Source organism: Brenneria rubrifaciens (assembly GCF_005484945.1).
GTDB lineage: Bacteria > Pseudomonadota > Gammaproteobacteria > Enterobacterales > Enterobacteriaceae > Brenneria > Brenneria rubrifaciens.
Genome location: NZ_CP034035.1, coordinates 1,383,853 through 1,441,523, shown reverse-complemented (window position 1 = coordinate 1,441,523; position 57,671 = coordinate 1,383,853). Strand labels below are relative to the sequence as shown.

The 57,671-nt window shown below is 53.1% G+C and carries 51 protein-coding genes and 2 pseudogenes (2 of these 53 only partly in view); 6 read left to right on the top strand and 47 right to left on the bottom strand.

Annotation, left to right across the window (positions count from 1 at the left end; all coding sequences use genetic code 11):
• The 14 genes from flhA to dsrB form a co-directional block, all read right to left on the bottom strand.
• Window positions 1–1,706: the 5' portion of a flagellar biosynthesis protein FlhA gene (flhA, locus tag EH207_RS06740; RefSeq protein WP_137713281.1), read on the bottom strand. 376 nt of this gene lie to the left of the window's left edge; 1,706 of the gene's 2,082 nt are visible here — the first part of the coding sequence; its start codon is at window positions 1,704–1,706; its stop codon lies beyond the left edge, outside the window.
• Window positions 1,699–2,850, bottom strand: coding sequence for a flagellar biosynthesis protein FlhB (flhB, locus tag EH207_RS06735; protein ID WP_137713280.1), 1,152 nt, complete (start codon window positions 2,848–2,850; stop codon window positions 1,699–1,701). Before flhB ends, flhA begins: the two co-directional genes overlap by 8 nt.
• A 251-nt stretch (window positions 2,851–3,101) precedes the next feature.
• Window positions 3,102–3,755 carry a protein phosphatase CheZ gene (gene cheZ / locus EH207_RS06730; protein ID WP_137713279.1) on the bottom strand — a complete coding sequence of 218 codons (654 nt, stop codon included), beginning with the start codon at window positions 3,753–3,755 and terminating at the stop codon, window positions 3,102–3,104.
• Between the two features lie 9 nt (window positions 3,756–3,764).
• The gene (gene cheY / locus EH207_RS06725; RefSeq protein ID WP_137713278.1) at window positions 3,765–4,154 is read right to left on the bottom strand and encodes a chemotaxis response regulator CheY; all 390 of its coding nucleotides are present in this window, start codon (window positions 4,152–4,154) and stop codon (window positions 3,765–3,767) included.
• 39 nt (window positions 4,155–4,193) lie between these two features.
• Window positions 4,194–5,246 carry a protein-glutamate methylesterase/protein-glutamine glutaminase gene (locus tag EH207_RS06720; protein ID WP_137713277.1) on the bottom strand — a complete coding sequence of 351 codons (1,053 nt, stop codon included), beginning with the start codon at window positions 5,244–5,246 and terminating at the stop codon, window positions 4,194–4,196.
• Window positions 5,246–6,118: a protein-glutamate O-methyltransferase CheR gene (cheR, locus tag EH207_RS06715; protein WP_137713276.1), complete on the bottom strand. Its 873-nt coding sequence runs from the start codon at window positions 6,116–6,118 to the stop codon at window positions 5,246–5,248. Before cheR ends, EH207_RS06720 begins: the two co-directional genes overlap by 1 nt.
• Before the next feature lie 252 nt (window positions 6,119–6,370).
• Window positions 6,371–8,062, bottom strand: coding sequence for a methyl-accepting chemotaxis protein (locus EH207_RS06710; protein ID WP_137713275.1), 1,692 nt, complete (start codon window positions 8,060–8,062; stop codon window positions 6,371–6,373).
• 140 nt (window positions 8,063–8,202) lie between these two features.
• On the bottom strand, window positions 8,203–8,700 hold the full coding sequence (cheW, locus tag EH207_RS06705) for a chemotaxis protein CheW (protein ID WP_137713274.1): 498 nt from the start codon (window positions 8,698–8,700) through the stop codon (window positions 8,203–8,205).
• Between the two features lie 40 nt (window positions 8,701–8,740).
• Window positions 8,741–10,762, bottom strand: coding sequence for a chemotaxis protein CheA (gene cheA, locus EH207_RS06700; protein WP_175413655.1), 2,022 nt, complete (start codon window positions 10,760–10,762; stop codon window positions 8,741–8,743).
• Between the two features lie 39 nt (window positions 10,763–10,801).
• Window positions 10,802–11,851, bottom strand: coding sequence for a flagellar motor protein MotB (gene motB / locus EH207_RS06695; RefSeq protein WP_137713273.1), 1,050 nt, complete (start codon window positions 11,849–11,851; stop codon window positions 10,802–10,804).
• Entirely contained in the window at window positions 11,848–12,735 is an 888-nt protein-coding gene (motA, locus tag EH207_RS06690; RefSeq protein WP_137713272.1) for a flagellar motor stator protein MotA, read from the bottom strand. Before motA ends, motB begins: the two co-directional genes overlap by 4 nt.
• Before the next feature lie 136 nt (window positions 12,736–12,871).
• Window positions 12,872–13,450, bottom strand: coding sequence for a flagellar transcriptional regulator FlhC (flhC, locus tag EH207_RS06685; RefSeq protein WP_137713271.1), 579 nt, complete (start codon window positions 13,448–13,450; stop codon window positions 12,872–12,874).
• A 2-nt stretch (window positions 13,451–13,452) separates the two neighbouring features.
• Window positions 13,453–13,803: a flagellar transcriptional regulator FlhD gene (flhD, locus tag EH207_RS06680; RefSeq protein WP_109053302.1), complete on the bottom strand. Its 351-nt coding sequence runs from the start codon at window positions 13,801–13,803 to the stop codon at window positions 13,453–13,455.
• A gap of 1,609 nt (window positions 13,804–15,412) precedes the next feature.
• Window positions 15,413–15,616 carry a protein DsrB gene (gene dsrB, locus EH207_RS06675; protein WP_137713270.1) on the bottom strand — a complete coding sequence of 68 codons (204 nt, stop codon included), beginning with the start codon at window positions 15,614–15,616 and terminating at the stop codon, window positions 15,413–15,415.
• Window positions 15,617–16,103: 487 nt separating this feature from the next.
• Here dsrB and EH207_RS06670 point away from each other — a divergent pair, with 487 nt between their 5' ends.
• From EH207_RS06670 to EH207_RS06650, 6 genes and pseudogenes are all read left to right on the top strand, one after another.
• Window positions 16,104–16,322: a KTSC domain-containing protein gene (locus EH207_RS06670; RefSeq protein WP_137713269.1), complete on the top strand. Its 219-nt coding sequence runs from the start codon at window positions 16,104–16,106 to the stop codon at window positions 16,320–16,322.
• Window positions 16,323–16,476: 154 nt separating this feature from the next.
• Window positions 16,477–16,731: pseudogene (locus EH207_RS06665) on the top strand (IS1 family transposase); the annotation flags it as partial.
• Between the two features lie 149 nt (window positions 16,732–16,880).
• Window positions 16,881–16,985 (top strand): annotated as a pseudogene (locus EH207_RS18345) (TetR/AcrR family transcriptional regulator); the annotation flags it as partial.
• A gap of 120 nt (window positions 16,986–17,105) precedes the next feature.
• Window positions 17,106–17,528 carry a TetR family transcriptional regulator C-terminal domain-containing protein gene (locus EH207_RS06660; protein WP_246048960.1) on the top strand — a complete coding sequence of 141 codons (423 nt, stop codon included), beginning with the start codon at window positions 17,106–17,108 and terminating at the stop codon, window positions 17,526–17,528.
• A 9-nt stretch (window positions 17,529–17,537) separates the two neighbouring features.
• A complete protein-coding gene (locus EH207_RS06655; protein ID WP_137713266.1) occupies window positions 17,538–18,215 on the top strand; it encodes a type 1 glutamine amidotransferase domain-containing protein in 678 nt (225 codons plus the stop codon).
• Between the two features lie 29 nt (window positions 18,216–18,244).
• Complete coding sequence (locus EH207_RS06650; protein ID WP_137713265.1) at window positions 18,245–19,663, top strand: coniferyl aldehyde dehydrogenase; 1,419 nt, start codon at window positions 18,245–18,247, stop codon at window positions 19,661–19,663.
• Window positions 19,664–19,800: 137 nt separating this feature from the next.
• Here EH207_RS06650 and EH207_RS06645 read toward each other — a convergent pair whose 3' ends face one another.
• The 33 genes from EH207_RS06645 to cbiG all read right to left on the bottom strand — a co-directional run.
• Window positions 19,801–20,775, bottom strand: a complete 975-nt coding sequence (locus EH207_RS06645) for a chemotaxis protein (protein WP_137713264.1) — start codon at window positions 20,773–20,775, stop codon at window positions 19,801–19,803.
• A gap of 322 nt (window positions 20,776–21,097) precedes the next feature.
• Window positions 21,098–22,480 (bottom strand): tetratricopeptide repeat protein, encoded by a 1,383-nt coding sequence (locus tag EH207_RS06640; RefSeq protein ID WP_137715286.1) that lies wholly within the window; start codon window positions 22,478–22,480, stop codon window positions 21,098–21,100.
• Window positions 22,481–22,497: 17 nt separating this feature from the next.
• Window positions 22,498–23,928, bottom strand: coding sequence for a VasL domain-containing protein (locus tag EH207_RS06635; protein WP_137713263.1), 1,431 nt, complete (start codon window positions 23,926–23,928; stop codon window positions 22,498–22,500).
• 43 nt (window positions 23,929–23,971) lie between these two features.
• Window positions 23,972–27,466 (bottom strand): type VI secretion system membrane subunit TssM, encoded by a 3,495-nt coding sequence (tssM, locus tag EH207_RS06630; protein ID WP_137713262.1) that lies wholly within the window; start codon window positions 27,464–27,466, stop codon window positions 23,972–23,974.
• A 24-nt stretch (window positions 27,467–27,490) separates the two neighbouring features.
• On the bottom strand, window positions 27,491–28,900 hold the full coding sequence (gene tssA, locus EH207_RS06625) for a type VI secretion system protein TssA (RefSeq protein WP_137713261.1): 1,410 nt from the start codon (window positions 28,898–28,900) through the stop codon (window positions 27,491–27,493).
• Window positions 28,901–28,912: 12 nt separating this feature from the next.
• Complete coding sequence (gene vasI, locus EH207_RS06620; RefSeq protein ID WP_137715285.1) at window positions 28,913–29,461, bottom strand: type VI secretion system-associated protein VasI; 549 nt, start codon at window positions 29,459–29,461, stop codon at window positions 28,913–28,915.
• The gene (locus tag EH207_RS06615) at window positions 29,461–30,999 is read right to left on the bottom strand and encodes a sigma-54 interaction domain-containing protein (RefSeq protein ID WP_137713260.1); all 1,539 of its coding nucleotides are present in this window, start codon (window positions 30,997–30,999) and stop codon (window positions 29,461–29,463) included. The genes vasI and EH207_RS06615 overlap by 1 nt, the downstream gene beginning before the upstream one ends.
• 2 nt (window positions 31,000–31,001) lie before the next feature.
• Window positions 31,002–33,599, bottom strand: coding sequence for a type VI secretion system ATPase TssH (tssH, locus tag EH207_RS06610; protein WP_137713259.1), 2,598 nt, complete (start codon window positions 33,597–33,599; stop codon window positions 31,002–31,004).
• A gap of 14 nt (window positions 33,600–33,613) precedes the next feature.
• Entirely contained in the window at window positions 33,614–34,390 is a 777-nt protein-coding gene (gene icmH / locus EH207_RS06605) for a type IVB secretion system protein IcmH/DotU (protein ID WP_137713258.1), read from the bottom strand.
• A 12-nt stretch (window positions 34,391–34,402) separates the two neighbouring features.
• Window positions 34,403–35,743 carry a type VI secretion system baseplate subunit TssK gene (gene tssK, locus EH207_RS06600; RefSeq protein WP_137713257.1) on the bottom strand — a complete coding sequence of 447 codons (1,341 nt, stop codon included), beginning with the start codon at window positions 35,741–35,743 and terminating at the stop codon, window positions 34,403–34,405.
• A 2-nt stretch (window positions 35,744–35,745) separates the two neighbouring features.
• Complete coding sequence (gene tssJ, locus EH207_RS06595) at window positions 35,746–36,267, bottom strand: type VI secretion system lipoprotein TssJ (protein ID WP_137713256.1); 522 nt, start codon at window positions 36,265–36,267, stop codon at window positions 35,746–35,748.
• Window positions 36,267–37,487, bottom strand: coding sequence for a type VI secretion system-associated FHA domain protein TagH (gene tagH, locus EH207_RS06590; RefSeq protein ID WP_137713255.1), 1,221 nt, complete (start codon window positions 37,485–37,487; stop codon window positions 36,267–36,269). The genes tssJ and tagH overlap by 1 nt, the downstream gene beginning before the upstream one ends.
• Window positions 37,488–37,489: 2 nt before the next feature.
• Window positions 37,490–38,488, bottom strand: coding sequence for a type VI secretion system baseplate subunit TssG (gene tssG, locus EH207_RS06585; RefSeq protein WP_137713254.1), 999 nt, complete (start codon window positions 38,486–38,488; stop codon window positions 37,490–37,492).
• Window positions 38,452–40,218 carry a type VI secretion system baseplate subunit TssF gene (gene tssF, locus EH207_RS06580; RefSeq protein ID WP_137713253.1) on the bottom strand — a complete coding sequence of 589 codons (1,767 nt, stop codon included), beginning with the start codon at window positions 40,216–40,218 and terminating at the stop codon, window positions 38,452–38,454. The genes tssG and tssF overlap by 37 nt, the downstream gene beginning before the upstream one ends.
• Before the next feature lie 2 nt (window positions 40,219–40,220).
• The gene (gene tssE / locus EH207_RS06575; protein WP_137713252.1) at window positions 40,221–40,652 is read right to left on the bottom strand and encodes a type VI secretion system baseplate subunit TssE; all 432 of its coding nucleotides are present in this window, start codon (window positions 40,650–40,652) and stop codon (window positions 40,221–40,223) included.
• Window positions 40,653–40,657: 5 nt separating this feature from the next.
• Entirely contained in the window at window positions 40,658–42,136 is a 1,479-nt protein-coding gene (gene tssC / locus EH207_RS06570; RefSeq protein ID WP_137713251.1) for a type VI secretion system contractile sheath large subunit, read from the bottom strand.
• A gap of 32 nt (window positions 42,137–42,168) precedes the next feature.
• Window positions 42,169–42,672 (bottom strand): type VI secretion system contractile sheath small subunit, encoded by a 504-nt coding sequence (gene tssB, locus EH207_RS06565; RefSeq protein ID WP_137713250.1) that lies wholly within the window; start codon window positions 42,670–42,672, stop codon window positions 42,169–42,171.
• Between the two features lie 876 nt (window positions 42,673–43,548).
• Window positions 43,549–44,691, bottom strand: coding sequence for a M24 family metallopeptidase (locus tag EH207_RS06560; RefSeq protein WP_137713249.1), 1,143 nt, complete (start codon window positions 44,689–44,691; stop codon window positions 43,549–43,551).
• Between the two features lie 24 nt (window positions 44,692–44,715).
• Entirely contained in the window at window positions 44,716–45,495 is a 780-nt protein-coding gene (locus EH207_RS06555; protein ID WP_137713248.1) for an ABC transporter permease, read from the bottom strand.
• On the bottom strand, window positions 45,492–46,340 hold the full coding sequence (locus EH207_RS06550) for an ABC transporter permease (RefSeq protein ID WP_137713247.1): 849 nt from the start codon (window positions 46,338–46,340) through the stop codon (window positions 45,492–45,494). Before EH207_RS06550 ends, EH207_RS06555 begins: the two co-directional genes overlap by 4 nt.
• Complete coding sequence (locus EH207_RS06545; protein ID WP_137713246.1) at window positions 46,337–47,452, bottom strand: ABC transporter ATP-binding protein; 1,116 nt, start codon at window positions 47,450–47,452, stop codon at window positions 46,337–46,339. The genes EH207_RS06550 and EH207_RS06545 overlap by 4 nt, the downstream gene beginning before the upstream one ends.
• Window positions 47,452–48,585: an ABC transporter substrate-binding protein gene (locus tag EH207_RS06540; protein WP_137713245.1), complete on the bottom strand. Its 1,134-nt coding sequence runs from the start codon at window positions 48,583–48,585 to the stop codon at window positions 47,452–47,454. The genes EH207_RS06545 and EH207_RS06540 overlap by 1 nt, the downstream gene beginning before the upstream one ends.
• A 115-nt stretch (window positions 48,586–48,700) precedes the next feature.
• A complete protein-coding gene (locus tag EH207_RS06535) occupies window positions 48,701–49,546 on the bottom strand; it encodes a MurR/RpiR family transcriptional regulator (RefSeq protein WP_137713244.1) in 846 nt (281 codons plus the stop codon).
• Between the two features lie 383 nt (window positions 49,547–49,929).
• Window positions 49,930–50,925: a nicotinate-nucleotide--dimethylbenzimidazole phosphoribosyltransferase gene (gene cobT / locus EH207_RS06530; protein WP_246048959.1), complete on the bottom strand. Its 996-nt coding sequence runs from the start codon at window positions 50,923–50,925 to the stop codon at window positions 49,930–49,932.
• A 72-nt stretch (window positions 50,926–50,997) separates the two neighbouring features.
• Window positions 50,998–51,615, bottom strand: a complete 618-nt coding sequence (locus tag EH207_RS06525) for an adenosylcobalamin/alpha-ribazole phosphatase (protein ID WP_137713242.1) — start codon at window positions 51,613–51,615, stop codon at window positions 50,998–51,000.
• Between the two features lie 34 nt (window positions 51,616–51,649).
• Window positions 51,650–52,396, bottom strand: a complete 747-nt coding sequence (cobS, locus tag EH207_RS06520; RefSeq protein WP_137713241.1) for an adenosylcobinamide-GDP ribazoletransferase — start codon at window positions 52,394–52,396, stop codon at window positions 51,650–51,652.
• Window positions 52,393–52,938 carry a bifunctional adenosylcobinamide kinase/adenosylcobinamide-phosphate guanylyltransferase gene (cobU, locus tag EH207_RS06515; protein ID WP_137713240.1) on the bottom strand — a complete coding sequence of 182 codons (546 nt, stop codon included), beginning with the start codon at window positions 52,936–52,938 and terminating at the stop codon, window positions 52,393–52,395. Before cobU ends, cobS begins: the two co-directional genes overlap by 4 nt.
• Before the next feature lie 141 nt (window positions 52,939–53,079).
• On the bottom strand, window positions 53,080–54,615 hold the full coding sequence (locus EH207_RS06510) for a cobyric acid synthase (RefSeq protein ID WP_137713239.1): 1,536 nt from the start codon (window positions 54,613–54,615) through the stop codon (window positions 53,080–53,082).
• Window positions 54,612–55,331 (bottom strand): cobalt-factor II C(20)-methyltransferase, encoded by a 720-nt coding sequence (locus tag EH207_RS06505; protein ID WP_137713238.1) that lies wholly within the window; start codon window positions 55,329–55,331, stop codon window positions 54,612–54,614. The genes EH207_RS06510 and EH207_RS06505 overlap by 4 nt, the downstream gene beginning before the upstream one ends.
• Entirely contained in the window at window positions 55,331–56,140 is an 810-nt protein-coding gene (gene cbiK / locus EH207_RS06500; RefSeq protein WP_137713237.1) for a sirohydrochlorin cobaltochelatase, read from the bottom strand. Before cbiK ends, EH207_RS06505 begins: the two co-directional genes overlap by 1 nt.
• A gap of 3 nt (window positions 56,141–56,143) precedes the next feature.
• Window positions 56,144–56,938 (bottom strand): cobalt-precorrin-6A reductase, encoded by a 795-nt coding sequence (locus EH207_RS06495; RefSeq protein WP_137713236.1) that lies wholly within the window; start codon window positions 56,936–56,938, stop codon window positions 56,144–56,146.
• Window positions 56,935–57,660, bottom strand: a complete 726-nt coding sequence (locus EH207_RS06490) for a precorrin-3B C(17)-methyltransferase (protein ID WP_137713235.1) — start codon at window positions 57,658–57,660, stop codon at window positions 56,935–56,937. Before EH207_RS06490 ends, EH207_RS06495 begins: the two co-directional genes overlap by 4 nt.
• Window positions 57,654–57,671 carry the 3' end of a cobalt-precorrin 5A hydrolase gene (gene cbiG, locus EH207_RS06485; RefSeq protein WP_137713234.1) on the bottom strand. The gene runs 1,044 nt beyond the window's last position, so the window shows 18 of its 1,062 coding nt (coding positions 1,045–1,062); its start codon lies off the right edge, out of view; the stop codon is at window positions 57,654–57,656. Before cbiG ends, EH207_RS06490 begins: the two co-directional genes overlap by 7 nt.

Genomic DNA, 57,671 nt, shown 5'->3' with positions numbered 1-57,671 from the left:
GGCTGTACCGGCGCATGCTCAGCCAATGTTTCCATGATAGTTCGCATGTCGCGTATAGAAACGCGTTCGCTCAGGAGATTCTGTAGAACTTTATGCAACGTCGTCAGCGTTACGACGCCCGGAATAAAATCTTCTGCCAATTTAGGCATTTCCTGTGCAACCCGATCCATCAATTGCTGGGCTTCCTGCCTTCCGAACAATTCGCTGGCATGCACGCTAATTAAGTGGTTGAGATGGGTTGCAACTACGGTACTGGCCTCTACGACGGTATATCCCTGGGTTTGGGCTTGTTCTTTCAACGCGTTCTCTATCCAGACCGCAGGCAGGCCAAATGCCGGGTCCTGAGTCACATCTCCGGGAAGGCTTCCTACCGCATTCCCCGGATTGATCGCCATCCAACGCCCCGGATTCGCTTCACCGCTGCCAATCTCCACCCCTTTCATCAAAATACGGTAGCTGGCCGGCTGAAGTTCAAGGTTATCGCGAATATGAACCACCGGAGGTAAATACCCCATTTCCTGAGCAAATTTCTTCCTGATACTGCGGATACGGCCTAACAACTCTCCGTCCTGCTGAAAGTCAACCATAGGGATAAGCCGATATCCTACTTCCATGCCTAAGGGATCTTCCAGTTGAACATCTGCCCAGCTAGCTTCAACGACCTGTTGTTTTTCCGGCATGAGCGGAGTTGAAGCGTCGGCCGGCGCTTTCTGCTGTACGCCGCGCATCCACCAGGCCATGCCCAGTAATGATGCGGTAAAAAGTAGAAAGACAAAGTTAGGCATGCCGGGTACTAAACCAATCAGCCCCAAAACCGCAGCACTCAACATCATCACGCGCGGATTATTAAACAGCTGTGTCACCATCTGCTGCCCAACATCCTGATCGGTACTCACGCGCGTGACAATGACGCCCGCCGCAGTCGAAATAACCAGTGCGGGGATCTGCGCCACCAAGCCATCACCGATAGTCAACAATGTATAACTTTCAGCCGCTTGTCCAACCGGCATACCATGTTGAATGACGCCGACCAGTAAGCCGCCGACGATATTAATCACCATAATCATTAAACCGGCTATGGCATCGCCGCGCACAAACTTACTGGCCCCGTCCATGGAGCCATAAAAATCGGCTTCCTGGGTTACCTCAGAGCGTCGTTTTTTAGCCTCTTCCTCACCAATCAACCCAGCGTTAAGATCGGCGTCAATGGCCATCTGCTTACCTGGCATACCATCCAATACGAAGCGCGCGCCCACTTCTGCAATACGCCCCGCGCCTTTGGTGATAACCATAAAGTTAATCAACACGAGAATAATGAAGACCACAATGCCGATAGCAAAATTACCGCCGACCAGGAAATGGCCAAATGCTTCAACGACCTTTCCTGCCGCCGCACTTCCTGTATGACCTTCCAACAAGATGATACGTGTGGAAGCGACGTTAAGAGACAGACGCAACAAGGTCGAAAACAGAAGAATGGTCGGGAACGCGGCAAATTCCAGCGTGCGCTGCGTAAACATGGCAACCAGCAATACCATGATTGATAACGCGATATTAAATGTAAACAGCAAGTCCAGGATAAACGGCGGTAACGGCAACACCATCATGGACAAAATCAGCAGGATCAATACAGGTCCGGCCAATATTTGCCACTGGGAGCTTTTGAAATTAGTCGGTAGACGAAGCAAAGAGGCCAAATTAGCCATCAGTTATATTCTCTTTAGCAAAATCCAGTGCATCCGGCACCGGTAGATGTTTAGGTTTTCTCGGAATCAATCCACCTTCACGCTTCCAACGTTTCAGCTGATAAACCCAAGCCAAGACCTCTGCAACCGCAGCATACAAGGCCGCCGGAATGTGATGTCCAACCTCAGAATGGCGATATAGTGCACGAGCCAACGGTGGAGCTTCCAAAATAGGAATGCGGTGTTCCGCGCCTAACTCACGAATACGTAACGCAATCTCGCCAGCGCCCTTTGCCAGCACTTTCGGCGCATTCATTTTTTTCTCATTATATTGCAGCGCCACAGAATAGTGAGTTGGGTTAGTCACGATGACATCGGCTTTTGGCACGTCCGCCATCATTCGACGCTGCGCCATCGCTCGCTGTTGTTGTCGAATCCGACTTTTAACATGCGGGTCGCCTTCGCTTTCTTTATGCTCATCACGGATCTCCTGCTTGGTCATCCGTAATTTTTTGATGTGACTCCAAATCTGCCAGAACACATCGAAAGCGACCATCGGGACGAGGCCGACGATAACCAAAAAACCGCAAATTACCATGAGATTTAATGCATTTCCCAGCGCCGCGATCGGAGGTTCCGAGATCAGATGCAATATTTTTGGCCAGTTATAGATCAAAAACCAAGATGTTATGACTCCAACCATCACCGATTTTAAAATGGCCTTGAATAGTTCAGCCAACGATTGAGCCGAAAACAGTCTCTTTAATCCTGAAATCGGATCTAATTTCTTAAAATCAACTTTTAACGACTTGGTGCTGAATAAAGCCCCACCCAATAACATCGGCGCCGATAACGCGACCAGAACACATCCAAGCATGATGGGAATGAGCGCAGAAACCGCCTGCTGCAATAATATCCCGACATAGCGCAACATCTGACGATCGTCACCGATCGTGTCATGATTGAAAGACAGCCCCTCGCTAACCATGCCCCCCAGCTTATTAGCCATCGACTCCCCGCCCATCCATAGGATGGCCAATCCCGCCACCATCATTAGAATTGACGTTAATTCACGGGAACGGGGTATCTGGCCTTCTTCACGCGCCTTCTCCTCTTTATGGGGCGTGGGGGATTCTGTTTTTTCCAGATCGCTATCTTCAGCCACCGTATCGTTCCTGTTATTTCTCTTGGGATAGGAATTTGCTGCCTAGCATGACAAATGCGGGAGATTTTTATGGCTGGAACAACGGGAGAAACCTGCGCTTCTTTAACGGATAGTCCATCGTCGAGGAAAAGAGGAGAAACTCGCTATTTATGCCCACACAGGTGGACATAAATAGTTGAGGTAAAGAGATTTTATGAAATAAAACCAAGAAAGCGAGCCATCTTTTCTTTCTTGGGTCATGCAGTACGACACTAAAAGCCGAGGCTATCCAGAAGATCGTCAACCTGATCCTGATTCGACACAATGCCTGCGGCATTCTTATCCACCTGCGGACCATTTAACAAACCGTCATTCTGACGTTTAGGCGCGTCTGGTTTTTCAGGGATGTTTTCCAACAGAACCATCAGCAACTGCTTCTCGATTTCCTGTATAACATCCATCATGCGCTTGATGACCTGGCCAGTAAGATCCTGGAAGTCCTGAGCCATCATAATTTCCAGCAGTTGCGCATTGGTAAACGAAGTATGCTGCGGAACCTCTTCAAGATAATTGCGCGTATCCGTCACCAATTCACGGGCGTCAGCCAGTTCGATCGGGTTTTCAAACCATTGATCCCAACGGACTTTCAACGATTTAGCGTCAGTTTCCAACTGGTTCTGGCGCGGTTGCGCGGCTTCAACGCAACTAAGCGCCCTTTCTGCCGCCTGAGCCGTCATCTGAACGACGTAATCAAGGCGATCACGAGCATCAGGAATCGCCTCTGCGGCCTCTGCAATGGCATTATCCAACCCTAGCTCACGCAGACTGTCACGCAGCATACGGGTTAACTGCCCAATACGAGAAATAATCTCAGTTGCCGATGCAGTATCACTGACAGACGGCATTGGATGAGAATGTGGCGTCATAAGATCCCCTTACATACCCAGTTTTTCGAAAATCTTGCTCAGCTTTTCTTCCAGGGTAGCAGCAGTAAATGGTTTAACTACATAGCCACTGGCGCCAGCCTGCGCAGCAGCGATAATGTTCTCTTTCTTAGCTTCTGCGGTTACCATCAATACAGGGAGCTTTGAGAGCGAGCCGTCTGCACGGATTGTCTGCAACAATTCCAAACCATCCATATTGGGCATATTCCAGTCAGAAATGACGAAATCGAAAGCGCTAGTACGAAGTTTATTCAGCGCATCAGCCCCATCTTCTGCCTCTTCTACATTATTAAAGCCCAGTTCCTTCAGTAGGTTGCGGACAATACGGCGCATTGTCGAAAAATCATCCACCACTAAAAATCTGAGTTCTTTATCGGCCATACCTACTCCTAAAATATTAATTTGCTCACCGAGAGCTGCTTATATACGTAATGCCTGTCCGGCAGAGATTTGTACCAGCATTCGCTGACTAACCTGGTGTAAATCCACCACTTCGTCGACGCCCCCCATCGCGATAGCCTCGCGTGGCATACCGAACACCACGCAACTTGCTTCGTTTTGCGCCAGGGTATAAGCGCCGGCTTGATGGAGCTCCAACATACCGGCCGCTCCGTCGTTTCCCATTCCTGTAAGGATCACTCCTACAGCATTACGTCCGGCAAACTGCGCAACCGAACGAAATAATACATCAACCGATGGACGATGGCGGTTGACAGGGGGACCATCATTCAAACGTACCTGATAGTTTGCACCACTACGCGCCAACTCAAGATGACGTGCGCCAGGCGCAATATACGCATGGCCCGGCAATACGCGCTCCCCATCTTCGGCCTCTTTCACCGTGATCTGACATAATTTATTCAGTCGCTCAGCAAAAGACTTGGTGAATCCCGGCGGCATATGTTGAGTAATCAATAAAGCCGGACTTGTCGGCGGCAAGGGTTGCAGAACATGTCGTATCGCTTCCGTTCCCCCCGTTGATGCGCCAATTGCGATCAATTTTTCACTACTCAGCAACGGCATATGCTGAATGATCTTCGTCGGCTCTGTTGTCGAACTACGCTGAGGCAACCTGGCCTTTGCAGCCATGCGTATCTTTTCTGCAATCAGTTCACTGTAAGCCAACATGCCTTCACGAATACCTAACTGCGGTTTCGTGACGAAATCAATGGCCCCGAGTTCCAGAGCCCGCAACGTAATTTCAGACCCCTTCCCCGTCAAAGAAGACACCATAACAACCGGCATTGGACGCAGACGCATTAATTTCTCTAAAAAATCCAACCCGTCCATTCGCGGCATTTCGACATCCAGCGTTAAGACCTGTGGATTAAATTTTTTAATTAAGTCACGGGCAACTAAGGGATCTGGAGCAGTGGCAACCACCTCCATATCTGGATGGCTATTAATTATTTCAGTCATGATCTGACGCATAAGGGCAGAATCATCAACACATAATACTTTAATTTTGCTCATTATCTTTCCTTAGCCAGACCATAAACAGTTTGTCCACGCAAATAAAATTCCCGACTGATCTGACTGAAATTTTCTGAATGTCCGGCAAATAACAAACCGCCCGGTTTAAGCAGCGGAACAAATCGGCGTAGAATACGTTCCTGCGTCTCTTTATCAAAATAAATCATAACATTACGACAAAAAATCGCGTCAAATGGTCCAGGAATAGACCATTCTGGCGCCAACAGATTCAATTGCTGGAAATGCACCATCGACGCCAGCTCCGGGCGGACCCGTACAAGTCCGCTATGCGGCCCGGTGCCTCGCAAAAAGAATCGCTGCAACTGCTGTGGAGAGAGTGAACGTAACTCCTCCTGTCGATATATTCCCGCGGTTGCTTTTTCCAACACCTGAGTATCAATGTCGCTGGCCCACACCTGGCATCCACTGACACGATTGCCCAATACCTCTGCAAGCGTCATGGCCAGGGAATAAGGTTCCTCACCTGTCGAAGCGGCCGTACTCCAAATGGTGTAGCCATTCGGCCGTTTACTGGCATGCTCAGCTAAAATGGGAAAATGGTGGGCCTCCCGAAAAAAAGCGGTCAAATTGGTGGTAAGTGCATTAATAAAGGCCTGCCACTCCGCGCTATTAGGATCAGACTCCAATAGTGCCAGATATTGGCCAAAGTCATTTATTCCGAGCAAACGCAAACGCCTGACCAAGCGGTTATACACCATTTCCCTTTTGTGATCGGCCAGCACGATACCGGCGCGTTGGTATATTAATTGACTAATACGTCGGAAATGCACATCCGACAGCGGCAATCTATCAACCATCTGCGTCAGGATTGATGCAGATCCGGGGCGATTTTGCGATGGTATACTTTTCATATCAAACCGCTCGAATATCGAATATTGTTATGGCTTTTTCCAATCTGGCTTTCCTTTATATAGCTATCACAGGTTTTTAGTTGTAGTTTCATTATGTTTTTTAACAACAGCATTAAAAACTGAGTTATATGTTAATAAAACTTATCATTTGTCCGACAGCGAACGAATGAGAATAGCTACGATGTCAAAGCCCGTTGTTATGTTATGGCGCCCTTCTTAGACAGGTGCTGAGTGCTCTATTCGCCTTGTAACTTAAAACGTTTCCCAATTGACTGATGACGGTTCGGCTTTGGCCTTTGTATTCACGGTCGCAGGCTTCGTTAATAGCGGCGACAAAGATTTTGCCTGCGCCGTTCCTCCCGGAACACGCCCCGTTGCGCCACCCACATCAGACAAACGGAAGACGGCCACCGCCTGACTCAGAATATTCGCCTGCTCCTCCAGAGCGGCGGATGCCGCAGCGGACTCTTCCACCAACGATGCATTCTGTTGCGTGACGCGATCCATTTCAGTCACTGCCTGTCCCACCTGATCGATGCCCTTGCTCTGCTCGTCAGAGGCTGAAGCGATCTCGGCCATAATATCGGTCACCCGCAACACCGCGCTGACGATTTCCGCCATTGTTTCACCCGCACTCTCCACCAGTACGGAACCGTCTTCCACGCGGCTGACAGAATCATCGATCAGCGACTTGATTTCTTTTGCCGCCTGAGCGCTGCGCTGCGCCAGACTGCGCACCTCGCCCGCGACCACAGCAAACCCGCGCCCCTGCTCTCCCGCTCGCGCAGCCTCCACCGCCGCATTCAGCGCCAGAATGTTGGTCTGGAACGCAATGCTGTCGATAACATTGGTAATATCGGCAATTTTCTGCGAACTTCCAGAGATGTTGTGCATCGTTGTCACAACGTTATCCACCACCTTGCCGCCTTTCTGCGCGATTTCCGACGCGCTCAGGGCCAGTTGACTGGCCTGACGGGCATTTTCGGCGTTCTGTTTAACCGTGGCCGTCAGCTGTTCCATGCTGGCCGCCGTTTCTTCCAGTGACGATGCTTGCTGCTCGGTACGGGAAGAAAGGTCGTTGTTACCCGCGCTGATTTCTGTTGCGCCGGCATAAATAGCATCCGCGCCCTGTCGAACGGTATGCACAGTCGCGGCCAGTTCGTTTTGCATATGACGCAGGCTGTCCGCCAGCACGCCAATTTCATTTTGACGGTGAATGTCCGTCCGCCGGGTCAAATCGCCGGTAGCGATACGGCGAATATGCTCAATAATGTTGTTGAGCGGACGAATCAGCATGTGCTGGCTGCCTATCCATGCTAATAACGCCAGCGACACCATCAGTACCAGCGCCGTTCCCAACGCCCATAGGGATGAAATATAAGACCGATCGTTTCGCTCTAATTCTATTTTGTAGAGGCGGTCGGTAACATCCCGGTAATCATAGTAAGCGCTTTCAAACTTATCTTGAAAACCCTGCGTAGGCTGATCGAGAAATTTTTGTAACTCATTGGTATATAGGAATTGGATCAGCTCATTCAGTGCCGTACGATAGGCTTGATAGCTTTCCCTGACCGATTTGACGACTACCGGCTCCAGATTAAGCGACTCGGCTATCTTTTCGTAATTTTGGAAACGGCTGTCAGCGTTTTCCAGCAGCGGCTTGGCCTGGTTAACAAGTTCAATCGCGGCGCTGTTGGACGTGCCATTTTCATTTGCCTGAAGCATACGCGATGAAGCACGGCTCAGCGTAATACGAGTCTGCAACAAAAACGACCACGTCGCGTCCAGCTCAGCCTTTTGTTTATCAATCACCTGTGCCTTGCTAAAGGTATCCCGATCATTTTTCAGCGCATTAAAAAATAAGCCGCCTGAAACAAGCTGCAGCGCAACAAAAAGCACTAACACCAGCATTAAACTGGTAACAACTTTTATTCGATTTAACATCTCAACCCTTTCATGCGGCACATTTGCCTATATCAACGGCATAATTATGTGATTCTTGTTATTTTTTTATCACTTCCCACGCAGAGAAATAATGTGAAGAAACAGTTGGGCCGCCGATCGGCAACCCAGAAAAGATTTAATCAAGATTTAATAACGCTATCGACTAATGCCATCTCTTCACTGCTGAGAAGTTTTTCAATATCAACGAGGATTAACATCCTCTCACCTAACGACCCTAATCCGGTCAGATACTCGGTTGACAAAGTAACAGCGAACTCAGGCGCGGGACGAATTTGATCGGCGGTCAATGAAAGTACATCAGACACGCCGTCGACAACAATACCCACGACTCTCTGTCCCAGATTCAGTACTATAACGACAGTATTTTCATCATAATCCACTTCTTGTTGAGCGAATTTAATACGCAAATCAACAATGGGAACAATAACGCCACGCAGATTAGTCACACCTTTAATAAAGGAAGGCGTATTAGCAATACGGGTTACCTGATCATAACCACGAATTTCTTGTACCTTTAAAATATCTACCCCGTACTCTTCGTCACCCAGTGTAAAAATCAGGAACTCCTGTCCTACAGTTTCACCGGCTAGTTTCGTGACGTTTGCAAGTCCAGTCATGTTTTTCACCCTTTAATCAATCAACTCTTTGTTTTGTTATTTAAGCAGCAGTTTCAACCACGCGCTTCTCACGATTAAGCGCCGGCAACGCAGAAACATCCACAATCAGCGCAACACTACCGTCGCCCAAAATAGTAGCGGCAGAAACACCTGGCACCTTGCGATAATTACTTTCTAAATTCTTGACGACAACCTGGTGCTGTCCAATCAGCTGATCCACCAACAGTGCGTAACGACGGCCCGCGCTTTGCAAAATGACAACGATGCCTTGAGTCGCCTCGGTTTTAGCGCCATCCACATCAAAAATGTGATACAGCTCAACCAATGGTAAATACTCACCGCGAACTTGCAGTACACGCTCGCCACCCGCCAACGGATACAAATCTTCCGCCTGCGGCTGCAATGACTCCATGACGGCATTAAGCGGCAAGATAAACACTTCATTACTCACCTTGACGGACATACCATCAAGGATAGCCAGCGTTAATGGCAACAGAATACGAATCGTTGTTCCTTTGCCAGCCTGGAAATGAATTTCTACGTGTCCGCCCATTTCCTGGATATTACGTTTAACCACATCCATACCAACGCCACGACCGGAAACATCCGTTACTTTCTCTGCCGTTGAAAAGCCCGGAGCAAAAATGAGCATGCCGACATCTTCATCAGACATGTTATCATTTACAGCCAATCCCTGAGAAAGCGCCTTGGCCAAAATCCTCTCACGATTAAGCCCCGCACCGTCATCCACAACCTCAATGCAGATATTCCCTCCCTGATGTTCCGCTGACAGCGTCAGATTACCTACCGCTGATTTCCCCGCTGCAATTCGTTTTTCTGGTGACTCGATACCATGATCCAGACTGTTGCGAACCAGGTGCGTAAGCGGGTCAATAATACGTTCGATAAGACTCTTATCCAGTTCGGTCGAACTTCCCTGAAGTGTCAGTTCTACCTGCTTATCTAACTTGGCGGCAAGGTCGCGAACCAGACGCGGGAATCGGCTGAATACATATTCCATCGGCATCATACGAATAGACATAACCGACTCTTGCAGGTCACGAGCGTTACGCTCCAACTGCCCCATGCTATTCAGCAAGTCGCCATGTGCGACCGGATCAAGTTCACTTGAACGTTGCGCCAACATTGACTGAGTGATAACCAGCTCGCCAACCAGGTTGATTAACTGATCAACCTTTTCTACCGCTACACGAATACTGGTATCGCCTGCCTTGGTTCGATTTTTGGCGGGCTCTGGCGCTGCGGCATGCAATTTAGGCGCGGTAGCAGGCACCGCGGTCAGCGGTGCAGAAGCGGGGGCAACGTCTGCCACGGGGACTTCATCAGGTACATCCTCAGCAACCGGAGCAGCAGACTTGCTTGCAGAAACAGGATGAAAATTGATTTGTTCCTGTTCAAGAACAAAGCACAACACCGCGCAGATGTCGTCTTCGCTTTCAGTAGTTACCAGGGTAACTTCAACGCTGGTTTCTGTCTGATAGGGATCTTTCACCGTCCCCAGATTACCGAGTTCTTCCAGCATCTGAGGAATTTCCTGAGATTTCAAACCCGTGAGCTCAATCCGCATCTCACCTGTTCCTGCGCTGACCGCCGGCGTATCGGACACGGAGTCCTGCTCAGCTGTTATCGCAGACTGGCCTTGAGCCGCATTGCTTTCAGCCTGGGACTCTAATGCCAGTTGGCGCAGAGCCTGACAGATATACTCAAAGCTCTCGGCATTGGGTTCCTGTGCGGTTTTGTAAGCGTCCAACTGATCCTGCATAATGTCTTTTGTTTCCAGAAACAGGTTGATGATATCAGTGCTGAGACGCATTTCGCCGCGCCTAGCACCATCTAGTAAGTTTTCTAAAAGATGAGTGGTTTCCTGTAAAACGCTAAAGCCGAATGTTCCTGCGCCTCCTTTTATTGAGTGAGCCGCCCGGAAGATGGCATTCATTTGTTCCGTATCTGGTGCCTGGGGATCTAACAGCAATAGGTGCTGCTCCATATCCGCCAGTAATTCGTCTGCTTCATCAAAAAATGTTTGATAGAAAGCACTCATATCCATGCTCACGTGGTCACCTCTCCTGTGAATCGTGGCTTATTGGGAAGGCGTCGCCTGACTGTCCGGCGCAGCAGGCAACGCAGTCGTCGGCTGTTGACGCTTTGGAGCAGGAACTCCGTTAACGGGTTGCGGCGGAGTTTCACCACTTCCACTGGTATTATTACTATTTTCGGCAGACGGCGTGGTAGGTTTAGGATTTTCCAACTCCATATTTTGTAAATTTTCCACTTTGTCTATATTTACCGCGTTACTTTCGGCATTTTCGACTTCAATATCCTTTTGCGCTTGCTTGTTAAGAACCAATAAACTAATACGCCGGTTAATTGCTTCATTACCGTCTCTGGCTTGTTTCAGCCCCATCGTCTCCGCCATACCGACAACCCTGAGCACTTTGCCCTCGGATAAACCTCCGATAAGTAACTCCCTGCGTGAAGCATTGGCGCGATCGGCAGACAGTTCCCAGTTGCTGTAACCTCGTTCACCCATGGCGTATTGGACATCATCCGTGTGGCCGGAAATACTTAGTTTATTCGGAATATCATTCAAGATTGGGGCGATTGCCCGCAGAATATCCCGCATATAAGGTTCGACCTGGGCACTCCCCGTCTTAAACATCGGACGATTTTGACTATCAATAATTTGGATACGCAAGCCTTCGTCAATCATTTCAATTAATAAGTGAGGACGCAGCGCGCGTAACCTTGGGTCAGCCTCAATAAGCTGGTCAAGTCTTTCCCGCAACTTATTCAAACGAATCTCATCCATCTTTTCGTCAACCGAATCCATTTTAATGGTCTTTTTCACCTCGCCGTCCAGTTGGGTCGGATCATCGCCGCCTCCTGGAATCGGGCTGGAACTCTCGCTCATTTTAGAGCCGGTTGACAGTGCAACTTTTAACGGCGTCCGAAAATATTCAGCAATCTGTACCAACTGGGACGGCGTAGAAATGGCAATCAGCCACATCACCAGAAAAAGCGCCATCATTGCAGTCATAAAATCGGCGTAGGCGATTTTCCAGGAGCCACCATGATGTCCACCGTGTCCTGACTTACGCTTTTTGCGAATAATGGGATGCTGATGTTTCATTCGTTACTGTCCGAAGCCTTCGCCGCCGGCGCTTTAACCTGACGGATATGCTCTTCCAGTTCGGTAAAGGAAGGCCGCTCCGTGGAATACAAGGTCTTACGGCCGAATTCGACAGCGATTTGCGGCGCGTAGCCGTTAAGACTGGAAAGCAATGTTACTTTCACGCATTGAAGTATTTTGATTTTTTCAGCGCTTTTCTGGCGCAGCAGCGCGGCCAGTGGCGACACAAAACCGTAGGCCAACAAAATCCCCAGAAAAGTTCCGACCATCGCGTGAGCGATCATCATCCCAAGTTCAGCAGCCGGGCGGTCAACATAAGCCAGTGAGTGAACAACCCCCATTACAGCGGCAACGATACCAAACGCAGGCAAGCCATCCCCCATCTGGTTCAGGGCACCTGCCGGCACCTCGCACTCATGCTCAAGCGTTTCTATCTCTTCATCCATCAGCGTTTCAATTTCAAACGCGTTCATGTTGCCGCTCACCATCAGGCGGAGATAATCGGTGATGAATTCGACAAGATTGCTGTCCGACAAAATTTTGGGATAACTCGAGAAGATTTCGCTCTCTTTGGGGTTATCAATATCAAACTCGAGCGAAAGCATGCCCTGCTGCCGCGATTTGGCCATCAGACGGAAAAGCAACGCCATCAAATCCATATATAATACTCTGTTATATTTGGATTTTTTAAACAGCGTCGGCAGCGCTTGCATCGTGGCTTTTATCGCTTTGCCATTGTTGCCAACGATAAAGGCCCCGACGGCCGCGCCGCCGATGATTAACAGTTCAGAAGGCTGATAAAGTGCCCCCAAAGCCCCACCGACAATGAGATAGCCACCGAGTACCGAGCCCACGATTACGATATAACCCAATATGACCAGCACAAGTATTCCTTACAATTAAAAAGGTGGGCGGAAAATGAGGTAAACGCGCAGCGTATGTAGCCAGAAATTACTTGAGGAGAAACCTATCACTGCCTTAAATAACAAACAGTGATAGATTCACAAATCGCTACCAGGCTCAGACTGCGTGTTTTACCTGTTCATCCAGCAGTTGAGGTATTATATCGGCAAGATTTTGCGAAAGTTTACGCCTTTTTACTGCTCTGGAGGGTGGTTGGCACAGGCTACAAACAAAACTGTTTTTAGGCTGATGCGCGTGGGTGATAAACATACCATTACAGCAGTTACATCCTGAAAGCTGCAACATACCACTGTCAACAAATCGAACCAGTGTCCATGCTCGCGTTAAAGCCAGTAACGGTGAATCGTTTTGCGGCGAACATTGCTCCAAATAAAGGCGATAGGATTTTATTACTGCTTCGACACCGCTGCACTGCCCATTCTTTAGCAAAAAACTGTAGGCATTATAAAACATTGATGAATGAATATTCTGTTCCCAGGTCATAAACCAATCGGTTGAAAAAGGTAACATTCCCTTTGGAGGAGGACTTCCTCTAAGTTCTTTATAAAGTTTAATTAAGCGTCCACGGCTTAACTGCGTTTCACTTTCCAACATCTGCAAACGAGCCCCGAGCGAAATGAGCTCCATCGCCAACTGGATGTCTTTCGCTTCTTGAACAATACTTTTCTCCGCCATTACTATGCCCTTTTCTTAGGCAGGTTTTCTTCTTTCGAAGTTAACTGTTGTAATAAGTGACTCGACAACAAAATTCCCGTGTGAATCTGTTGCAGATCGTCCACACGTGACTCTTGAGTCAAGAGTTTGATTGTATTGTGATCATTGAAGCGGAAATGGCATATCAGTTGATTAGTTTCTGCTAATTTCACCATTTGCGGCAAAGTCAGTTGCATCAGCATATCAGCCATTGCTTCGTCAATGCCCAAACGAAACATCGCAGACGCTTTTTCGTCATTAATTAAGCGTTGTGCAAGTAACAAATAAGACAGATTAATGTCATAAATGTGTTTGAGTAATTCAGAGGTACCCATATTTCCCACCCCGATAGGCTATGTTTAAAACATAAGTTAGGTGATAGACCTTATCGCCCAGTACAAAAATCACTCTCCATTGATGGCATAAAAAACTATCAGTGCCAGTGCCGATTATTACATTCACATTACTTAATTAGGACAGTAACATCGCTTACTGCTGCCAGCTTTATACATTTTCCTGAGAATCCATTCTTCCTTACTTCTTGGAATCCATAACGGAAATCACTCCCATCCAAAGTATAGGATTAATCCTAAAACAGAGCAACTGTACCGCCTAATCCGTAGCACATACAACGCGAGCGAGTAGTGATTTTGATGATTATGTGATGTAGATCACATTTTTGAAAGCGTTGTGTGCGATTTTTCATCTGGTAAGAGCTCTCAAATGCACTTTTTTTATTCAAAAAACGGCATTAAATATTACATAACATGTCACAAATAATATGATAGAGAAAAAAAATTACAGCTATATGAATGATAGTTAAGAGGATTTATAAGCATCACAGCATTCCATATGACCTTTAAGGTTTACATTTCTTACTTATAATTTATGTTTTTAACCAAATGATTTCTTTCAATAAGTGTTGAAATGATTTTCAGCAATCTTTTATCAGACTGAGAATTCAGCGGTTTGCTCACAAATCATGCTAAGCGGAACACCTGAGATGAGTTCTTTACTGAAGGTGACGAAATTCCAAACCTCGCCCGGTATACTCACGATCTGATTAGCTTAAGCGACAGCGCTGCAAAACAACGCGGTAGGGAAGAATGAAGTCCAAATCTCACCCAGAGAACCTGGCTACATCGAGTTTGGCAGGAATGAACTTAATTTCCGTTCTGACACATAGATGAGAGCGGTGATGTTTGAGAATGAAAGTAATAATCTTTATTGTTATTAATAATGAACATTAATCAGAACTTTATATTACAATTAATTTACGGCTTTCTTGATAATTTAACTGACTGATTAAATCCCGCTGCAAACCAATATGAACAATGTCGCTACTAAAATGTCCTTATTCGCAATTAACATTGAAATAATACACAGGATGAAAACACTCAGAAATCAAATGCTGCGATCATACCTGATGGATAATATTCGGGTATCCAAATTTTAATAAAAGCAGAGGGCGACATTATTCCATCAGTGAGCAATTATTAGTCTATGATTCTTGGTTTTGACATTCGTTCTTCATATATCGTCGAGGCGGAAAAATACAGTAAAGACAACATAGCCTTATCTCCGCATTGTTAATCGCATTATTTATTAAAAATTCATTAAATAACAACTAATTATATCAAAGCAACGCTAAAAAAAAGCGGCAAAAATAAACCGGATACTCAGCAAAAACCTATCTTTATAAGACAACGCTGTGCGCAATAGGTAACAATTCATAGCCACATTTGATTACAGGGTAAGCGCTTTCCAAAAGCAAACAACCTAATGTCGTGACAAAAATGACTTTTTTTAAACCTCTACGGTGCAATTTTCTCAAAATTCTCTCTAGCTGAAAATAAACTAAGCATAATATAGGATCATAAAATATGATCGGGATCACATTGAATGGTATTAAGCTTTACCAGAATAGGTCGGTTATATTTTACATTAAAGATTTTGAACAGAATTTATCGGCTCTACAAACGTCCCGTCTTTACTCTCAACCTCATTAAAAAACCAAATACCCGCGGGGTAATCCTTAAGCGATACGAGATACATCGTCCCTTCCTGAAACGCTTCAATCTCCAGAACCACGCCTTCCCGCCTCACTTCCCCATCTGTTTTTACTGTCACTAAATCATTAATTTTCATTATCTTTATCTCAATAAAAGTACATCAAAAGTTCATAGTGGTATTAGTCGAAACGCCAAAAGCTGCGGCTTACGCTCTAATTGAGCGGCTCAGAGAAAAAATTCAGGATCACCGCATCTACCCCAAAATGGCGAAACAGTAGCAACCACCATCAACGCAGGCTCGCCCTCTACAGCGGACATCTTAATTATGAGTGCCTGATTATATCTGCTGACGACGCATTTTATAAGGTTTAGCCAATGGTCGATACGAATTGAATATGCACCAGAATGATGACCTGTTGAGCAACTAAAACCCCTGCTAATCGGCCCGCTTATGCGGCCTTGTTCAAATTTTTATCAGACTCACCCTGCTAGTATCAATTTTGCTAAGCCACAAGCCCAAGCTATGGTACACCTTCGACTGATAAGCATGAACATCAACAACACAGCGTGCTTGAAATCCTTTATAGTCCTATTCGGCATTCAACTCAAATGAGGGATAAGCATTGCAGCGGCAACCCGTATCATCATCAAGGATTCGTTCGATTGGCTATGACCCAGAGAATCGTATTCTTGAAATTGAATTTCAAAATAAAGAGATCTATCAATATGTTGATGTTTCTGAGCGCACCTATAGGAAATTTATTTCTGATGCAGTGGTGTCAAAAGGCCGTTTCTTCGATGGGGTGATAAAAAACAAATTTTTATGTCGCAGGATCAACTAATCGTCTGTAGACATCAGATCGGTTCACTAATCAAACTCCCCATTCAAATCACATTATGCCAATAAACTTGGGTGATTTTCAGTATGCCACCAATGGATAGTAAGGTATTACCTCCATCTGAATCATTTTTGATTAAAAGTTGAACAACTTATCCAGACTGAGACAGACCTGCCGGAAGCGTCTCGATTTGTTAAAACCTTTTCATATCGGTTTTTTCACCACCGATGACTGGGGCTGCTACACACGAGAAATAGCGTCAGAAAAACACCTGACAGGTAAGATATTTACACAGCGAATTGAGCGGCATAACCTTAATTTACGCATTCACATCAAACGTCTGGCAAGGAAAACCATCTGCTTTTCCCGCTCATTTGAAATAGATGACAGCGTCATCGCCGCTTACATTGAAAACCCCCCTTACAACGCATTTGAGTCACAACCAAATAACGAAACCTATCATTTTCCGGCCACACATCCGCTTCAGGCGGGGCGGAAAAGAGTGAGCGCGTTGTGATCTAATAAATAGACGACCGGTCTATTTTTTTCTATACTTTCAACATGACCAGAACAAATAAAGCGACACTCACTCGCCAGCATATCCTCGACACCGGACGCAAACTCGTACTGCACAGGGGTTTTGTCGGGGTAGGCCTCAAGACGATCCTTGACGCCTGCAACGTTCCCAAAGGCTCGTTCTATCACTACTTCCCTTCTAAGGAAGCCTTTGGCTGCGCGCTACTGGAGGAGTATGTCCGCGACTATGAACAGCGTCTGGACGTGCTGTTGGCACCCGATTCGCGCAGTGGCCGCGAACGCCTGATGCGCTATTGGATGGCGTGGATTGATGACCCGTTGCTGGGCGGCTGGGCCGAACACTGTCTGGTGGTCAAGCTGGCCGCCGAGGTAGCGGATCTGTCCGAGGACATGCGCTTCATCCTGTGCGAGGGGGTAACGCGGCTGATCGCCCGCATCGCGGCAACGGTGGAGGACGGGCAGCGCGACGGCTCGTTGCTGCCTGCGCTGGCGCCGGAGACGACCACGCAGACCCTGTACCAGCTCTGGCTGGGGGCGGCGCTGCTATCCAAACTCGGCCAGAACAAAGCCCCCTTGCATCAGGCACTGGTCGCAACTGAATTACTATTGCCTCATCCAGAGGCAGTGCAGGCGGCTGAGCCAACGGCCAGCACGTCTTTACCCAATATCTGAGGAATTGATATGAACGTCTTAATCGTCCTGACTTCTCATGACCGTCTCGGTAACACGGGAAAGAAAACCGGCTTCTGGCTGGAGGAATTCACCGCGCCTTACTATGTGTTCAAAGACGCGGGTGCCAACATCACGTTGGTCTCGCCGCTGGGCGGCCAGCCGCCACTGGAGCCAAAGAGTAACGAAGCCGATGCGCAGACCGCATCGACCGAGCGTTTCCGTAACGACCCGCAAGCACAGACAGCGCTGGCCAATACCGGCAAGCTGGCTGACGTGAACGCCGATGATTTCGACACGGTATTTTATCCGGGCGGTCACGGCCCACTCTGGGATCTCGCGGAAAACGCCGACTCCATTGCATTGATAGAAACGGTTGCACGTGCGGGAAAACCTCTTGGTTTGGTCTGTCATGCGCCAGGCGTACTGCGTCACGTCCGTGCAGCCGACGGTCAGCCGCTGATCAAAGGTCGTAAGGTTACCGGTTTTTCCAATAGCGAAGAAGCCGCGGCGCAATTGACCGATGTCGTCCCGTTTCTAATCGAAGACGAATTCCGGCAACTCGGCGGTCTGTATGAAAAAGGCGCCGACTGGCAACCTTACGTTGTCACAGACGGTCACCTGATTACCGGCCAGAACCCTGCCAGTTCCGAAGCGGCGGCCGAGGCACTTCTCAAGCAACTGGCTTAAGCGGCAAACTTATTTACTTGGAGTTACCTATGAATTCCCCAATTACCGCCGCCTCCCTGACAGAGACAGTGGCTACCATGAAATTGGCTCACGTGCAGGACGGGCCGGCCTGCGCTGAGCTGCGCCACGATCGGCTGGAGCGCGCCGTACAGTTGCTGACGCAGCACCATCATGAGCTGGAAGCCGCGATCACTGCCGACTACGGCCATCGCAGCGCCTATCAGACTCTGATGGCCGATATACTGGCGCCAATCCGCTCGCTTCGCAATGCGCAGGCGCATCTGACCCAGTGGATGATGCCGGATGAACAACCTGCGCCGGGACCCGGTATGCAGGCGCGGGTGACGTATCAGCCGCTGGGCGTCGTCGGTATCATCAGTCCGTGGAACTTCCCGCTTAATCTGGCTTTTTGTCCATTGGCCGGCGTATTCGCCGCGGGTAATCGCGCGTTGATCAAGCCTTCGGAACTGACCCCGCGCACGGCTGAATTGCTGGCCGATTTGATCGGCCGTTACTTCGATCCGCTGGAACTGACTACCGTGCTCGGCGATGCTGACGTCGGTGCCGCATTCAGCGCGCAAGCCTTCGACCACCTGGTATTTACCGGCAGCACCAGCATCGGCCGGCACGTGATGCGCGCGGCGGCCGAGAATCTGGTGCCGGTCACGTTGGAACTGGGCGGTAAATCGCCGGTGCTGGTGGATACCGATGCCGATATACCGATGGCCGTTGAGCGTATATTGACCGTCAAAACCTTCAACGCCGGGCAGATTTGTATGTCTCCAGACTACGTACTGCTGCCGGAGCAGGCCCGCGACGCTTTTGTGGCGCACGCACGCCGCTTTATGGCCCGAACGTTCCCGACGCTACAGGACAACCCGGATTACACCGCTATTATTAGCGAACGTCATTTCCAACGATTGCAGAGATTACTGGAGGATGCTCGCGCCAAAGGCGCCACGCTGGTAGGGCTGGAGCCGGAAGGCGAAGCCAACGCCGAGCGCGTAGCCCGCAAGCTGGCGCCGACGCTGGTGCTGGATGTTACCGATCAAATGCAAGTGATGCAGGAGGAGATCTTCGGGCCGGTCCTGCCTCTCAAAACGTACCGGAATACCGCTGAAGCGCTGGACTACATCAACGCGCATCCGCGGCCGTTGTCCGCCTACTACTTCGGCCAGGATACGGCCCGGCAGCAGTGGTTCAGCGAGCGCACCACGTCCGGCGCGCTGGTCGTCAACGATGTCATGACCCACGCTACGATTGAATCCGTACCGTTCGGCGGCGTTGGGGCATCCGGTATCGGCGCCTATCACGGCATCTATGGTTTCCGCCGTTTCAGTCATGCCAAAGCGGTGGTGGTGCAGAGTCTCGGCGGCGAGTCCAATTTACCCATGCGAGCGCCTTATGCTGACAACCTGACCCAGGTAACAGCCTTGTTAACTGATTGAATCTGACGTCGCGCCGCCATTCCCAACGGATTGGCGGCTTTGTTTTAATATCCATCAAATGACCGGATAAAAATGGTGACGTCGCACCAAGTCAATCAACCCCATTCAATTCGCATGCTTACGGCAATGACGTGAGGTTAGCGAGGCGATTTATCCAGCACGCCGTGAATGGCGGTGGCCAATTCGTTAATTTCGAATTTTGCCACATACGCATCCGCGCCCACATTGCGAACATGATCTTCGTTTGCACTGCCGGACAGCGAAGAGTGGATAATCACGGGAATATTTTTTAGAAAATCATCGCGTTTGATGTTCCGCGTCAGCGTAAAGCCATCCATCTCCGGCATTTCCAAATCGGTTAATACAAACCCAATCTTGTCCGAAATCGGTTTGCCTTCTGACTGTGCCGCTTGCGCCATCGCCTTGATTTTATTCCAGGCTTCCTGTCCGGTGATATGCATGCTGTAAGGAATAGACATCATATTCAGACCCTGTTCAAGCAGCGAACGGGCGACTTTGGAATCTTCCGCTACAATGGCGACCGCCCCCGGCTTCATCAAATATTTGTTTTCTTCCACATTCTCGATTCGGATATCACGATCGACCGGTATGATGTCATGCAGAATTTGTTCTACATCCAGCACCAGCGCCAGACGGTTACTTGCATTATCGTTGTCAAGGCGAGCAATACTTGTGATATAGCTGCTGCTCGCACCAGACTCTGCGGCAAGGACCTGACTCCAGTCAAGACGGACGATATCGTCCACGGTTTCCACGGCAAAGGCCTGAGTACTGCGCGCATATTCCGTCACAAGAAGAATGTTGAGTCCGGTAGCGGGCACACAGCCTGCCACCGCAGGGAGGTCAATAACGGGGATGATTTGCCCGCGAATGTTCACCATGCCAAGCATGGGTGACTTCATACCTGCCGCCTTGGTCAATGAAGGCATAGGAACGATTTCGCGAAGCTTAAACACATTGATTCCGAAGAACTCAGATTGTTCATCATTTGATGCGGAAGGCGCTGCCCCCAATCGGAACAATAAGAGTTCAAACTTGTTAGCTGAGGTGAGGTTGGTTCTTTCCTCAATCTCTTTTTGAAAATTATCCATGCTTTCCTCAATGCGAATAAAATAATGATTGATATGCGATAACAAGGCGACATGCGTGATGCGGTCAGATAAGGGCCATCACTGGCCCTCTCACTTTGCGCGTTCAATTGCTCCCTTCAAATTGATCACTGTGTATTTCAACGTTGTTCACTGCTTGTTATCGGCAGCTTGTGAAGATTTCATGACATTATTTGACTTTGATTTTTATCAAAGCATAGATAATTGTGTAGGACGCGCCACTGGCGTTACAGGCAAGATCCGCAACCCGCATCACTCCACAGGAAAATGATGTCAGGTTTTGGGGAGTTTTATCGAAACGTGATCATTCAGGTTTAAACGCGCCTAAAATAGCGGCGTCAGGATGATCCTGCTTTACCGATGACCAGTACATGGCTAACCGCTGTCCGGCTTTAACCTCATCAGGCTGCATGATCGCCTCAAGATCGTTACGGGCGTGGATTGCCTCCGGCATACCTTCGGTGGCCGCCATCGAATACCATGCGTAAGCATGAATACGATTGCGGGACGTCCCAAGACCATCCTGACGCATGATACCCATACGGTACTGCGCCATCCGGTTGCCGTCGTGAGCAGCCAATTGATACTGTCTGACCGCTTCCGCATAATCGGCTTTGCCCCCCTGTCCCCACCTCAGCATTTCACCATATACCAGCCGGGATTGGGTGTCCCCGGCGGACGCCGCCTGCGCAAACGCCTTACGCGCACGGGCTAACTCATTGCGCTGGAACAGCCATTCGCCCCATTCACGCTGGGCGCGAATATACCCGGCAGCCGATGCTCGCATCAAATGGTATTCCCGTTTTTCATGGTCTGTTTGCGCCAGACTGAGCAAATAGTCCGCCTCCCCCGATCCGCTCGCGGCGGCGCGATCCAGCCAGTAATTCGCCTTTTGCTCATCCCTCGGCAACCCGTTTCCTTCGCGGTATGCCTTGCTTATCCACAGTTGCGCTTCGGCATCGCCCGTCGAAGCCGCTTTCCGATACCACGCCAGCGCATTCTTGCCGCCTTCGTGACGGGCCATCCACAGTTGAGCCTTTGCGTGTCCTAATTCCGCCGCGCGAAAATACCCGCGTTCAGCCAGATCGCGGCGAATGACAACGCCTTTCCCCTGTTCATAACGCTGCGCCAGTTGGTATTGCGCGTCCCGGTTACCCCGTTCCGCCGCCCTCTTCAACCACGTTACCGCATCCGCTTCACCACCAGAATTTGCATGCCACTGGGCCATCACCAGTTGCGCAGGGGCATAGTCATTCCATGCCGCCGTTTCAAAAGCATCAAGACATTCCGCAACCAGCTTGCCCTGATTCCACGCCTGACAATCCATTCCCAGCCGGTAACCCGCCTCGCCATTGCCCAACCCTGACGATCTGGCCCACCACTGCCGGGCCTGCGGACTGTTCTTGGGTTCCCCCAAACCGGCATGATACCACTCCCCTACCTGCAACGCCGCCGCCGCACGGGTTTCCCGATTGCCGGACTGTCCGGCCGACTTCTGCATCCATTGCATGGCCTCGGAATACTGTGAACGCGCCGCCAATTTTTTAGCCAATTGATATTGCGCCTCGCCATTGCCCCGGTTAGCCGAGTTTAGCAACGCCGATTCAGACATTGAGGAAACCGGGGCCTGACATGACGCCAACCAACCAACCGACAGCGCTATCGCTAATTTTCCGTATTGCATCATCTTATTGCCGCCAGTCATTATTTATCGCCGCCGTCGCCCTGTTGCAACCGATACAGTCGAATCGTGAACGAACGCAGTTCATCTTCCATACCGCGCAATTCTGCCGAGGCTGGCGGTTGGCCGCCGCGCTTACTTTCCTCCAGCTCACGCAAACGACGACTGAACGGCACATCCGATATCAGATCTTTCTGCATGTCATAAAGTTTTGACTTCAGGTATGAAATGGTGACGGTACGGCGCTGGCGCTCAATCTCCAGCAGTTGTTGCAGCGTGTCATTGACTGTGGTGCGAACCTGCTCATAGCCGTCCGTGTCAGGCAGGTCACCCTGCTGGCGGTCGAGAGAAAGTTGCCACTGACGATCCATCGCTTTCACCGCCAGCGAGTCCGGGTACAATTGACGCATGACGCCTTTTAACCCCTCTCCATACTGATACAGGTAGAATGGCGGCGCGGTGCTGATCTGCGCTAACCGGGCCTGATAGCGATTAAATAATTCGCCTTCCATGCTTTGTAATGTCTGCTCGCCCAACGCGATACGCGCCCGACGAATATCGTTGTGATTCGGGGCGGTCGGCAACACATGGACAGGCTGTTGCAGTAGCGCCAGCGCCGCCAATTTCTGCTGCTGCCAATATTGCCAGCCCGCGATGGCCGCCACGGGTAGCGCACAGCTCAGTAATCCGGCGGCAAACCAGAACCAGGCGGGTTTCTGTTTACGATGCGCTTCGATCTTCAGTACCGTGGGTTTCAACTGTGGTTTCTCCCGTCCGACCAGAATACTGCCCGCAGGCTGACCTGCCACCGATGCGCCCGCCCCTGTCGCCGCCGCGCCGGGTTCCCTGTCCGACTTAAAGAACACCATTGGCGGGATTTGCATGTCCTGCTTTTGCAACGTCTGATCGTCCGACACAATCACAATCTCGGTTTCATCAAACAGATGGGTATAGCCCTCAATGAAATGCAGCAGATTCTCCACTCGCGGAATACGGCTCAGCCCCGAGTTGTGCAGCTTTTCACTCATCAATTGCAGCGCCCGTTCGCAACGATATACCAGCCGTTTATCTTCATGGCTGATGGCATACTGGCGAATGACTTCACTGACGCGGGCGATAAACCAGTCCAGTATTTCTGTGCGCGCGCGCTCCTGATGAACCGGCGGCCAGAAGTTATCCCATTGGGTGACGATCAGATTAGCCAGAAATTCACAGCTTTCGGTAAAGCCATCCAACCCCGCCAGACGAGAACGGGCCAGGGTAAAATAGATCGCGGTCTGTAAATCCACCCCTTGCTTTTCAAAGATGCTGGTGGCCATATCGTGTACCCGTCGCCAGTCCACTTCAGGCCGGGAAGCGTGACTCAACTTATTAATCTCCGCCCGTAACGCTTCATACTCCGGCAACATCCGTGGGTCCCGCCCCACTTTCAAGGCTTGTTGTGCATCTTGCATATCACTTCATCCATCAATGAGGGCAACCAAGTTCCCCTCAGCGTTAATAGAGAGATTCAGGCAGCCTGAACTGGCTGAACAGACCACCGGCAAACGGGTTATGGCTGGCATCGGTATAGACGCGATACGTCATCGCCCCCTGCTCCAGCGAGAAACGCACATCGAAGGTGTTGTCGTTGACCTGAGTCAGTTGGTCACTATTGAGCAGACGGAACATGGCCCACGGCCCGGTAAAACTCAGGCTACGCGGCGAACGTTCCCGGTCATCCGGCACCAGCGTCAGCTTGCTTTCAGCGCCGTCACGCATACTGTTCGGCCACACCAGCGGGGTCTTCTGGCGACGGCCGTGGCTGTATTCCAGCAACTGCCCGTCCAGATTCAACACGCTGCGGCGTTTATTGGCCGTCAGTTCCAGTGGTTCCACCACAAAATGCACCTCCAGACTGCCCTGCGCATTGAACAGGGTTTGGCGGATGCGATCGGCGCGTTCCAACTGTTTCACCCATTCCGCCTGTAACGGCGACGCGTTTTCCCCTTCCAGCATGCCGCCGTCGATCATTGATTTGAGGTTGGTCTGATAGAAGCTATCCAGCGTACCGCCGGTCATAAAGAAGCTCTCCATTTCCGACAGCGGCACATCCTTGTCAGACGAGGAATTGAACGGATAGCGATCCGCCAGCTTTTCGTTGAATGGCGTCACGACTTTGTCCAGCCACTCCTGATTCAGCGACGACATCGCCAGGCCGGTCACCAGACTGGCGCTTTCTCCCGCCAACTGACCGACCCAACGATCCAACGGCGCGGGAAGACCACGGGCGTACTGCTGCAACGCAAACACCGGATCGGCGAATTTATTGCCCTGCCTGGCCTGTACCGCTTTCAACGCCGCCTGACCGGGATCGGTCGCGTTCACGATCTGGTCAAGGTAATGGTAGAGATCGGTCAGTTTCTGGTTGACCTCCTGTACCAGCGGTCCTTGCTCGCCCCGGCCGCTCAGCGCCGCGTTAATCGTCATGAACGGGCGACCAATGCGGGTATTGATCCCCTGCGCCGTATCGTTATTGTCCTCCGCCAGTTTGCGGAGACGTGTGTTGTCGTTCACCATGGTCAGCACACGCTGGAACGGTTGATCGTTGCCGGTAATGTCGGTCAACATATTCAGTGCCTGTTCCGGGCTGTCGAGCGTCTGTACATCAAGGTCGGCCAGCACCTTCTGCCACTGGTTGATGTAATCGGTGATGTAACGGTCATTCACCTGGCGCAAAATCTCCCGGCGATCCGCCTCGCTGAACTGTGCGCGTTCTCGCTGACCCAGCACCCAGGCATCCAGCGCCGTCAGTTCCAGCAACGCCTTATCCTGTTTGAGATAATAATTGCTGAAACCGGGATAGGTCAGCAGGCGCGGCACATACCCCGCCTTGTCGCTGCGCGGGGAAAACACCGGATCAAAGGTCGGCCCGACTTCATCACGGATCGCTAAATCCGGCGGCAGTGCCTGCGCCGCCTTCATCACCAGACTCTGGTACACCCGCTGATACAAAGGCAGTTTGCTCAGTTCCCGCTGAGCGCGGGCAATCGGGTCGCTGAACGGGGCGAACGTTTCGATAGCCACCGCGTCTCTCCGCTCACGGGCCTGATGCCAATCGGTGCGATCCAGCGCATAATCCAGATGCCGCATCAGTTGCTCCTGCACCCTGCCTTGCCCCGGAAACGCCCGTTGCCAGCGCTGCGCCATAAACTGCTCCACCAGCGCCTTGTTACGGCCGGACGCATCATCCAGCATCCGCATCACCCGCAGAATGGTCAGCTTTTGCTCACTGTTGGCCGGCGCCTGATTCAGATCCTCCAGCAATCCTTGCATCACCGCGGGCAAGAAACGCTGATTAAGCATTTGCAGGTAGGAACCTTCCACATAAGGCCCGATCTCGTCGCCCTGATAAAGACCGAGATCGGCCAGCAGCGGCGTACGCTCATGATAATTACCGAATGATAAGGTGGCATCGCGAATCAGGTTGAGACGCGGCAATTGCTGATAGCCAAAACCCGGCTGCCCTTCCAGTTCATTGGTGCCAATAAACGCTTGTGCCTTGGTCAGCACATTGCGTCCGGCCTCTTCATTGACGCGGTAAAAATAGTGCCATCCGCCAATCAGCATCAAACTGGCCGCCATCATGCAACCCAAGCCGATACCGAGCCGACGTCGGCGATAAAGACGGTGCAACCGGTTTTCACCGGCCAGACCCGCTTCCGGGAAAATGACGTTTGAAAACAGACGTTGCACAAAAAAGGTATTGGATTCGCCGCGCAGAGCGGAATTGACCGGCTCCGGTAATTGATAACGCCGGGAAGCTGACTGGGCGAACGCATCAAAGGGAACGCCCTGCTGATACACGGAGCTGGCGTAAACGCCGCGTACTATAAATTGCGCTTCACCGTTCGCCAACGTTTCCGTCAGCACGTCCACCACGTAATCTTTCAGCCCGGCCAACTGGCGTACAAAGGCGAACACGCTATTACGCACGCTGCGGTCGGACTGGGACAACAACATTTCCGGCAGATTGTCGTTCAAATGTGTCACCCACTCATCCCAGAAAAGCGTCAGCTCCTCCAGCCAATCTTTGCCATGACTGGCCTCTAGCGTAAACGTCACCCCCAGTACGGCCTGGCGCGCCTCCCGGTTCAACTGGCGATACACCCTGTCGAATCCGCTCAGCATATCCAGACGGGTCAGCGTGACGTAGAGCGGCAGGCGGGTATTGATGATCGCTGCTACTTCCTGCAAGCGAGCCTTCATCACCTGGGCATAGGCTTTACGCTCCGCTACGCCCGCCTGGGCCAGCCACGCAATATCAAGCGTCAGCACCACGCCGTTGAGCGGCTGACGGTGGCGATTCAGGTTCAGCCACTGCAATAGATGTTGCCATAACCGGGCATAGCGACGTTCGGCAGGATCGTCATCCGATTTTGGCTGGGCAAACAGTTGACCGCTTGGGTCCCAGATCACCGCCGATTCTCCAACCCAACTGCTAACCTGCTGATCGTCCGCGTATTCACGCAGTTCCGCATCCAGCTTCGGATTCAGTTTATTCGCAGGATTGGCCCGGTTGATCAGGCTGCTTTTTCCGCTGCCCGCCAACCCGATCGTCAGATACCACGGCATGGCGTAGAGCGCCCTTTTGCCGAACTGGGCTTGAAATGCCGCCAGCCAGCGATCGAGAAAGGTCTGCTGGCTATCGACATAAACCTGTAGCGGGTCCTGTTTGATCGTCTGCTGTTTACGATGCGCCAAATCCCATTGCCGAACGCGGCGCCAAACTCGCCAGGCGCTATAGCAAAAGGCCAGCCACAGCCAGATCAGGGTAAATACCACCCGCGCCCAAACGCTTTGCAATGGACGCATCTCGCCCAGCGTCAACCGCGGCCCCAGCCACCACGCCAGCCCCAATGCGACGACCCACAATATCGCGCCCAGCAGCAGCCAGGAAGGTTTCAGTTTCGGCAGTTGCTGCCGCAGAAAGGTAACGATTGTTTTAAACATAAGTGACCATTCGCTCCGAATGTCTTATTTTTTGTGGGAAGCGGCCAGCCGTTCCAAACGGCTGACCATTCCCGGCTCCCACTGCATCAGGCCCAGTTGCTGGCTCTCCTGCCACAAGTGTTGATAGTGTTGTGCCGCCAGCGCTTTCATGCCTTCCTCAGCCAGCAAATCCGCCAGCACCAGTTCGGCATAAAAACGATCGCGGGGCGTCTTCAGACGGCGCATTCGTTCATCCAGCAACGACAGCGCCGCCGCCATGCCTTGTTCCGTCCGGCAGGCGGCGGCTTCCGTGGCGAGATCGTCCTGCCGTTCACTGCCCCCCCGCCCCGGCGCTGAATGCAACCACTGGCTGCACTCCTCCGTCAGAAATGGCGCGCCATCGCTGAAAGTCAGTTCACGTAACGCCGGCAGACGGTTAAGAAAAACCGTCAGTTCTTCAGCGATGGCGCTGGCGACCGCGGCATGCCCCAGACGGGTTGCGACGGACGCCGACAGCCTGTGGCCGTCAAACCAGTAAGGGGCCAGTGTCAGACTCTGTTCAATACGCGCCCATAGCGCCAAATCCGCCTGCTCGATCGCGCCGTGATATTCATTCACCCGATCGGGCGAAACCGGCGCCAGTTGGGTTTTATTACCGCGCGAAGCCATAGGCGGAGCGACGATCCCCGACCAGATGGCATGGCGGCGTAACCGATAGCCTACCGGGTCATCCGGCTGACGCTCGATCAGCACCGCCGCCACATTCAACTGGGTCTGGCGCCAGCCACGCTCGTCGGCGGTATTCACCGCTATCGCGCTGGCTGGTGACGATATCGCCTCGTCGTCGGCGCCCGATGCTACTGTCGCCTCGCTCTGACTGACGGACAGGACGCTGACAGCCGGATTAGCCTGCGCCTGATGGCGCTCCCTGGCGCGACTGATTCCGCGCAACAGTTCGTCCGTCAGATCGGCCTTGTCTTCCGCCAGAACACACCAGCGGTTCGCCAGCGACGCCGCCAGTTGCTGTAGCTGGCTCAGCTCCGCAGCGGAAGCGCGCTCCGCCATACGCGGCATCGCACTCTCGAAACGCCGGATAATTTGGATCATCAGTCTCTGCTTCTGCATTTGGCTGGAGGGCCATGCCTGCGTCCAGTAGGCCGCCAGCCAGCTATCCAGCAACATCAGCGCGGTGGCAAAGGGCGTGGCTTTGGCCGGATGCTGCAAACAACGCAACAGTTGAACCAGCACCCGCATATCTTTGGTGCGGCTTTCCAGCAATGTCAGGCAGTGACCGGCCACCGCATTAAGATCCACCTGGCTGTGCGCCAATGACCCCAGCTTCACCAGTTCGGTTTCTATCATCTCCCACAGCGGATCGTCTGCCGCCACCGCCGCACGCAGCATCTCGTCAGGCAGCGGCGTCAGCAGGCGTTTACACCAGGGGTGCGCAGGCATATTCATTCCCCCCTACCAGCGGCACTGTTGGCGCAGCGGCGTCAGCGCTTCGCCCAATCCGGCGAGATCGATGCGCAATACGTAGCCGCCAGCGCCGGTCAGCGCCAGTTCCTGATGACCGTTCCAGCGCTTCAACGCGTCAATGGCCGGCAAGCCGCGCCCAAACTCCAGCAACAGCCCCCGGTTGCGAATAAACCAGTTGTCCGGCGCCTTCACGCCGTCCAGCAGCGACGAAACCGTTTCGCCTTCCCAGGGCTTGCTGAGGGTCAGCCTTAAATGCGTGATGTTGCTGGCACAGCCGATCACCAGCACATTGCCGTCCGCCAGGACGCGCGTTAGGGTCAGATCGCCGCTTTCCGCTTCACGTCCGAGCTGGAACGCGCTTTCCGTCGCCGGCTTAGTGTCAGCGCCCGAATGTCCGGCCTCCCGACTCAGCGCGTCATAACAGGCCAGCCGAATCTGCGGTGAAGTTTCATCGCGGCACTGTTCCCACAACGCTTGCCAGGCGGGATCGGGCGAGCCCGTCGCCGCAAGCAGCAGAGGAACCATCGTCAGGAACATCAGTTCACCTCCAGTTTCTGGCATTTGTGATCGAGCGTGCGTTTCGGGATATTGAGACTTTCCGCCACCAGCACGCGGTTGCCCTGAAACTGGTGCAGGCGCGCCTGAATAACCGCGGCCTCATATTGCTGCGTAGCGATACGCAAGTCGTGAATATGTTGAAAATCGTCATTGCTCACCGTCGTTTCGCCGCCTAACCGATCACGCAGTTCCGGCGGTAATGAGGCAAGGCTCAGGAGTTCGCCCTCCGGCGTATGCGCACAGGCCACTTCCAGCAGATTCTTGAGTTCCCGCACATTCCCGGGGAAGTCATACCCCAACAGCTGTTTAAGGAAGGTTCGGTGCAACGGCCCCACGCTCTTCTGCTGCTGGCGGGCAAACCGCCCGATAAAGTGTTCACACAGCAAACTGATGTCGTCCGGCCGTTCGCGCAGCGGCGCCACCGGTAACAGACACTGACAGAGCCGGTGATAGAGATCCTGACGAAAAACGCCCTCTGAAACCCGCTGTTCCAGCGGCTGATGGGTGGCGGCAACGACTCGGAAATCAGAATGACTTTCCTTGTCGGCCCCTAACGACCGGAAACTGTGGGTTTCCAGCACCCGCAACAGTTTGGCCTGCATGGGCTGCGGCATATCGCCCACTTCATCCAGAAACAGCGTGCCGCCATTGGCCTGCGCCACCAGTCCTGCCTTGTTGGTTTGCGCGCCGGAAAACGCGCCTTTCTGATAACCAAACAGTTCGCTTTCGATCAGGTTCTCGGGAATCGCCGCGCAGTTAATGGCGACAAACGGCTTCTCCGCACGCCCGGAGCACTGGTGCAGCAAACGCGCCACCACCTCTTTGCCGGAACCGGTTTCACCCTGGATCAGCACCGAAAGCCGATGACTGGCCGCCTGAAAAATCTGCTGACGCAGTTCTCTGACTACCGCTGACTGGCCGATGAGCGTTTCCTCGACCCGTTTTTCCCGGTGGCGCTGCTGCTGTCCCTCATCCTTCATCTGCCGCAGTGATTTTCTTAGCGCCGTCTGCTCCCGCTGGACACGTCCCAACTCGTCAAGCAGCGTCAACTGGCGGCAAAAGACCTGAACCAGACGCCCGCAGTCGCCGCTTCGATGCAGTTCCCGCAGTCGATCCGGCATATCCAGCAACGCCAGGACCGCCAACGGTTTACCGCTGTCCGATAACAACGGCAACGCATGCAGCCCGCAGGCGGTTCCCGCTTCCGCCAGCATCTGGCGAAACGCCCGATGTTCAATGCGGGCGCCGCCATACAGTGAATCCCAGGTGCGAACCTGATTTTTATGCAACACGTAGGCGAGCGGATGACTGAAATCATCCACCCCCAGTACCAGCGACACCGGCGTGCGACGCACCCGGCAGTTGCAAATCAGTTGACGTCCGCTGATATCCACCATGCCCAGCAACATGCCTTGCGGCTGCCAGGCTTCCTGCACCGTATCGAGCAGCCAGTCGCGCAGACCGGCTTCGTCCCGCTGGCGAGTGAGAGAAAGCGCAAGTTCGAGGGCGTATTGCATGCTCAGCCCTCCACCACCGATTGGAACTGGCCTTCTTCTACGCGGAAATGAATATGACTGACCGACTGTCCTGATGACATACGCTGTAGTAGTTGCAGCGATACCGGCGGCAGCAGCGCGCCGTCAATGACCGACTCCAGCATCCGCGCGCCGTTCTCGCTGCGATTGGCCAGCCGCAGAATCTCTTCCGGCACCGCATCGTCAATGACCACCTCGGCGCCAAAACGCTGTTGCAGCAGACTCACCAGACGGGAAAGTTTGCCCTGAACGATCTCGACCAGCGTGTCATGACCCAGCGGCAGAAAAGGAATCACTTCCATTCGCGCCAGCAATGCGGGCTTGAAAAACGCCGCCAATTCAGGATAGAGCGCATCCAGTAAAACGTCCGGTTGCGCGGCGTAACCGACGATCGTCTGGAATCCAAGGTTGGAGGTCAGGAAAAACACCACATTGCGACAGTCGATTACCCGCCCTTCGCCATCCGCCAGTTCGCCTTTATCGAACGCCTGATAGAACAGATTGAGCACGTCTGGATGCGCTTTTTCCACTTCATCCAGCAGTACCACCGAATAGGGTTTCTGGCGAATGGCTTCGGTCAGTACGCCGCCTTCGCCAAACCCGACATAGCCCGGCGGCGAACCAATCAGGCGCGATACCGTATGTTTTTCCTGATATTCAGACATATTAATGGTGGTCAGATAGTGACGACCACCAAACATCAGATCGGCGACCTGCACCACGGTTTCGGTTTTCCCGACGCCGCTCGGCCCCACCAACAGGAAAGCTCCCAGCGGACGGCCGGGCCGACGCAGGTCGGCGCGCGCGGTCAGCAGGTGTTTGTGCAGTTGGGCTATCGCTAACTGCTGGCCTTTAATCAGGTCGCTCAGATAATCCGGCAGGCGCGTCACCACGTCCAGTTCGCCTTGTGAAATCCGGTTGAGCGGCACGCCCGTCCACTCGGCGATCACCGCCGCAATCTGGGTTTTATCCACGTGAGGGCTGACCAGCACTGACGACTGTTGTAGCGCCTCCAGTTCGCGCTCGCACGCGGCCAGTTCCGACGCCGCGTTTTCCGCGTCGAAATCATCAGGCTGTTGGTCGGCAAGCAATGCGGTGCGCCATTCGATCACCTGCTGCACTCGCGTTTTCTGCTGCTGCCAGTCCGCTTCCAACTGCGCCAGCGCCGCCGCTTCCACCTCACAGTCGGCGCGCAGCTCGGCCAGTCGCTCCGCCGTGTCGCCCAGACCGATCCGTCCCTGACGCACAAGTTGCGCGATTTCCATCTCCTGCTGATGCAAACGGGTGCGCAATTGGCCGACCGCGCGCGGTGGTGTGGTGAGATTAATCGCCACGCGGGCGCAGGCGGTATCCAGTACGTCAATCGCCTTGTCAGGCAATTGGCGGCCGGAAATATAGCGGGCGGAAAGCTGAGCCGCCGCCTGTAGCGCCGCCTCATCAATCAGTACGCCGTGTGCTTGTTCATAAATGCCGCGCAGGCCGCGCAGAATGACGGTCGCCTGTTCCGTATCCGGCTCCCCGACCTTGACCAGTTGGAAACGACGGGACAGCGCCGCGTCTTTCTCCACGTATTTTTTGTATTCGCTCCAGGTGGTCGCCGCAATGGTGCGCAATTCTCCACGCGCCAGCGCGGGCTTGAGCAAGTTGGAGACGTCCAGCCCACCCGCCTGATTACCCGCGCCGATCAGGGTGTGCGCTTCATCAATAAACAGGATCACCGGGCGAGGCGCGGTTTTCACTTCCTGCATCACGCCTTTGAAACGCTTTTCAAACTCCCCTTTGACCGATGCGCCGGCCTGCATCGCGCCCAAATCCAGCGTCAGCAGTTCCACCTCACGCAGTCTTTCCGGCACCAGCCCTGCGACAATGCGCAGCGCCAGCCCTTCAATCAGCGCACTTTTCCCGACCCCCGCCTCACCTACCACAATCGGGTTATTTTTACGCCGCCGGGACAGAATATCGATCATCAGATCAATTTCATGGTCGCGGCACAGCACCGGATCGAGCTGCCCCTGCCGGGCGGCGTCGGTCACGTTCTGGGTATAGCGGGAAAGCTGCGTACTGGCGGCGGCCTGATCGGGTGTGGCCGAGCGAGCGACGGCGACTTCGGTTTCAACCGACTCTTTCACCCACTCATCAAACTGCTGACGCAGCAGTTCACGGTTGATTTGCGCCAATGGCCGTGACGCCGCCGCCGATAAATAACGGTTGGGCGTCATAAGCAATACCAGCAACAGCACGCCGCTGCGCAGATGCGCATGTCGAAACTCGGCGGAAGCCAGTAGCCAGCTATCCTGCAACCATTCCACCAGCAAAGGAGAGAATGAGGGATAACCGGCGTCAAACTCTTTATCCCCCGAGGAAGACAGGAGCAATGGAGAGAGTTCGTCGGCGTCTACACCGGCGCGTTTGAGGATCTGGCGCACATCGCAGAATGGCGTTTCCAGCATTTTCATCAACAGGTGCTCAATGCGGATTTCCGCGCCTTGATGCTGAATACAGAGTGCCGCCGCCTCTTCCAGCATATGGCGGCACACGGGGTTGAGTCGTTCAACCAGCGTCGTCAGTTCGATACGGATCACGTGATAGGTTCCTGTTATTGTAATAATTCGCCCAGTTGACGCAGTACGTCCTGGGTCTGATGGTTGAGCTGATAGCGATATAGGCCAAACACGGCGGCCAACACCACGCACATGCCGGCAAACAGGCTGCGCAGCGAGATCTGTCTGCGCAACCTGTAGCGGGAAGCCTGCTGACCCAGATTGAGGTGGACCACCGTTGGCGGACTGGCGGGTTCAGGGCGCAGTCTGTCATGCAACCGGCGCACGACGCGGTCAAGCTCCTCCCGTCCCTGTGTCATCACCCGGTAGCGTCCTTCAAAGCCCAAACACAGGCATAGGTAGATAAACTCAAGAATGTCGCGGTAGCGCGCCGGGTCATCCAGCAACCTATCCAACAATACAAAGACCTTTTCCCCGCCCCAGGTTTCGTTATGAAAACGGGTTAACAGCGAATGCGCCGACCATATGCTCTGGCCGCCCCACTCACGCCCCATCACGGCTTCATCGATGAAGGTGCAAAGAATGTAGCGAAACGACAAGATCACCCCATTTTCATAACCGTGAGTGCGCAACTCCTGTTCAATCGCCTGAATTTCAGACACAACACGCTGATAGAGTTCCGCCACGCCGTCATAAGCGGAGAGTTGACGCACCCGTTCCACCATGCCCAACAGCGGCGTCGCCGCGTCAATCATCGGATTGATGCTCTGTCCGCGCAAACGGAACCAGTAGTCGGAATCTTTATCCAGTTGCTGGGCGTGGTCGTACAGCATGTCGCTCAGCCGATCGTTTTTAATGACGTCAATGCTCATCTCTTGCTCCCTTTACGACTGGCTGCGGATAGCCCAGAGTTGCATATCCAGCTCCGGGAATTCGCCGGCAATATGGAATGCCAGCGTGTTGCCGGGCACCAGCGCTTTCCAGGACGGACTCTGCCGATCGAGCTGGAAGTAGCTGTAGCCCGCGTGATAAGGCAGTTGGCGCGGCGCGACCGGCAGCGGTATCAGCGGTACGCCAGGCAATTGCAGGCTGATCAGTTCGCGGATCTTGTCGCTGGAAGCAATCTTGGTTTGCTGCAATAGCTGTTTACGCAGATGCTCCTGCGGCATGCGCGCCCGCACCGCCAGCACAAATTCGGCGCCGGTCATCAATTCAGCATCGCCGACCATCGCCACCACCACGCCATAAGGCTGTTTCTTCAGTTGGATAGAGACGGCGCGCGGCGACAGCACCGTACTCAGCGCCTGGCGCAGCGCCATCATCAACGGCTCAAAACTGGATTGCTGATGCTCATGGCGGTAAGCCGGAAACTCCGGCGGCAACCGTGACTCATCGGTAAACGTCATCAGCTCGCCACAGAGTTCAACCAGCGCTTCATGCAGCCTTTCAGGATGCAATGTGCCGAGACGCGCCAGATGGGAGAGCTTTGGATGCGCGCGGTTAAGCAGTTGCAGCATCATGAACTCCGCCACATCCGCCACGCCCTGTTGCCCCGGCGCCGCAATGCGTTGCGCCAGACTGCGGGCCCGCTCAGCAACCAACCCGGCGGACTCCCCCAGAAAACGCTTCAGGGCCGGGATCGCCGTCACGCTGATGCTGCACGGCATAAAGTTGGGGTCCAGCACCAGACCGCCGTCCGGCCGTTTATCCAATATATTGGCGATCGCCAGAGAAGCGTAGGCGCTGCGATCGTCGCGATCGAGCATCAGCCGCAGAGAGACTTTGCCGACCTCCATCGACGCCACATCGCCACTTTCACTGTGCAGGTCGCGTACATCATGCCGGTGCGACTGCAAACGACTGGCAATGCCCTGTCCCGGTAATCCGACTTCGTTTACGCCGTTTACCGCCAATGGCAAAGCCAAATAGACTTTCTGATTTGCCAGCGCCACATCGGTGATTTCCAGAGGCTGGGGCAGCGCATCGTCGCCAGGAATATTGAAAACGGTGCCGTCCGGCATAACCCCGGTGGCGTTGACCAGCGCTATACGGCCGAAATTGAGGTACTCCTCATTGATCGCCAGCGACTGTAAGCCATAAAAATAGTCGCTAAGCGCACTGAGACGAGCATGAAGCGCATAGTCCATGTGCCTTTGTTGCTGCTGAAAATGCTGCGGTTTGATAAACAACCCTTCCCGCCAGATAACCCGATTTCGGCTCGACATGATTATTCTTCTTCTTGATCTTTTTTGATTTCAACTTCGTCCCGGCGCAAATGCACCAGAACCTGGTAGGTTTGCCCGGTATTTTTCAACTTGATCACCTTGCGCCACTGGGCGCTCTCCGGGTCGGCATAGCGAGCGATCACGCCGACGTAACGGACTTTTTCATCCAGTTTCTCCGGCGGCAGATATTTGAACTGTCCCGGCAGTAGCGTGTAGTCCTGATGATCGACGTAGTTTTTGGCTAACGCTTTTTCGATGTCCGTCGTCACCTGGTCGTAGTCGGTGGCCAGCAGACGGGAGTCCTCCGCCAGCATCACCAGTTGAAATTCGACGGGCGCGGCCTCCCCGCTCTCATTAGGGTTGACGTCCGGTTCCGCCAGCAGGCTGAATCCCACCGTGGAAGGTTGACTCTCATTGCTGCCCACTTGAATAGCCGGGTTGGCTGCGACCTTCGCCATCTTGCCAAGCGTGGTACAGCCCGACAGCAGGAATATCAGGGAGCACATGCACAGTGCCCGGCGCATTATTGCGGCTCCTGCTGCTGACGTACGGCACGGTCATACGCCTGCGCGTAAACCTGATGAAACAGCTTCTGAAAGCCCTGCTGACGCGGCGAGGTCAGTTCCCGGAAGTAGTGCTGATACATCTGCCATGCCCATCCGTCATTGGTGACCTCCTGCTCGCCGCTGCGACGATAATGCTCAAAGCGGTTAAGCAACGCTGCCGGAGAAAACGCCTGAAGAATGCTTTCCAGCGCAACGGCGATAGCCTGCTGATTGGCCAGGTGATGAACACGCACGTTATTCAACACTTCCCCCACCGCCGCAGGCGCGGAGAGATGCACCGGGCTTTTGCCTTCGGCGAACAGCAGCGACAGCGTATCCTTGTAATCCAGCCCCAGGCGCAACGGGTTATCCTCTATCGGACGCAGATGCGTCTCCGTCAGCGCGGTCTCACCGGTTTGCAGCATCAGCAAACCTTCCACCATCGCCCGCAGACTTTTACCTATCTCCTCCAGCATCTCGCGCCGTTGCTGTTGGTCCTCAAGCTGAAGCGAGATCCCCAGACCGCGCATCAATGGCGCCAGCGCAGCGCTGTCGATATCGGCCTCCCATCCCGGCGCGGCGTGCGGGTTATCAATGGTCGGTAATTCCACAAATTTCTGATCCATGGTGTCCTCAACAGCGGAAAAAGAAAGAAGAGAGGTCGGCAGCGATTCATTATCCGGTTCGCAGTCCGTCGTCAGCAGGGCGCGGCTTTGCTCCTGCTGCAACGCCAACAGCGGGTCATTGAATACGGTGGTCTCATCGGCGTTCCCGGCGGGGCGGCTTTTATTCTCTTCGTCCAGCCAGCCATCCAGCACACCGTCGGCACGTTGTCCCAGTACCTCATCGATGTCCTGCTCCTTGGTAGGATCGCCGAAATAAACCCCTATCCGAAAAGGACCGATCGTCAGTTCATCGCCATGCGAAAGAATGACTTTGCGGTCCCGCCCAATTGGTGACAGCGCCTGGTTGATGAAGGACTCCCCGCTCAGATCGCAGAGACAGAAACGACCGTCCAGCATTTCAATGCTCGCATGCTGCGGCAGCACGGCGCCAAGCCTGTCACGCAGTTGCCACCGATCCTTATCGGAAGCGCCCAGCGTGCCGCCGTGCTGATCAAATTGATGCTGTACCTGCGAGTTGATATCCAGTTGTTCACTATTGAGAACAACCAGCGTAAGTGGATGGGTTAGGTTCACAATTACTCCTGCACACAAATCGTCACATAGGGGTCGGCCGGCGGCTGCCCCAGAAAACTGCTCCAGCCAAGACGACTGCTCTGTTCGTTCCCCAGACTCAGACCTTTAGCCTCGCCTTCGGCAAAACCGAGACGTAAATCCCACGCCAACTGGTCGCGCAGGATGAACGAGACGAAGCGAACCAGCGGCTGAAAATGCTCGCCGTTGGGCAAAAAACTGAGGAAGCGGCTAAAACTGAGGTTTCCGACTTTGAGCAGAAATTTACCGGCGCAATCATTCACCTTGTCGCCGATGACGACATCCCCGCCCAGCACCATGTTGGCGCGACCCAGACGGTTCTGCTGCCCTTCATGAATCGGCACCCGGCGGCGCTGCCAGGCAATAACCGCCACGTCATCCAAATCAAAACAGTGGATTACCAGCCCTGCCACCACTTCCGGGGAACGGCTGGGGCTGGCAAGCAAACCGGCATAGGAAAGCATCTTGGCGCGGTTCACCGGCAGGCTGTCGCGTACCGCGTCGTTCCCCAAACCCACCAGGGCGAACATCAGCCGGGAGAAACCATCTTCACCGTCATTCTGAAAGCGAACATGGTAGCGGTATTTGCGCCAGACGCGATGGAGCAGCGTCAGCAAGCGGTGATGAAAAAAATCGAGAAATGCGCCGAGTTTTTGTTCTCCCTGCGCGTACTCCCAGGCCAGTTCGTCCAGGTAATAACCGGGCATGGGCGACTGACTGCCGTGCAGCCCCATAAATGCGACTTCCAGTTCCTGACGCCCCTGGTTATCACTTCCCACCCGCAACACATCACCGGGATGAAAACCGATCGATGCCGTCGAGCGGAATCGCAAACGCTCCCGCTCCGGCTGGAAATCCAGCGCCTGTTCCAGATCAACCCCTTCAAACTGATTAAGCAGTTCCACCAGTTGGAAAAAATTGAAATGGAACGCATCCTGGCGGAACATCACATCATCGAGTGTTGACCTATCTGCACTGGCCATCGGTAGCGCTCCTTGTTATCGATGTTGACCACCTCCAGTAGGTGGAATGCGTTGACGCTGGCGTACAGCGAGAAGAAATGCGCCAGCACCGTGCTGAACAGATACAGTTCTCCTTCGCTGGAGAACGCGGACTGCCGCACCGACAGCACCGATTTCAACCCGCGCACCGGCATCCCCTGCACCAGCCTATCGATGGGCGTAGTGTTAATGGACTCAATACCCGCCAGCCGTTTACGCGAGGCCTGCTCCGCCTGTTTGTCATGCAATGCCGGGAAATCGTAGGTACGCAAAATCTGCACCAGCGCATCGCGGCACAGCAGCGAAACATAGTTCAGCGACAGGTTGGAAATCAGCGTCCAGTGCAGGCTGCCGTCCATCGTCGGTCTTAACGGACGTGTCGGACGGATCAGATTGCGGAACGTGGCGAATGATGGAGAATTGCCGGTCGGCACGCAGATCGACCCGACCGGCAATTGTGCCGCCCGTGAGCGATTGGTGCAGGTCAGGCTGACGGAAATGGATTCATCCAGATCGATCACCTCGCGCTCATCTCCACGCACAAAGGAGAGCAGGTGTTCAAAACCCTCACCGCTGACGGCCTCCCTGACCCGAATTCGGTAATAAAGCGCCAGCCGCCCTTTGGTCCGCTCAATCTGATGCTGAAAGCTTTCAAACGGCTGGTAGATGCGCGGAATACCGCGTGAACGCCCCGCATGCCCCTCGACCCAGCCCTCCACCTTATCGACGGAAAAAATTTCAAAGCTGTCGGCGTGGCGATAACTGGCCTTAAGCGGGTAGTCGGTCTGACGCCCGTTGAGATTGATCGGCTCGCTGTCATGATGGAATAAGTTGATGGCCGGAACACAGTTGAGCATGAACGAGTCAGGCCGGATTTTCAGCTCCGCCGGCAGTGGCCGATCGAAACAGAAATGAAGACGAAAGTCCGCCACCGTCAATGGCAAGTCAGGCCATGCGGCGCCGGAAAGCTGGAAGAATAGAAAGCTTTCGGGAAAACAGAAATACTCTTGCAGAATGCGATAACCCGAATAAACGTTGCCGGGGTACGGCAGCAGCGCATCTTCACGCTCGAAGCCGACCGTTTTCAGTACGCCGGCTTCCTGGCGGTAGCGTTTACCGCCGACTTCCAGCTCAACGTAAGACAATTGGCTGGCAATCCAGAAGTAAAGTTCATTGGCGGTATAGCTGTCGCCGCCGAGATAGAAACGCAGTTTGTCGAGTTGCAGGGAGTCAAACGACAACGGGCCATGCAGCCCGATATTCAGCGTAATGGTCGACAAATCATTACCGCTTTGTACATTGATCTGACGGATATCCGCCGGATATATCCAAGCGTCATGACAAGTCTGAAAATGACAGACCACCTCGTCGACCGGCAAACTATCAAGCTCGCAGCCGCGTCCGACGAACGCAGGCTGTGCAATCGCGCCGGGCAGTACCGAAAACTGCATTATCGTCATACTCGGCACGGGGCGCAGATAATTGGGCCACAGCATACCCAGCAGGCCATGCGTCAGTTCTGGAAATTCATCCTCGATCTTCGCCCGCAGGCTCCCGGTCAAAAAGGCGAACCCTTCCAGCAGCCGCTCGACATCCGGATCGGTGGTTTGTTCTGACAAAAATCGGGTAAGGCCGGGATGGGCTTTGGCAAATTCACGCCCTTGCAGGCGCAAGTAAGTCAATTCATCCCTGAAAAAATGTTCCAATGACATAATCAGACCATTCTGTAATGTCGGTGGCTGTCCATATGAATATTGAAGGAGGCGATCTGTTCCAGCGCTTCCAGCCTGACATGGGCGGTGACCTGAAACGACATCTCCAGCGGGCTGAACAGATAATCCGACGCACTGACGTCCACATGAACAATTCGAGGTTCAAAGCGACAGATACACTGCCGGATCGCCTCCTGAATTTTTCCCCGAATATCCGCGCCGCCTTGCGTGGCGTCATTAAAATCAATCACGCCGAGCTCAGGTGCGCTGCGACAGTTTCCGGGCCGGGTATTGAGCACGTTGTCCAGTTGACGCTTAACGGACGCAATCAATGCTTCAACCTCCGCTTCGGGGGAAGCCCGTTGTTCTTCCCCCCGGATACGATCAAACAGGCTGGCCGCAGTTTCCCTTTCCCACGCAGAAAGCGACGGCATCGGTCTTATTCCTTATCCAAACGTCCTACCAGCGACAGTTCAAAGTTTGCCCCCATATACTTAAAGTGCGGGCGCACCGCCATGGTGACCTGATACCAACCTGGATCGCCTTCCACATCCAGCACGTTGATCTTCGCAGCGCGCAGCGGGCGGCGACTGCGAACATCAGCCGGCGGGTTCTCTTGATCGGCGACGAACTGTTTGATCCAACTATTAAGCTCACGCTCAAGATCCTGACGCTCTTTCCACGCGCCAATCTGTTCGCGCTGCAACATTTTAATGTAGTGGGCCAAGCGGTTGATGATGAACATGTACGGCAGTTGAGTACCCAACTTGTAGTTGGTTTCCGCCTCTTTACCCTCTTTGGTATTCGGGAACACCTTCGGTTTCTGTACCGAGTTAGCGGAGAAGAACGCCGCGTTATCGCTGTCTTTACGCATCGTCAGCGTAATAAAGCCCTCTTCGGCCATCTCGTATTCGCGACGATCGGTAATCAGCACTTCAGTCGGGATTTTAGCCTGAAGCTGTCCCATTGCCTCATACACATGTACCGGCAAATCGGTGATGGCGCCGCCGCTCTGCGGGCCAATGATGTTCGGACACCAGCGATATTTGGCAAAGCTGTCCGTGAGAGCCGTCCCCATCAGGTAAGCGGTATTGCCCCACAGATAGTGGTTGTGGTTGGAACTGATATCTTCCTTGTAATTGAAGCCCCTGATCGGATTTTCAATCGGGTCGTAAGGCAGGCGAACCAAAAAGCGCGGCGCCGTCAGCCCCAGGTAGCGGGCATCTTCAGATTCGCGCAGCGAGCGCCATTTGGTGTAGGCCGGACCTTCAAACACGGATTTCAGATCCTTGATCGAAGGCAGATCGGTGAAACTGTCCACGCCAAAGAAGGTCGGCGCGACGGAAGAGATGAACGGCGCGTGGGCCATCGCGCCCACCGCGCTGACGTACTGCATCAGCTTGATGTCTAAGGCGCTCTGAGTCAGGGCATAGTCACCGATCACCCCGCCGATGGGCTGGCCGCCAAACTGCCCGTAACCGCTGGAGTATACGTGCTTATAGAAACCGGACTGCGAAATTTCAGGTGCGAACTCGAAATCCTCCAGCAGCTCTTCCTTCGTCGCGTGCAATACCAGGATCTTGATATTTTCACGAAAATCAGTGCGATCCACCATCAGTTTCAGAGCACGCCAGGAGGATTCCAGTTGCTGAAGCGGCTGGGCATGCAGAATAACGTCAATCTGTTTGCTCAGTTTCTTGTCCAGTTCGACGATCATGCTGTCAACCAGCGCTTTATTCACCGGCTCTGCCGCATTACCGCTATCGAGGATATTGGCAACCAGCGCAGCGATGCCCTGTTTGGCGACGCTGTACCCTTCATCCACCGGGGTAATGCGCGCCTGCGCCATAATTTCGTCCAGCAGCGACCCGGAGGCATTGGCTGACCCGGTCTTCGCCTGTTCTTCAACTATTGACATGTTTATTTCCCTATCTCGTCAGTAAACGCCAATTATTCGGCGGGTTTTACCAGATCCAGTTCTTTGAGCAGTTGCTCTCTGGCCTCTTCACTGGACAACAGATCCTGCAACCGATTACGGAAAGAAGGGATATTGCCGAGCGGCCCTTTAAGCGCGACCAACGCCTCGCGCAGTTCCAACAGCTTGCGCAATTCAGGCACTTGTTGTGCAATACGGTCGGGAGAGAAATCATTCAGAGAAGCGATGCTCAGTTGCACAGGCAGATCGTCCTGAGCGTTCTCTTCAAGGCGGTTGGGGACGCTGAAATTCAGTTCCAGATTGGCTTCTTTCATTACGGAAGGAAAATTGTTCTTGTCGATCGATACCGTCTGGCGAGCTTCGATAGGTATTTCCTCGGTACGTCCTTTCATATTTCCTACCACCATCAGCGTCAACGGCAGTTCTATTTCCGCCTGCTGGTCACCCGTGGCCGGGACGTATTTGATATTAATACGTTCCTTTGGTGCGACAGACGCACCGTCAGTTCCTTTTGCCATATGTCTTTACCAACGTAGGGGCCCTCTGGCCCGGAGAGATAAAGGTCGATTCCCATCGAAAATTCCACCAAAAACATAAATGGCAGCCCCTTCGACGAACAAATAGATTATTTGTTTTTCGACCAACGAAATAAATAAAATACGCATTTAGCATGCGAATTTACTAAAACCATTATTAAACCGTATAAAACAAGTCGCTAACCGAATGGAGAAGCATCAAAGACAAACAATAAATATTTAAATATAAATTCATATACTTTTCGAACGAATCATACACACAATACTAATAGCGGGTCAATGCCTATCGATTTGATAGGTGAGTTGAAAGCAAACAAAATCAAAACCATTACAAGCAATTAAACGCAACACAACCTATTAAATTCAATAAAAATTAACAAAAACGACATAGAGAAAATGTTAGCGACTTTACTATTTTTTTGCATTTAATTAAACATTAAATAATATTTACCATGCTCTAATTTCCTTAGTAAATAATTAGCCGGATAATAAATAACATATTAAATATACATTTTGCATTCACTATTTATCTGCTTTTAAATCATCTTTTATTTCTGCGGAACAAATAACCCTGTCATTACCATTCCTATTTCTTACGAATAGGATATTCGCCCCAACGTTTCATTGGATATAACCTCATTTTTTTACTTGCCGGATTTGCTGCATATCGGTTATCGGTCATAACCCGTCCTTTATTGTTGTGTTATTTAATAGGGGTTAATTGTTAAATATAATTATTCTGCTTTACCGCGCAAAATAAAAAGCGGCGTCTCGCCTGAATCCGATTCAACGATTCCCCCGCTCCCATGCTTAACGATGCGGGAAGCGTCACACCTACGGAAAATCATGGGGAAGACGTTAGTCAGCAATAAACAACCGGCGCGGTACGTGAGTGAGACTTTCATGCCCGTGTTCAGTAATGACGATTGTCTCGCTGAATGCCAGCCCTTGCGCATAAATATACATATGAAACACCATGCCCGGTTTCAGACGCCATGCCGAGTTGGGTAAGAAGACTCGGCTGAAATCGCTGGTATGGGGAGTAGAGATCGAATAATAACCCAGGTTATACCCCGTAATACTGGCATAATCATCCCGTAACCCGGCAGCAAGTACCGCATCGCGAACTATCGCATCAATATCTTTTGCCTCCGCCCCAGGCCGCATAGCGGCAAACTGTGCATCCTGGATATTGATGAGTTGCTGCGCGATCTCCCGCTGCTGTCGGGATGCCTTGCCAATAATGGCGGGCCGCATCAGCCGGGCACTGTAGCCATGAAAAACCGATAACAGTTCCATATGCACAATATCTCCCGCTGCTAACGGGTGATTATGTAAATTACCGTGCAAAAAACTATTACCCGTTCCTGTAGTGATAATGCCGTAGCGGTGAGAGTCCATCCCTTGCTCCATAAAAACCTGATGAACGAGGGTCGCTGCATTCCGTTCGGTTTTCCCTACCCCTAATCCAGCAACTGCGGCAGATAATGCCAGCTCTATCACCTGCGCGGCTTTGGCGATATAACCAATCTCTGTTCGCGTTTTGCATTCCCGCAGTTGTTCCAGTACGCCCGAAAAATCCCGAAAAGGTTTCTCAGGAAAACAGCGTTGCAAACGATTAAAACGCTTCACCGTCAGATTATAGGAGTCAAAATCCATCCCGATATTCAGCCGATCCCAGCCGCGTTCCGTGATGGTATCCACCAGAACATCGACCGGGTCCTGCCAGTCAGAAAAGGTTACCGTATCAGTGACCCAGCTGTTTTCCAGAAAGGTATGCTCATCCATCGCCCGAAATATCATCACCGGGTCGTCCTGCAATGTCAGTAAACATGCCCGATACATATTCTCGGAAATAGCAAAGCCGGTCAGGTAAAAGAGAAACTCCGTCTGATCGACGATCAGTAATTCGATATGATTTGCTTGCATATGCGAGCGAATCATACCGACCCGCTGCTGATACTCTTCCGGTGCGAATAGCCTGTCTTTAGGGTTATTCATCTTATCTCCATCAATGCTTGAGTTTCATCGTAGTTTTGTCATCAAATTAGTGGTCAGCAGCATCACCACCGTAATCAGTATTAATAACACGCTCACCGCGGCGATGGTCGGTTCCAGTTCAAACTGAATGTTATTCCATATTCGCACCGACAGCGTCGGTACATCATTGCCCGCCATAAACATGGAAATGAGCAATTCATCAAAAGAACTCAGAAAGGAAAATATCGCCGCCGAGATCATCCCAGGCGCAGCCAGCGGGAACGTTATACGCCTCAGCACGGTAAAGTCGCTGGCGCCCAGGCTCATTGCGGCGTATTCAAGCTGTCTGTCTATCCCCTGCAACGTGGAAGAGAGAATGATCGTCGCAATAGGAAACGCGATTACCGCATGCCCGATAACAATGGCGCTGACGCTGTCGACGATATCAACGGCGGAAAAGAAAAAGAACAACGCCAGCGCCGAAATAATGTTAGGCACAATCATCGGAAGTAATATCAACGCATAGAGAAGGCGCTTGCCGGTAAAACGAAAACGCACCAACGCCATTGCCATCAGTACGCTCAATAGCATAGCCAGAACCGTTGACATAATGGCGATGCGGAAACTGAGCCATAATGAATACCGCCAGTCAGCATCATTCAAGATCTTTTCCATCCAACGCAGGGAAAATCCGGTTGGAGGAAAAGCCAGATAGCTCGCATCATTAAACGCCAGCGGGAAGATAATGATGATGGGCAATACCAGAAATAAGAGCACCAACATGGAAAGTATCAACGAAAAAAATCCGGGCTTGTTCCGATTCATCGTTTCGCCTCAAACAACCGCTCCAATCCGACAAGACGCTGATATAGCCAGAACAGCAACAGGGTACAGACCAACAACAACGATGACAGCACGGAACCGAATCCCCAATCAAAATAGGTTTCGATCTGACTTTCAATCACCATCGCGATCATGGTCTGCTGCGGCCCGCCCATCAGGGCTGGCGTGACGAAAAAACCTAGCGCCATAATGAATACCAGTAACCCGCCCGCGGCGACCCCAGGTAAAGAGAGCGGGACAACCACCCGCCAGAACGCCCTGAGACGTGAAGCGCCCAGACTTTCCGCCACACAGAGCAACGTGAGATCGATGCCGCGCATCACGCTATAAAGCGCCAGCACCATATAGGGCAGCAGAATGTATGTCATCCCGATCAGTACGCCGATCGAGCTATACATCAGTCGGAGGGGTTCATTCACCAGACCCAGCGCGATCAAACATCGGTTGACGATGCCTTCCGTTCCCAACAGCACCATCCACGCATAGGTCCGTACCAATGTGCTGGTGAAATAAGGAATGATGACAATAATCAGGAAGAGATTGGCGATCCGCGGCGTTAATCTCGCCAGAAACCAGGCGAGCGGATACCCCAGCAGCAACGTGCTGAGCGTCACCGACGCGGAAATGCGCAGGGTCACCCACATCACATTGATCCAGACAGGCTCATGAATAATCCGCAGATAATGCTTCCAGGTAAAATCAGGGCCGTAGACGCTAAAACCCAGCATTTTTATCAATGGATAGATAAAGAACACGGATAATGCCAGCAACGATGGCGCCAATAGCAGCCAGAGCTTCCGCTGTCTGCGGGTCAGCAATATGTTCACTGTCCCTGTTCTCCGGCAATAAACCACAAATCCTCCGGCCGCCAACCAACAGAAACCGCCCTCCCCGTCATCAGCGGGGTTTCAAGATCGATATTCTGGGCCTGAACCCGCAGCGTGGTTCCGTCAGTAAGCCGCAACGTCACTTTTACCGTATGCCCCAGATAGAGCACATCGGTGACAATCGCTTTCACAGGCAGCACGCCGGATGCGGCCAACCGGATCTTCTCCGGCCGTAATACCGCACAAACCTGTTGACCGCAGGCCAGATTTTTTACGCCTTTGCCGCTTACCGACTCGCCGCTATCCAGCGTCACGTCATAACCGTTGGCCTGAACCTCATGAACACGACCGCCAATGAAATTAGACTGTCCGATGAATTCAGCAACCCAGCGCGTCTCCGGCCGTTCATATAAAAACCGGGGGGAGTCAATCTGTGCGATTCGTCCATCCTGCATCACAGCAACGCGATCGGAAAGCGTCAACGCCTCTTCCTGATCGTGGGTGACAAACAACACGGTGCAACCTGATGAAGTATGTAATCGCTTGATTTCAATCTGCATATATTCACGCAGTTTTTTATCCAGCGCCCCCAGCGGCTCATCCATCAATAGCGCCTGAGGTTCAAAAATCAACGCGCGCGCCAACGCGATCCGTTGCTGTTGTCCACCGGACAGCTCATGCGGCAGCCGATGACTTTTATCGGCTAACTGCACCATGTCCAATGCATCGGCGACTTTCTTTCTGATCGTATGCTGCGGTTCTCCTCGCATCTCCAGCGGGAATGCCAGATTGCGGGCAACCGAAAGATGGGGAAATAATGAATAGTTTTGAAATACCACCCCCAGATCCCGCTTAGCGGGCGGCATATCGGTAACATCTTTTCCGCCCAACACAATCCGCCCGGCGCTGGGTTCAATAAACCCGCCCACCATCATTAACGTCGTCGTTTTGCCTGACCCGCTGGCGCCCAGCAACGTAACGAACTCACCCGGCGCAATCGTCAGACTCAGATTATCCACGGCGAGGGTCTGACCAAAACGTCGAGTGATACCTTGTAAACGGATTTCCGTTCCCACCTTCCGGGAACGGAATGACAGGTTGGCTGTACGCATCAAGTCAGGCCCAAAATCCACGGCTGCCAGATTTTACCTACGCGATCAAGATTATCTGACCACCACGCGGCGTCCTGCACAAAAGAATGAGAAAAGTATGCCGGATTAGAAGGCAATTTGACCAAATCCTCTGAACGTATCAAATCCAACGCTTTTTTATTTGTTGGGCCATAGGCGATGAATTGGGTCAGTTTTGCCTGTATTTCCGGTTGCAGCGCGAAATCGATCAGTAGCTGCGCATTTTTAGGATTTGGCGCATCTTTCACCACACTCCAGTATTGTACTTGCTGTTTCGCCTGATTCCATTCGATCGCCAGGGACGCCCCCTTGTCGATTAACGCCTGCGCTCTGCCATTCCAAATCGCGCCCAGAACCGCATCTTTGCGTTCAAGTAGTTGGGCGGAGACGGCACCAGTGTCCCACCACTTTGATACATAAGGTTTGATCTTATCCAAAGAGGAGAAAGCACGTTCAACATCAATGGGGTAAATGTCGGCTTTTTCTACATTATCTGCCAGCAAAGCAAACTCAAGTTCGGCAGAACCCGATCGCAAATCCGCTAATGTTCGCGGGCCTGGAAAACGCTGAACATCCCAGAAATCTCTCCATGTTTTAGGGTGAGAACCCGTTTTAAACACGTCAGTGTTGTAAACCATGACCGTCGCAAATAAAAGGTTGCCAATCATATTTGGATGACGCAACCCCGGTAAAATATCATCTGGATTACTGAACTTCATAGCCGAATAGTCAATCGGCGCCAATGCACCGGCTTTATCCAAATTCGTTTGTGCGACCGCGCCCAAATCAAGAACATCAATACTCACTTGACCGGATTTCACCATCGCCAATATTTGTGCCGCTGTTGAAGGCTGAATTTTGACATTAATACCCGTTTTTGCCGTAAAAGGCTTATATATCACATTCTCCATGGCTTCCTGATAAGCGCCGCCAAGCCCTCGGACGATAACTTCCCGTTTATTTTTAGCAAATACAGCCGGTACGGAAAAAGCATTAAGCGCCACGCCTGCACTAATAATCGAGCCTTGTTTGATTATCCGCCGGCGGGAAATGTTTACGCGTTCATTTCTTTCCCCCTGACAGCTAGAAAATAGGATTTTCTTTTTATTACTCATATTCATTGTCCTTTTATATATAGATATAGTTATAAAAATCCTTTCTGGCATTGAATTGATTGTTACTTAATTTTATTAATTGGTTTTTTATTTTCTAAAGTTCTCCCTAATGGGGTCATTTTTTCCAATGACCGAGCAATTCCCATACCTTATCTGCCTGTCGTAATTTTTCTTTTATATTTTCCCCATCCAAAATGATCATCTGGGACATTAACCAATCCGCCATGATTAACGTGCCAGCTTGTGACCACCACGCCACAGAAGAGGCGCTCTTTGCAATATAAAGCACCTCATTCGCTTCTTGTACCAATGGTGACGTTTGTCGGTCCGTCAATGCAACGGCATAAGCTCCCTGCATACGCGCAATGTGCATTGCTTGAATAGTGTAGGGAATATAACGCTCATAGCCGATGCCAATGAAAACATCGTCTTCGCTGACATGCCTTATACGATCCGCAATATCGCCATGTCCAATATCGAGTATATCCGCCTGTTTCATTACATTAAGATGCATTGCCAGATAAGAAGCCATGGCATGTGTCGTACCATGAGCACAGACCCATATGCGCCTTGCCGAAACCAACTTTTCCGCAATACGGGAAACAACCTCCGTGCTATTTAATTCCTCAGTTTTATTGATTAACAGATAACCGTTTTCAAACACGCGGGTTTTTAATTCAGTATCATTGGATGGCATCGGCCCCCTTTGAAAAGCGCCGCTTAAACCGGTCTTTTCAATCAGCGCCTTGCCCAAATCTTCTCGCAGATGAGCATAACCGCGGTAACCTAAAGCCCGGGAAAATCTGACCACCGCCGCATCGCTAATATCGATGGCATTCGCCAACTGCCGGGCCGTCATAAATGCTACCCGTTCTTTATTACGTTCAATGTAACGCGCAATAATTTTTTGTGACGGCGTCAGACTTGAAAAACGTTCACCAACCCGCTTTGAGAAATCCATATCATCCTCATATGATTCAGCCACTACAGTAAATTACAAACATGTTGTGCTTGCAACAATAAATTATTACTATTTTTCAGAAAATAAACGCTAAATCGCAAAACCTCCCTAACTAAAATAGCTATAAAAACACTGGTTTCTGAAAAGAACACACGGACATAAATATATAGCTGACTAACTATTTTATATATATGGAATCCAATTTCACCACAACAGTTTAAATACAATAGACAGTAACTATTAATTAAAAATGATGAAATAAAATCATATGAGTATCTTCATTGACTGAGAGTGATGATGTACAGAAAGGCAGTGGGAGAACACGTCCTGCTGTGTGGCGAAAAAGCATCACCTTTTCGGCCACAGAAAAAATATCAATCAGGCTACGCCGGCAATACGATATTGCTGTCCGCCAACGCGCCCATGTTGTTGTACATCGCGCAGGCGGCGTCGATCAGATGCATGGCGATGGCTGCGCCACTGCCTTCTCCAAGCCGCATCCCCAGTTGCAGATAGGGTTCCAATTGCAAGTGGCGCAAGGCGATAGCGGCGCCTTTTTCCGCAGAGAGATGCGAAGGGATCAGATAATCACCCACCGCCGGTGCGATCAGGCTGGCTGCCAGCGCGGACGCATAGGAAAGAAAGCCATCCAGCACCACCGGATGCCCAACCGCGGCCGCGCCCAGCATCACGCCCGCCATACCGACCAGATCGAAGCCGCCAAGCTTAGCCAGTACGTCAATGCCATCCTGCGCGTCAGGTTGATTGAATGCGATGGCCTTGCGTACGACGGCGACCTTATGGTGCAGGCGATCGCGGGGGAAATTGGCTCCGATGCCTACCACCTGATGCGGATCGTGATCGGCGATGACGCTGATGATTGCGGCGGCGGCGGTGGTGTTCGCCATGCCCAGCTCGCCCACGCCAAACACCTTGACGCCACCCGCCGCCTGCTCGATGGTCAACTGTGCGCAGGCGCACAGTAACGCTTGCGCCTGTTGACGTGTCATCGCGGCCTCACAGACAATATTGCCGCTCCCGCGCTGGACTTTCATGTTCAGTACGCCGGGCAACGGTTCGCTGTCGATCCCCACATCCACAACAGTGACCTCTGTATTCGCATTGGCCGCCAGCACACAAACACCGGTAATCCCCTTGACCATGTTGGCGGCCTGAATCGCCGTTACCGCCCGCGGCGAAATCGCCACGCCTTCGTCATACACCCCGTGATCGGCGGCCATCACGAGAATTTGTTTACGCCCGACCCGATGCCCGGACAAACCACGCATGCCCGCCAGTTGAACCGCCAGCGCTTCCAGGCGGCCCAGACTGCCCGTCGGTTTCAGTAACCCATCAATTCTGGCCGACGCCCGCTGCATCGCCTCTTGATCCAGAGGAATAATGGATTCAACCAGTTGTGGAAGGGTGAATGCTGAATGTGGGTGCATAGATTATTCTCGTTTTTCCGGTTGCCAATATGTCCGATGATTAAAGGCCAGCAGCGTGACAAACCCATGACGAATATCCAGTACGCTGTATGAGTCCTGTTCAAAATGAAAATGCCACATGGCTGCGGCGGGCATGGCGAATAACCTTGCCAGCAGCAAACTCAGTACGCCCTGATGCGCAACCCACAAATGATTTCCCTGAACCTCCTGCGTCAGCAATGTCTGGATGACAGGCTCGATACGCGTTGAAAACTCAGCAAACGACTCCCCTGCCGTCGGACGCGCATTCTGCCAGTCGGCAACCCAGGCAGCCCAGTTTTGCGCATCTTCCTGCTGTAAATCCCGATGATGACGCATTTCCCAGTCGCCAAAGTCCATCTCGTTCAATGCCCTATCCGCGACCGGGGAAAGTGCGTGCGGTTGCAGCAGGATTTCAGCGGTTTGCCGCGCCCGCGTCAGCCCGCTGTGCGTTGCGGAGGTGAAATCGATATCCTTCAGCCAGCCGGCCACCCGCCGGGCCTGCGCCACCCCCGTATCCGTCAGGCGGACATCGGTTGCACCGCAGAAAACACCGTTGAGATTGGCCTCGGTCTGACCATGTCTGACAAGAAACAGCCGCATGCTTTTCCTCTATTCTTCGCTTTCACGCCGTTCATTACAGCAACGCCAGTAAGAACACCAGTTCGCCCACTTCTACCGCCGCGCCCAGCGTATCGCCGGTTTGTCCGCCCAACCGACGCCGCAGATAAACGCCCATCAGCCAGATGATGAGCAGCGTTATTCCCAATGACGGCAATGCCCGCGCCTGGCCTGTTAATCCAACCAGCAGCGCCCCGCCAATCAGGGTCGCCAGCGTTTCTCCCGCGTTCACCTGACCGATATACACATTCCCCAGCCCCTGACCTTCACGGGCGTAGCGCTGCCGGTACATCAGCAGCACAATCGCCGTACGTCCGGCCACCGGCGCCGCCATCAACATCGCCAGCATGGACGTGCCGCGCAGCGCCAGTTCACTGACGACCAACACTTTGGCCGCGACGATGAAAATCAGCGCCAGCCCGCCGTTGGCGCCAAGCCGACTGTCACGCATAATTTCCAGCATTTTCTCGCGCTGGCGGGCGGAAAACACGCCGTCGCAGGTATCGGCCAACCCGTCAAGATGAAAAGCGCCGGTTATCAACGCCAACGCCAGCACATAGGCCAGCGCCGCCAGCGGCAGGCCGCACCACGGAGCCAGCAGCGTAAATACGCTCCCCGCCATAGCCCCGACGATCAGCCCGATAAGCGGAAAACAGACGATACCGCGCGCGTACTGCCGCATAGCCAGCCCTTGCGTCCAACATTCAGGCACCGGGATACGGGTCATGAATTGCAAGGCGGCCAAAAACAACCGCAGACTCATTTGATTTTTACCTCTATCCCCGACACCACCAGATAGACGGACGCCGCCGCCGCAGCCAGACGCTGATTGACGCGTCCGGCAATATCGCGGAAATGCCGGGCCAGCCGATTTTCCGGCACTATGCCCATCCCCAGTTCATTGGTCACCAGATAGATCGGCGACGGACTCTGTACACAGGCTACAATCAACTCCTCGATTTGTTGCTGGATCACCGCTTCCATCGCCGGGAAATCCATCTGTTCAGGCGGCGTATCGCCGGCCTGAGCAAATAACAGATTGGCGATCGTGGTGGTGATGCACTCCAGAATAACAGCTTCATCCGCGGCAGCCTGCTCCGCGATCACCTTGCCCAAATCACGGTAACCTTCCCACGTCCGCCAGTGCGCCGGACGGCTTTCGCGGTGCAGCCGCACGCGATCGGCCATTTCGTCATCGGTCACGACCGAGGTGGCGATATACAGCACCCGATCGCGGCACTGCGTCGCCAGCTTTTCCGCCAGCGCGCTCTTGCCGCTTCGGGCACCGCCAGTAATTAAAATCAAATGCGACTCCTGTTCATGAAATTAAACCTGCTGGTTTGCACCCGCCCGCCTCTCTTTTTTCCTGGCATTGGGTCACCGCTTACGCCAGAAGGGAATGCCCCTTTTCTGCGATTGCTGAAAAAGTCCGGCGCTTTTTGCCTGCTACCTCTCCGGCCCTTTGCCTCCCCTCATAAACCGATATATCGCCCCGATATCGATATGCTCCCGCATGGCGGCCGCCAAAATATCAAACTGTCGCTGCTTGTGGCGGGCGTAATCCAATACTTCGCCCTCGAATGCCGCCAGACCTTTGCGCTGACGCAGCGTATTCAGCAGCGCGCGCGTGAACTCACCGTTATCAAACAGGCCGTGAAGATAGCTGCCGAATACGCTGCCGTCGACGTTGATCGCCCCGTCATAGCACGCCGTCGCCTGCCCGTTGCGCTGCGTCAGGGAGATAAAAGGCGCCGCTCGCCGACCAAGCCGCGATTCGCCCATATGTATTTCATAGCCGCTAACCGGTAACTCCGCGCCCGTCGCCAACAGCCCCGGCAACCGGCGAAGACAGTTTCCCGTCACCCGCGCCGTCACTTTCTCCGGCGCAAACGTGGTCTCCACATCCAGCAGCCCCAATCCGTCCATCCGGGCAATACCCGACTCCACGCCATCAATAATCCGGCGGCCCAGCATCTGATAACCGCCGCAAATGCCGACGATGGCGGCGCCGGCCTGATGCCGCGCCCGGAGCGCAGCGGACAACCCGCTTTGTTGCAGCCACCGCAAATCACTCAGCGTATTTTTACTGCCGGGTAAAATAATCAAATCCGCGCCCGCCAGCGCCGACGCCGTGGCGACATAGCGCAAACTGACGTCGGGCTGCGCCGCCAGCGCGTTAAAATCGGTAAAGTTGGCGATATGCGGCAGTCGAATCACGGCGATATCCAGCGCCTGGCGCGGCGCGCCAACGTATTTCCCGGTTTGCAGCGCCACGCCGTCTTCATCTTCCAGCTCAACATCCAGCCACGGCATAACGCCAATCACCGGTACGCCCGTCAGCGCTTCGATTTGCGCCACCCCCGGCGTTAGCAACGCCGCGTCGCCGCGGAATTTATTGATAATTACCCCTTTTACCCGCGCTTTCTCCTCCGGCGGCAAGAGCGCCAACGTACCGTAGATCGCGGCAAACACCCCGCCGCGATCGATATCCGCCACCAGCAACACCGGCGCATCGGCCATCGCCGCCATGCCCATGTTGACGATATCCCGATCGCGCAAATTGATTTCCGCCGGGCTGCCCGCCCCTTCCAGCACCATCACGTCATATTCGCGGGCCAGGCTGTGGTAAACCTCGCTGATTTGCCGTTGTAACAGCGGTTTATATTGGTGATACGCCGCCGCATCCAGATGACAGGCGACCTTGCCCATCAGCACTACCTGAGATTTGCGATCACAGGTCGGCTTGAGCAAAACCGGATTCATGCGCACATCCGGCTCGATACCTGCCGCCTCCGCCTGAAAAATCTGCGCCCGTCCCATCTCTTCGCCGTTGGGCGTAACGCCCGAATTCAACGCCATGTTCTGCGATTTAAACGGGGCGCAGCGGTAACCGTCCTGTGCCAAGATGCGGCACAATCCCGCGACCAGCATGCTTTTACCGACATCCGACGCGGTTCCCTGAATCATGATGCACAGACTCATGGCAACGCCTCAGCACGCCACCGTTTGTTCACCATAATGGTGGAGAAATAGGGTAACGCCCGATCGTCGGCGACCTGACCCAAATGCCGCCAGCACTGCTCGCCCGGCATAGAGGCATCGGCCATCAACAGCGCGTGGTCGAATAGATTGAGCCTTGCCAACAGCGCCTGTATCGCGGCAAACCGGCCGTAAACCTTCATCAGCACCACGCAATCATGAGTCAGCAACGCCCGCTCCAACTCGGCTTCCGGCGCGGTGCAGGACATAACGGCCAGCGATTGCTGCTCCATCGCCAACGGGAACGCGGTTCTGGCGGCAATCGCGGCAAAGGAGGTCACCCCCGGCACGATTTCCAGCCACGGCGGTCGTCCAATCCGGGCCAGCAGGAACACCCAGGTGCTGAACAACATCGCATCCCCCAGCGTGATAAAGCCGACCTGCTTGCCGCGGGCAACATCATCCGTCAACTGCTGCGCCATCTCATCCCACACGGCCTCTTTCTCGTCGTTTTCTGCACGCATGGGGAAGTGACGGGTACGGATTTCCGTTAACGGCGACAGATACTCACGCACGATGGATAACGCCAGACTGTCACCGCCTTTACGTCCTGCCGGCGCATACAGGATATCGAGCGCGCCAATCAGACGCGCCGCGCGCACGGTAATCAAATCGCCGGCGCCGGGGCCGACGCCCAACGCATAAAGTCTGCCGCCCATTACGCCACCTCCTGTTCTTCATCACGCAACGGTTCATCGCGCAACGCCGCGTCGAGATGCCGGGAAAACATGTCGCGGATCAGCGGATTTTCACCCAACCCTTGCAGCCAGCTTTGTGTGGCAATGCCCGCGGCTTCGATCCGTGATTTCCAGGAATCCGCATCATCCGATGCCATATCGTTAATCGCGTGGTCGCCCGCCACCAGCATCAGCGGCATCAGATGGACTTTGCGCACCTCCTGTCGCCGCAATCGCCCGATGAGGTGATCAATCTCAGGATAACTTTCCACCGCGCCGACTAGCGCCGGGACATTTTGCGTGATCATCAGATGATCGAGACAGGCATAGGCCGAAAACGCATGATGGCTGGCGCCGTGTCCCATAAAGATCACCCGTTCATCGGCCTGCAACGCCGGCATCTGTCCTTTCAGCGCCGTGATCAGTTGCTGGTAGTCATCAAAACGGCTCAATAACGGCGCGCCCACAACCAGACGCTGAAACCGAGCGCGAAATGCCCGTGCCTCGCTGACCACTTTTTCATACTCGTCGCCGTTAATCACATGCAGAGACTGGATCGCCACATCCTGATAGCCTTCGTCCGCCAGCCGTTGCAGCGCCTGAGCGGGGTTATCAATCAGCAAACCGTCGCGGTCGCGCAGCTTGCGGATAATCATTTCCGAGGTAAAGGCCCGGAATAGATCGCGATCATCACAGTTCGCCGCAAGGTGCTGTTCACAGGCATCAATATTCTTCCGCCGGGTAGACGGATAGCGGGTGCCAAAACTGATAATCAACAGTGCCTTTTTCATGTTTTATCCTCGTTGCGTCTGCCAACCGGCCAGACGATGAGCGAACGCCGTCAGTGAAGCGACCCGATCCTCTCCGCCATGCTCAGCCAATCGCGCCGGGCGGCATACCACGATGCAGGGAATCTTCAGCGCCAGACAGGGCGCCACTTTTTGCTGATAACCGCCCTCGGCGCCGGACTCTTTGGTGATCACCACATCCGGCTGGCAGAACCTGTACAGCGCCTGATTGAACTCGGCGCTGAACGGCCCGCACTGGGCGATAATCTGCTCAACCCCAAACCCCAGCGCTTCACACTGCGCCAGCACCGCAGACGTCGGCAATACGCGCGCCAGTAAATATTTACCCGGCAGGTTTTGCCGGTATACCGCCAGATCTTTACTGCCCGTGGTCAGCAACACCCGCGGGCCGAGCGTCCGGGCAATCGTGCAGGCCGCGGCCAGATCCGGCACCTTGTGCAGCAGCGGATGATCGATGGCGTCGATATCGCTTGGCCGCTGATAGCGGGTAAGCGGCAGGCGCAATCGATGGCAAGCGGCAGCCACATTCCGGTGCAGCGCCTCGGCGTACGGATGGGAAGCGTCAATCACCCAACGCACTTTCCGGGCCGCCAGGTACTCCGCGATTTGCTCCGCATCCATGCGCCCCACCACCACCTCACCGGCAATATTGCCTGCCAGTTGTTTGCCGGTTTCCGTGGCGACCGACAGCCGGTAACGTTCTCCGGCGGCATCCAATGCCTGACAGATCAGTCGGGCGTCGCGGGTACCGCCAAAAATATGGATCGGTGGACGGCTCAAAGCACATAACCTCGCGGCGTGATCATCAATCCGTCCCGGCAATAGGTGGTTTTGTTCCCCACGATCACCAGACTGGTCATATCCACCGGGGTAAAATCCATGTCGCCGAAGGTGGTGATCCACTTCTGTTCTTTCTTACGCCCCGCGGCTTTCACCACCCCCACCGGGGTCTCCGGCGAGGTCCACGGTTTCATCAGCTCAAACGCGCGGGCCAAATGGCCTTCCCTGCCGCGGCTGCGCGGATTGTAAAAACACACCACGAAGTCAGCCTGCGCAGCGGCGGCGATGCGTTTCTCAATCACCGGCCACGGCGTCAGCAAATCGCTCAGGCTGATATGGCAGAAGTCATGCATCAGCGGCGCGCCCAACAGCGACGCGGCGGCGATGCTCGCCGTGATCCCCGCCACCAGACGCACCTCCAGATCCAACTGTTGCTGACCGATCAGCTCCAGCACCAGCCCGGCCATGCCATAAATTCCGGCGTCGCCGCTGCTGATCAACGCCACATTGCGGCCCGCCACGGCCAGATCAATCGCCGTCTGACAGCGTTCGATCTCTTTGCACATGCCGGTTTTGATCACCTGCTTATCACCGGTCAACGGCTTCACCAGATGGGTATATGTTTTGTAGCCCACCACGATCTCCGCATCACGGATAGCGGCAACCGCCTCCTGCGTCATCATGGCTTCACTGCCCGGCCCAATGCCGATCACGGTTAACATAAATTCAATAC

Excerpts from the sequence above, each read along its gene's own strand:
- EH207_RS06505 (WP_137713238.1), bottom strand. The coding sequence starts at position 55,331 with ATGGGCGGCAGACTTTATGCGTTGGGCGTCGGCCCCGGCGCCGGCGAT.
- EH207_RS06560 (WP_137713249.1), bottom strand. The coding sequence starts at position 44,691 with ATGAATAACCCTAAAGACAGGCTATTCGCACCGGAAGAGTATCAGCAG.
- EH207_RS06510 (WP_137713239.1), bottom strand. The coding sequence starts at position 54,615 with ATGAGTCTGTGCATCATGATTCAGGGAACCGCGTCGGATGTCGGTAAA.
- EH207_RS06710 (WP_137713275.1), bottom strand. The coding sequence starts at position 8,062 with ATGTTAAATCGAATAAAAGTTGTTACCAGTTTAATGCTGGTGTTAGTG.
- EH207_RS06720 (WP_137713277.1), bottom strand. The coding sequence starts at position 5,246 with ATGAGCAAAATTAAAGTATTATGTGTTGATGATTCTGCCCTTATGCGT.
- tssJ (WP_137713256.1), bottom strand. The coding sequence starts at position 36,267 with ATGCGCCGGGCACTGTGCATGTGCTCCCTGATATTCCTGCTGTCGGGC.
- EH207_RS06655 (WP_137713266.1), top strand. The coding sequence starts at position 17,538 with ATGAACGTCTTAATCGTCCTGACTTCTCATGACCGTCTCGGTAACACG.
- EH207_RS06650 (WP_137713265.1), top strand. The coding sequence starts at position 18,245 with ATGAATTCCCCAATTACCGCCGCCTCCCTGACAGAGACAGTGGCTACC.
- motB (WP_137713273.1), bottom strand. The coding sequence starts at position 11,851 with ATGAAACATCAGCATCCCATTATTCGCAAAAAGCGTAAGTCAGGACAC.
- tssM (WP_137713262.1), bottom strand. The coding sequence starts at position 27,466 with ATGTTTAAAACAATCGTTACCTTTCTGCGGCAGCAACTGCCGAAACTG.
- EH207_RS06615 (WP_137713260.1), bottom strand. The coding sequence starts at position 30,999 with ATGCAATACGCCCTCGAACTTGCGCTTTCTCTCACTCGCCAGCGGGAC.
- EH207_RS06555 (WP_137713248.1), bottom strand. The coding sequence starts at position 45,495 with ATGAATCGGAACAAGCCCGGATTTTTTTCGTTGATACTTTCCATGTTG.
- EH207_RS06645 (WP_137713264.1), bottom strand. The coding sequence starts at position 20,775 with ATGGATAATTTTCAAAAAGAGATTGAGGAAAGAACCAACCTCACCTCA.
- flhC (WP_137713271.1), bottom strand. The coding sequence starts at position 13,450 with ATGGCGGAGAAAAGTATTGTTCAAGAAGCGAAAGACATCCAGTTGGCG.
- cobS (WP_137713241.1), bottom strand. The coding sequence starts at position 52,396 with ATGAGTCTGCGGTTGTTTTTGGCCGCCTTGCAATTCATGACCCGTATC.
- EH207_RS06535 (WP_137713244.1), bottom strand. The coding sequence starts at position 49,546 with ATGGATTTCTCAAAGCGGGTTGGTGAACGTTTTTCAAGTCTGACGCCG.
- flhD (WP_109053302.1), bottom strand. The coding sequence starts at position 13,803 with ATGGGTACCTCTGAATTACTCAAACACATTTATGACATTAATCTGTCT.
- tssA (WP_137713261.1), bottom strand. The coding sequence starts at position 28,900 with ATGCCTGCGCACCCCTGGTGTAAACGCCTGCTGACGCCGCTGCCTGAC.
- EH207_RS06525 (WP_137713242.1), bottom strand. The coding sequence starts at position 51,615 with ATGCGGCTGTTTCTTGTCAGACATGGTCAGACCGAGGCCAATCTCAAC.
- EH207_RS06540 (WP_137713245.1), bottom strand. The coding sequence starts at position 48,585 with ATGAGTAATAAAAAGAAAATCCTATTTTCTAGCTGTCAGGGGGAAAGA.
- cheR (WP_137713276.1), bottom strand. The coding sequence starts at position 6,118 with ATGAAAAGTATACCATCGCAAAATCGCCCCGGATCTGCATCAATCCTG.
- tssF (WP_137713253.1), bottom strand. The coding sequence starts at position 40,218 with ATGTCATTGGAACATTTTTTCAGGGATGAATTGACTTACTTGCGCCTG.
- cobT (WP_246048959.1), bottom strand. The coding sequence starts at position 50,925 with ATGCAGCGGGCGTCGGCCAGAATTGATGGGTTACTGAAACCGACGGGC.
- tssC (WP_137713251.1), bottom strand. The coding sequence starts at position 42,136 with ATGTCAATAGTTGAAGAACAGGCGAAGACCGGGTCAGCCAATGCCTCC.
- icmH (WP_137713258.1), bottom strand. The coding sequence starts at position 34,390 with ATGAGCATTGACGTCATTAAAAACGATCGGCTGAGCGACATGCTGTAC.
- EH207_RS06490 (WP_137713235.1), bottom strand. The coding sequence starts at position 57,660 with ATGTTAACCGTGATCGGCATTGGGCCGGGCAGTGAAGCCATGATGACG.
- cheW (WP_137713274.1), bottom strand. The coding sequence starts at position 8,700 with ATGACTGGACTTGCAAACGTCACGAAACTAGCCGGTGAAACTGTAGGA.
- dsrB (WP_137713270.1), bottom strand. The coding sequence starts at position 15,616 with ATGAAAATTAATGATTTAGTGACAGTAAAAACAGATGGGGAAGTGAGG.
- EH207_RS06545 (WP_137713246.1), bottom strand. The coding sequence starts at position 47,452 with ATGCGTACAGCCAACCTGTCATTCCGTTCCCGGAAGGTGGGAACGGAA.
- tssE (WP_137713252.1), bottom strand. The coding sequence starts at position 40,652 with ATGCCGTCGCTTTCTGCGTGGGAAAGGGAAACTGCGGCCAGCCTGTTT.
- cheY (WP_137713278.1), bottom strand. The coding sequence starts at position 4,154 with ATGGCCGATAAAGAACTCAGATTTTTAGTGGTGGATGATTTTTCGACA.
- tssG (WP_137713254.1), bottom strand. The coding sequence starts at position 38,488 with ATGGCCAGTGCAGATAGGTCAACACTCGATGATGTGATGTTCCGCCAG.
- EH207_RS06635 (WP_137713263.1), bottom strand. The coding sequence starts at position 23,928 with ATGCAAGATGCACAACAAGCCTTGAAAGTGGGGCGGGACCCACGGATG.
- tssK (WP_137713257.1), bottom strand. The coding sequence starts at position 35,743 with ATGTCGAGCCGAAATCGGGTTATCTGGCGGGAAGGGTTGTTTATCAAA.
- cbiK (WP_137713237.1), bottom strand. The coding sequence starts at position 56,140 with ATGAAAAAGGCACTGTTGATTATCAGTTTTGGCACCCGCTATCCGTCT.
- cheZ (WP_137713279.1), bottom strand. The coding sequence starts at position 3,755 with ATGACGCCACATTCTCATCCAATGCCGTCTGTCAGTGATACTGCATCG.
- EH207_RS06640 (WP_137715286.1), bottom strand. The coding sequence starts at position 22,480 with ATGATGCAATACGGAAAATTAGCGATAGCGCTGTCGGTTGGTTGGTTG.
- vasI (WP_137715285.1), bottom strand. The coding sequence starts at position 29,461 with ATGTTCCTGACGATGGTTCCTCTGCTGCTTGCGGCGACGGGCTCGCCC.
- tssB (WP_137713250.1), bottom strand. The coding sequence starts at position 42,672 with ATGGCAAAAGGAACTGACGGTGCGTCTGTCGCACCAAAGGAACGTATT.
- cheA (WP_175413655.1), bottom strand. The coding sequence starts at position 10,762 with ATGAGTGCTTTCTATCAAACATTTTTTGATGAAGCAGACGAATTACTG.